The 56,023-nt window shown below is 73.2% G+C and carries 51 protein-coding genes and 1 pseudogene (1 of these 52 cut by a window edge); 20 read left to right on the plus strand and 32 right to left on the minus strand.

Annotated features, from left to right (window positions below; all coding sequences use genetic code 11):
* The 5 genes and pseudogenes from cbiT to ACLQ25_RS04980 all read left to right on the plus strand — a co-directional run.
* On the plus strand, positions 1 to 736 hold a 736-nt coding region (gene cbiT, locus ACLQ25_RS04960), incomplete at its 5' end, for a precorrin-6Y C5,15-methyltransferase (decarboxylating) subunit CbiT (RefSeq protein WP_425729499.1).
* Positions 733 to 2,457 carry a precorrin-3B C(17)-methyltransferase gene (gene cobJ / locus ACLQ25_RS04965; protein WP_425729501.1) on the plus strand — a complete coding sequence of 575 codons (1,725 nt, stop codon included), beginning with the start codon at positions 733 to 735 and terminating at the stop codon, positions 2,455 to 2,457. The genes cbiT and cobJ, both read left to right, overlap by 4 nt.
* Positions 2,445 to 2,636: a DUF362 domain-containing protein gene (locus tag ACLQ25_RS04970; protein ID WP_425729503.1), complete on the plus strand. Its 192-nt coding sequence runs from the start codon at positions 2,445 to 2,447 to the stop codon at positions 2,634 to 2,636. The genes cobJ and ACLQ25_RS04970 overlap by 13 nt, the downstream gene beginning before the upstream one ends.
* Entirely contained in the window at positions 2,633 to 3,229 is a 597-nt protein-coding gene (locus ACLQ25_RS04975; protein WP_425729505.1) for a precorrin-8X methylmutase, read from the plus strand. Before ACLQ25_RS04970 ends, ACLQ25_RS04975 begins: the two co-directional genes overlap by 4 nt.
* Positions 3,226 to 4,122 (plus strand): annotated as a pseudogene (locus ACLQ25_RS04980) (sirohydrochlorin chelatase); the annotation flags it as partial. The gene ACLQ25_RS04975 and the pseudogene ACLQ25_RS04980, both read left to right, overlap by 4 nt.
* A 9-nt stretch (positions 4,123 to 4,131) precedes the next feature.
* On the opposite strand, the gene ACLQ25_RS04985 reads toward ACLQ25_RS04980, so the two are convergent.
* From ACLQ25_RS04985 to ACLQ25_RS05015, 7 genes are all read right to left on the minus strand, one after another.
* Positions 4,132 to 6,288: an FtsX-like permease family protein gene (locus ACLQ25_RS04985; protein ID WP_425729507.1), complete on the minus strand. Its 2,157-nt coding sequence runs from the start codon at positions 6,286 to 6,288 to the stop codon at positions 4,132 to 4,134.
* Positions 6,285 to 6,965 (minus strand): ABC transporter ATP-binding protein, encoded by a 681-nt coding sequence (locus ACLQ25_RS04990; protein WP_425729509.1) that lies wholly within the window; start codon positions 6,963 to 6,965, stop codon positions 6,285 to 6,287. The genes ACLQ25_RS04985 and ACLQ25_RS04990 overlap by 4 nt, the downstream gene beginning before the upstream one ends.
* Complete coding sequence (locus ACLQ25_RS04995) at positions 6,962 to 7,486, minus strand: PadR family transcriptional regulator (RefSeq protein ID WP_357118364.1); 525 nt, start codon at positions 7,484 to 7,486, stop codon at positions 6,962 to 6,964. Before ACLQ25_RS04995 ends, ACLQ25_RS04990 begins: the two co-directional genes overlap by 4 nt.
* A 91-nt stretch (positions 7,487 to 7,577) precedes the next feature.
* Positions 7,578 to 7,940 carry a fluoride efflux transporter CrcB gene (gene crcB, locus ACLQ25_RS05000; protein WP_425729511.1) on the minus strand — a complete coding sequence of 121 codons (363 nt, stop codon included), beginning with the start codon at positions 7,938 to 7,940 and terminating at the stop codon, positions 7,578 to 7,580.
* Complete coding sequence (locus tag ACLQ25_RS05005) at positions 7,937 to 8,413, minus strand: fluoride efflux transporter FluC (RefSeq protein ID WP_425729513.1); 477 nt, start codon at positions 8,411 to 8,413, stop codon at positions 7,937 to 7,939. The genes crcB and ACLQ25_RS05005 overlap by 4 nt, the downstream gene beginning before the upstream one ends.
* A gap of 75 nt (positions 8,414 to 8,488) precedes the next feature.
* Positions 8,489 to 9,247 (minus strand): class I SAM-dependent methyltransferase, encoded by a 759-nt coding sequence (locus ACLQ25_RS05010; protein WP_425729515.1) that lies wholly within the window; start codon positions 9,245 to 9,247, stop codon positions 8,489 to 8,491.
* A 140-nt stretch (positions 9,248 to 9,387) separates the two neighbouring features.
* Positions 9,388 to 10,611 carry an MFS transporter gene (locus ACLQ25_RS05015; protein ID WP_425729517.1) on the minus strand — a complete coding sequence of 408 codons (1,224 nt, stop codon included), beginning with the start codon at positions 10,609 to 10,611 and terminating at the stop codon, positions 9,388 to 9,390.
* Between the two features lie 136 nt (positions 10,612 to 10,747).
* On the opposite strand from ACLQ25_RS05015, the gene ACLQ25_RS05020 reads away from it, so the two are divergent.
* The 3 genes from ACLQ25_RS05020 (at position 10,748) to ACLQ25_RS05030 (ending at position 13,045) form a co-directional block, all read left to right on the plus strand.
* Positions 10,748 to 11,197 carry a MarR family winged helix-turn-helix transcriptional regulator gene (locus ACLQ25_RS05020; protein ID WP_357118380.1) on the plus strand — a complete coding sequence of 150 codons (450 nt, stop codon included), beginning with the start codon at positions 10,748 to 10,750 and terminating at the stop codon, positions 11,195 to 11,197.
* Between the two features lie 116 nt (positions 11,198 to 11,313).
* On the plus strand, positions 11,314 to 12,423 hold the full coding sequence (locus ACLQ25_RS05025; protein WP_425729520.1) for a nucleotide disphospho-sugar-binding domain-containing protein: 1,110 nt from the start codon (positions 11,314 to 11,316) through the stop codon (positions 12,421 to 12,423).
* Positions 12,424 to 12,478: 55 nt separating this feature from the next.
* Complete coding sequence (locus tag ACLQ25_RS05030; protein ID WP_425729522.1) at positions 12,479 to 13,045, plus strand: dienelactone hydrolase family protein; 567 nt, start codon at positions 12,479 to 12,481, stop codon at positions 13,043 to 13,045.
* 67 nt (positions 13,046 to 13,112) lie between these two features.
* Here ACLQ25_RS05030 and ACLQ25_RS05035 read toward each other — a convergent pair whose 3' ends face one another.
* Both ACLQ25_RS05035 and ACLQ25_RS05040 read right to left on the minus strand, forming a co-directional pair.
* On the minus strand, positions 13,113 to 13,805 hold the full coding sequence (locus ACLQ25_RS05035; protein ID WP_425729524.1) for a hemerythrin domain-containing protein: 693 nt from the start codon (positions 13,803 to 13,805) through the stop codon (positions 13,113 to 13,115).
* Between the two features lie 83 nt (positions 13,806 to 13,888).
* Positions 13,889 to 17,158 (minus strand): BTAD domain-containing putative transcriptional regulator, encoded by a 3,270-nt coding sequence (locus tag ACLQ25_RS05040; protein ID WP_425729526.1) that lies wholly within the window; start codon positions 17,156 to 17,158, stop codon positions 13,889 to 13,891.
* Between the two features lie 277 nt (positions 17,159 to 17,435).
* On the opposite strand from ACLQ25_RS05040, the gene ACLQ25_RS05045 reads away from it, so the two are divergent.
* Complete coding sequence (locus ACLQ25_RS05045; RefSeq protein ID WP_425729528.1) at positions 17,436 to 17,663, plus strand: hypothetical protein; 228 nt, start codon at positions 17,436 to 17,438, stop codon at positions 17,661 to 17,663.
* Between the two features lie 40 nt (positions 17,664 to 17,703).
* On the opposite strand, the gene ACLQ25_RS05050 is transcribed toward ACLQ25_RS05045, so the two are convergent.
* On the minus strand, positions 17,704 to 19,815 hold the full coding sequence (locus ACLQ25_RS05050; RefSeq protein WP_425729530.1) for an AAA family ATPase: 2,112 nt from the start codon (positions 19,813 to 19,815) through the stop codon (positions 17,704 to 17,706).
* A gap of 192 nt (positions 19,816 to 20,007) precedes the next feature.
* On the opposite strand from ACLQ25_RS05050, the gene ACLQ25_RS05055 reads away from it, so the two are divergent.
* From ACLQ25_RS05055 to ACLQ25_RS05075, 5 genes are all read left to right on the plus strand, one after another.
* The gene (locus ACLQ25_RS05055) at positions 20,008 to 22,899 is read left to right on the plus strand and encodes a helix-turn-helix transcriptional regulator (RefSeq protein ID WP_425729532.1); all 2,892 of its coding nucleotides are present in this window, start codon (positions 20,008 to 20,010) and stop codon (positions 22,897 to 22,899) included.
* A gap of 136 nt (positions 22,900 to 23,035) precedes the next feature.
* The gene (locus ACLQ25_RS05060; RefSeq protein ID WP_425729534.1) at positions 23,036 to 23,806 is read left to right on the plus strand and encodes a DUF5995 family protein; all 771 of its coding nucleotides are present in this window, start codon (positions 23,036 to 23,038) and stop codon (positions 23,804 to 23,806) included.
* 363 nt (positions 23,807 to 24,169) lie between these two features.
* Positions 24,170 to 24,571, plus strand: a complete 402-nt coding sequence (locus ACLQ25_RS05065) for a hypothetical protein (protein WP_425729536.1) — start codon at positions 24,170 to 24,172, stop codon at positions 24,569 to 24,571.
* An 87-nt stretch (positions 24,572 to 24,658) separates the two neighbouring features.
* A complete protein-coding gene (locus ACLQ25_RS05070) occupies positions 24,659 to 26,755 on the plus strand; it encodes an amino acid transporter (RefSeq protein WP_425729538.1) in 2,097 nt (698 codons plus the stop codon).
* A gap of 169 nt (positions 26,756 to 26,924) precedes the next feature.
* Positions 26,925 to 28,439, plus strand: coding sequence for a hypothetical protein (locus ACLQ25_RS05075; RefSeq protein ID WP_425729540.1), 1,515 nt, complete (start codon positions 26,925 to 26,927; stop codon positions 28,437 to 28,439).
* 90 nt (positions 28,440 to 28,529) lie between these two features.
* Here ACLQ25_RS05075 and ACLQ25_RS05080 read toward each other — a convergent pair whose 3' ends face one another.
* The 14 genes from ACLQ25_RS05080 to ACLQ25_RS05145 form a co-directional block, all read right to left on the minus strand.
* On the minus strand, positions 28,530 to 29,489 hold the full coding sequence (locus ACLQ25_RS05080) for a TIGR03557 family F420-dependent LLM class oxidoreductase (RefSeq protein WP_425729542.1): 960 nt from the start codon (positions 29,487 to 29,489) through the stop codon (positions 28,530 to 28,532).
* Positions 29,490 to 29,667: 178 nt separating this feature from the next.
* Positions 29,668 to 30,486 (minus strand): class I SAM-dependent methyltransferase, encoded by an 819-nt coding sequence (locus tag ACLQ25_RS05085; RefSeq protein ID WP_425729544.1) that lies wholly within the window; start codon positions 30,484 to 30,486, stop codon positions 29,668 to 29,670.
* A gap of 64 nt (positions 30,487 to 30,550) precedes the next feature.
* On the minus strand, positions 30,551 to 31,321 hold the full coding sequence (locus ACLQ25_RS05090) for an ABC transporter ATP-binding protein (RefSeq protein ID WP_425729546.1): 771 nt from the start codon (positions 31,319 to 31,321) through the stop codon (positions 30,551 to 30,553).
* Positions 31,321 to 32,064, minus strand: a complete 744-nt coding sequence (locus ACLQ25_RS05095) for an ABC transporter ATP-binding protein (RefSeq protein WP_425729548.1) — start codon at positions 32,062 to 32,064, stop codon at positions 31,321 to 31,323. Before ACLQ25_RS05095 ends, ACLQ25_RS05090 begins: the two co-directional genes overlap by 1 nt.
* A complete protein-coding gene (locus tag ACLQ25_RS05100) occupies positions 32,061 to 33,077 on the minus strand; it encodes a branched-chain amino acid ABC transporter permease (protein WP_425729550.1) in 1,017 nt (338 codons plus the stop codon). Before ACLQ25_RS05100 ends, ACLQ25_RS05095 begins: the two co-directional genes overlap by 4 nt.
* A complete protein-coding gene (locus ACLQ25_RS05105; protein ID WP_425729552.1) occupies positions 33,074 to 33,970 on the minus strand; it encodes a branched-chain amino acid ABC transporter permease in 897 nt (298 codons plus the stop codon). The genes ACLQ25_RS05100 and ACLQ25_RS05105 overlap by 4 nt, the downstream gene beginning before the upstream one ends.
* Positions 33,967 to 35,160, minus strand: a complete 1,194-nt coding sequence (locus tag ACLQ25_RS05110) for an ABC transporter substrate-binding protein (protein WP_425729554.1) — start codon at positions 35,158 to 35,160, stop codon at positions 33,967 to 33,969. The genes ACLQ25_RS05105 and ACLQ25_RS05110 overlap by 4 nt, the downstream gene beginning before the upstream one ends.
* Before the next feature lie 42 nt (positions 35,161 to 35,202).
* Positions 35,203 to 35,607, minus strand: a complete 405-nt coding sequence (locus ACLQ25_RS05115) for a roadblock/LC7 domain-containing protein (RefSeq protein WP_425729556.1) — start codon at positions 35,605 to 35,607, stop codon at positions 35,203 to 35,205.
* Between the two features lie 16 nt (positions 35,608 to 35,623).
* A complete protein-coding gene (locus ACLQ25_RS05120; RefSeq protein WP_425729558.1) occupies positions 35,624 to 38,080 on the minus strand; it encodes a sensor histidine kinase in 2,457 nt (818 codons plus the stop codon).
* A gap of 179 nt (positions 38,081 to 38,259) precedes the next feature.
* A complete protein-coding gene (locus ACLQ25_RS05125) occupies positions 38,260 to 38,739 on the minus strand; it encodes a helix-turn-helix transcriptional regulator (protein ID WP_425729560.1) in 480 nt (159 codons plus the stop codon).
* Positions 38,740 to 38,978: 239 nt separating this feature from the next.
* Positions 38,979 to 40,271, minus strand: coding sequence for a cytochrome P450 (locus ACLQ25_RS05130; RefSeq protein ID WP_425729562.1), 1,293 nt, complete (start codon positions 40,269 to 40,271; stop codon positions 38,979 to 38,981).
* 338 nt (positions 40,272 to 40,609) lie between these two features.
* Positions 40,610 to 43,525 (minus strand): glycosyl hydrolase, encoded by a 2,916-nt coding sequence (locus tag ACLQ25_RS05135; RefSeq protein ID WP_425729564.1) that lies wholly within the window; start codon positions 43,523 to 43,525, stop codon positions 40,610 to 40,612.
* A 172-nt stretch (positions 43,526 to 43,697) separates the two neighbouring features.
* A complete protein-coding gene (locus ACLQ25_RS05140; RefSeq protein WP_425729566.1) occupies positions 43,698 to 44,072 on the minus strand; it encodes an MmcQ/YjbR family DNA-binding protein in 375 nt (124 codons plus the stop codon).
* Positions 44,073 to 44,135: 63 nt separating this feature from the next.
* Positions 44,136 to 44,855: a DUF1223 domain-containing protein gene (locus ACLQ25_RS05145; protein ID WP_425729568.1), complete on the minus strand. Its 720-nt coding sequence runs from the start codon at positions 44,853 to 44,855 to the stop codon at positions 44,136 to 44,138.
* A 236-nt stretch (positions 44,856 to 45,091) separates the two neighbouring features.
* Between ACLQ25_RS05145 and ACLQ25_RS05150 the strand changes: the two genes are divergently transcribed.
* From ACLQ25_RS05150 to ACLQ25_RS05160, 3 genes are all read left to right on the plus strand, one after another.
* Positions 45,092 to 46,264, plus strand: coding sequence for a lactonase family protein (locus ACLQ25_RS05150; RefSeq protein WP_425729570.1), 1,173 nt, complete (start codon positions 45,092 to 45,094; stop codon positions 46,262 to 46,264).
* A 180-nt stretch (positions 46,265 to 46,444) separates the two neighbouring features.
* Positions 46,445 to 46,714, plus strand: a complete 270-nt coding sequence (locus tag ACLQ25_RS05155; RefSeq protein ID WP_425729572.1) for a GlsB/YeaQ/YmgE family stress response membrane protein — start codon at positions 46,445 to 46,447, stop codon at positions 46,712 to 46,714.
* 84 nt (positions 46,715 to 46,798) lie between these two features.
* Entirely contained in the window at positions 46,799 to 47,101 is a 303-nt protein-coding gene (locus ACLQ25_RS05160) for a GNAT family N-acetyltransferase (protein ID WP_425729574.1), read from the plus strand.
* 8 nt (positions 47,102 to 47,109) lie between these two features.
* Here the strand turns inward: ACLQ25_RS05160 and ACLQ25_RS05165 are convergent, their stop codons facing one another.
* Genes ACLQ25_RS05165 through ACLQ25_RS05175 form a run of 3 tightly spaced genes read right to left on the minus strand, consistent with a single transcriptional unit; the run spans position 47,110 to position 48,360 of the window.
* Positions 47,110 to 47,553 (minus strand): SRPBCC family protein, encoded by a 444-nt coding sequence (locus ACLQ25_RS05165; protein ID WP_425729576.1) that lies wholly within the window; start codon positions 47,551 to 47,553, stop codon positions 47,110 to 47,112.
* A 1-nt stretch (position 47,554) separates the two neighbouring features.
* On the minus strand, positions 47,555 to 47,905 hold the full coding sequence (locus ACLQ25_RS05170; protein WP_425729578.1) for an ArsR/SmtB family transcription factor: 351 nt from the start codon (positions 47,903 to 47,905) through the stop codon (positions 47,555 to 47,557).
* Entirely contained in the window at positions 47,902 to 48,360 is a 459-nt protein-coding gene (locus ACLQ25_RS05175; RefSeq protein WP_425729580.1) for an SRPBCC domain-containing protein, read from the minus strand. The genes ACLQ25_RS05170 and ACLQ25_RS05175 overlap by 4 nt, the downstream gene beginning before the upstream one ends.
* 191 nt (positions 48,361 to 48,551) lie before the next feature.
* On the opposite strand from ACLQ25_RS05175, the gene ACLQ25_RS05180 reads away from it, so the two are divergent.
* The gene (locus ACLQ25_RS05180) at positions 48,552 to 49,268 is read left to right on the plus strand and encodes an isocitrate lyase/PEP mutase family protein (RefSeq protein ID WP_425729582.1); all 717 of its coding nucleotides are present in this window, start codon (positions 48,552 to 48,554) and stop codon (positions 49,266 to 49,268) included.
* Between the two features lie 67 nt (positions 49,269 to 49,335).
* On the opposite strand, the gene ACLQ25_RS05185 is transcribed toward ACLQ25_RS05180, so the two are convergent.
* From ACLQ25_RS05185 to ACLQ25_RS05195, 3 genes are all read right to left on the minus strand, one after another.
* Positions 49,336 to 50,070, minus strand: a complete 735-nt coding sequence (locus ACLQ25_RS05185) for a DUF1963 domain-containing protein (protein WP_425729584.1) — start codon at positions 50,068 to 50,070, stop codon at positions 49,336 to 49,338.
* 84 nt (positions 50,071 to 50,154) lie between these two features.
* Positions 50,155 to 51,084 (minus strand): 5'-3' exonuclease, encoded by a 930-nt coding sequence (locus ACLQ25_RS05190; RefSeq protein WP_425729586.1) that lies wholly within the window; start codon positions 51,082 to 51,084, stop codon positions 50,155 to 50,157.
* A gap of 59 nt (positions 51,085 to 51,143) precedes the next feature.
* The gene (locus ACLQ25_RS05195) at positions 51,144 to 51,371 is read right to left on the minus strand and encodes a hypothetical protein (RefSeq protein WP_425729588.1); all 228 of its coding nucleotides are present in this window, start codon (positions 51,369 to 51,371) and stop codon (positions 51,144 to 51,146) included.
* Between the two features lie 123 nt (positions 51,372 to 51,494).
* On the opposite strand from ACLQ25_RS05195, the gene ACLQ25_RS05200 reads away from it, so the two are divergent.
* Entirely contained in the window at positions 51,495 to 52,589 is a 1,095-nt protein-coding gene (locus tag ACLQ25_RS05200; protein WP_425729590.1) for a DUF4037 domain-containing protein, read from the plus strand.
* Here ACLQ25_RS05200 and ACLQ25_RS05205 read toward each other — a convergent pair.
* On the minus strand, positions 52,573 to 53,835 hold the full coding sequence (locus tag ACLQ25_RS05205; protein ID WP_425729592.1) for an MFS transporter: 1,263 nt from the start codon (positions 53,833 to 53,835) through the stop codon (positions 52,573 to 52,575). The two genes, ACLQ25_RS05200 and ACLQ25_RS05205, sit on opposite strands and share 17 nt — an antisense overlap.
* Positions 53,836 to 53,933: 98 nt before the next feature.
* Between ACLQ25_RS05205 and ACLQ25_RS05210 the strand changes: the two genes are divergently transcribed.
* Positions 53,934 to 54,821, plus strand: a complete 888-nt coding sequence (locus ACLQ25_RS05210; RefSeq protein ID WP_425729594.1) for a winged helix-turn-helix transcriptional regulator — start codon at positions 53,934 to 53,936, stop codon at positions 54,819 to 54,821.
* Between the two features lie 38 nt (positions 54,822 to 54,859).
* Here the strand turns inward: ACLQ25_RS05210 and ACLQ25_RS05215 are convergent, their stop codons facing one another.
* Positions 54,860 to 56,023: the 3' portion of a glycosyl hydrolase family 18 protein gene (locus tag ACLQ25_RS05215; RefSeq protein ID WP_425729596.1), read on the minus strand. The gene runs 207 nt beyond the window's last position; the window shows 1,164 of its 1,371 coding nt (coding positions 208-1,371); its start codon lies beyond the right edge, outside the window; its stop codon occupies positions 54,860 to 54,862.

The raw sequence follows: 56,023 nt of genomic DNA on the forward strand, positions 1-56,023 counted from the left end.
CGTGCCCGAGCCCGCCGTGCCCGAGCCCGCCGTGCCCGAGCCCGCCGTGCCCGAGCCCGCCGTGCCCGAGCCCGCCGTGCCCGAGCCCGCCGTGTCCGGGTCTGCGCCCGCCTGGGCCGTGCCCGCGCCCGAACCCGTCGCGGTCGGTGGGATGCGCGTCGACAACCAGCCGGCCGCCGCGCCGGTCGGCGGCTGGGCGCTGCCGGAGAGCCGGTACACCCACCGCGACTCGATGATCACCAAGTCGGAGGTGCGTGCCCTGGTCGTCGCGCGGCTGCGCCCCCGGCTGGGCCGCCTCGTCTGGGACGTCGGCGCGGGCAGCGGCTCCGTCGGCATCGAGTGCGCGCTGCTCGGCGCGGCCGTGCTCGCCGTCGAGCAGGACCCGACGTCCGCCGCGACGATCCGGGACAACGCCGCCACGCACGCCGTCGACGTCCGGATCGTCGTCGGGCGTGCCCCGGCGGCGCTGGACGGTCTGCCCGAACCGGACGCGGTCTTCGTGGGTGGCGGCGGCGTCGACGTCCTCACCGCCGTGGTGGCCCGCCGCCCCGAGCGGATCGTGCTCACCCTGGCCGCGCTGGACCGCGTCGCGCCGGCGGTGGCGCTGCTGCGCGCCGCCGGCTACACGGTCGAGGGCAGCCAGCTCGCCGCCGCCCGCCTCGCCGACCTGCCCGGCGGGTCGATCCGTCTCGCGGCCACCAATCCGGTGGTCGTCCTCACCGGGGAGCGCCCGTGAACGACAACACTCCGGCGCGGATCGGCCTGGTGGCGGCCACCGCCGCCGGTCGGCGGCACGCTGACACCCTCGCCGCCGCCTGGCCGCACGCCCGGCTGGTCGAGGGCGACGGCGTCGCCGACGCGCTACGCGCCGCCTGGGCGGAATGCGACGCGGTGGTCGCGTTCCTGGCCACCGGCGCGGTGGTACGCGTCCTCGCGCCGCTGCTCGGCGACAAGCGCACCGACCCGGCCGTGGTGGTCGTCGACGAGGCGGCCCGGCACGCGGTGGCACTGCTGGGCGGTCACGCCGGCGGCGGCAACGATCTCGCCGAGCGGGTCGGCGCGCTGCTGGACGCCCGACCGGTGGTCACCACCGCCACCGACGCGGTCGGGTTGCCCGGGCTGGACACCCTCGGCTGGCCCGTGCGGGGCGCGGTCGCCGCAGTGTCCCGGGCGATCCTGGACGGTGAGCCGGTCGAGCTGGTCGCCGACGCCGCCTGGCCGCTACCCGCCCTGCCACCGAACGTGCGTCCCACCGGCGGGGCTACGGCCGACGGCGGGTACCGGTTGCTGGTCACCGATCGGGTGGTGCCGATCGACGCGCGGACCGCCGTGCTGCGACCGCCGTCGCTGGTCGCCGGTGTCGGGGCGAGTCGGGGCGTACCGGCCGCCGAGGTTGCCGAGCTGCTGCACCGGGTGCTGGCCGAGGCCGGCCTCGACCCGGCGAGCCTGAGCTGCCTGGCCAGCGCCGACATCAAGGCCGACGAGGCGGGCATCCGCAGCACCGCCGACGCGCTCGGCGTACCCCTGGTGACCTGGCCCGCGACGCGCCTCGCCGCGGTCGACGTGCCGCACCCCAGCGAGGTGGTCCGGGCAGCGGTCGGCACGCCGAGCGTCGCGGAGGCCGCGGCCCTGCTCGGCGCGGACGGCCGGGCCGGCGACGGGACGCTGCTGGTGGGCAAGACCGCGACGGCGATGGCGACCGTGGCGGTGGCGCGGCACGCGCCGCGCGGCCGGCTCGCCGTCGTCGGCCTCGGGCCGGGCGCCCCCAACCTGCGTACTCCCCGGGCGGTGGCGGAGCTGCGCCGCGCGGCCGTGGTGGTGGGCCTGGACCAGTACGTCGACCAGGTCCGCGACGTGCTGCGGCCGGGCACGCGGGTGCTCGCCAGCTCACTCGGCGCGGAGGAGGCGCGGGCCCGGGCCGCTGTGGCCGAGGCCGCCGCCGGCCGGGCGGTCGCGCTCATCGGGTCCGGCGACGCCGGGGTGTACGCGATGGCGAGTCCCGCCCTCGAGTACGCCGACGAGCGGATCGACGTGGTGGGCGTGCCCGGGGTGACCGCCGCGCTCGCCGCCGGGGCGCTGCTCGGCGCGCCGCTCGGGCACGACCACGCCTACGTCAGTCTGTCCGATCTGCACACTCCGTGGGAGGTCATCGAGCGACGGGTGACCGCCGCCGCCGAGGGTGACTTCGTGACGGTGTTCTACAACCCGCGCAGCCGCGCCCGCGACTGGCAGCTCGGCAAGGCGCTCGGCATCCTCGCCGGGCACCGGCCACCGGACACGCCGGTCGGGGTGGTGCGCAACGCCAGCCGCCCCGGCGAGCGCGTGCACCTGACGACGGTGGCGACGTTCGATCCGGCCGTCGTCGACATGTACAGCGTGGTCGTGGTGGGCAACAGCGACACCCGGCTGGTCGCCGGGCGGATGGTCACACCTCGGGGGTACCGGTGGCGCTCGTGACGATCGACGCCTGCCAGGGCTGCGGCGCGTGCCTGCGCACCTGCCCCACGCACGCGATCAGGCCGGTCGCCGGCGGCCTCACGGTACTGGCCGACCGCTGCACCGGCTGCCTGGAGTGCCTGGAGATCTGCCCGGTCGACGCGATCCGCGTGGCCGAGCCCTGGGAAGGAGCCCGATGAGCCGGATGGTGCATCCCATCGAGGTCGAGTCGTACCGCATCCTGCGCGAGCGCGTCGACCTGTCGCACCTGCCGCCGTTGAGTCGGGCGGTCACCGAGCGGGTGGTGCACGCCAGCGCCGACCTCGCGTACGTCGACGACCTGGTCTGCGACGAGGCGGCCCTGGAGGCGGGACTGGCCGCGCTGCGCGCGGGCGTACCCGTGGTGACGGACGTCGCGATGGTCGCCGCCGGCATCACCCGGGCCGGCCTGGAACTGGTCTGTCCGGTCGCCGAGCCGGCCGCCGCCGAGCTGGGCCGCGCGGCCGGCATCACCCGCTCGGCGGCGGCGGTGCGGATCGCCCTGGACCGGGTCGGCTCCGGCGCGGTCTGGGTGGTCGGCTGCGCGCCGACCGCGCTCGTTGAACTACTCACCCTGGACGCCGCCCCGGCGCTGGTCGTCGGCCTGCCGGTCGGCTTCGTGGGCGCGGCCGAGTCGAAGGCGGCGCTGCGGGCCAGCGGCCTGCCCGGGGTGTCCAACGTGGGCGAGAAGGGTGGTTCGGCGGTCGCCGCCGCCGCCCTCAACGCCCTGCTCTACAGCGAGGAGAAATCATGACCGGGTTGGTCATCGTCGGGCACGGCACGCGCAGCGCGGCCGGGGTCGACCAGTTCGCGGCGCTCGTCGAGCGGGTCCGCCGCCGTGCGGACATCGGCGACGTCGAGGGTGGCTTCATCGAGCTGTCCCGTCCGCCGCTGACCGACGCGGTCGGCGCGCTCGTCGCGCGCGGCCACCGGAACCTGGTCGCGCTGCCGCTGGTGCTCACCGGCGCCGGGCACGGCAAGGGCGACATCCCGGCCGCGATGGCCCGCGAGCAGCAGCGGCACCCCGGGTTGACGTACCGCTACGGGCGTCCGCTCGGCCCCCACCCGTTGCTGCACACGGCCATCGAGGAGCGCATCGACGCCGCGTTGGCGGACGCCGATCGGACCGGCACGTGGGTCGCGTTGATCGGCCGGGGCTCCACCGACCCGGACGCCAACGCCGAGGTCGCCAAGGTCGCCCGGCTGCTCTGGGAGGGGCGCGGGTACGCCGGCGTCGAGCCCGGGTTCATCTCCCTCGCCGAACCGTCCGTGCCGGCGGTGCTGGAACGGCTGCGCCGGCTCGGCGCGCGGCGGATCGTCGTCGCGCCGTACTTCCTGTTCGCCGGGGTGCTGCCCGACCGGATCGTGGCCCAGTCGGCGGAGTTCACCGCCGCCCATCCCGACCTGGACGTCCGCGTCGCCGAGGTGATCGGCGACTGCGACGCCCTCGCCGACCTGGTGCGCGAACGTTACGACGAAGCGCTGGGCGGGGACATCCGGATGAACTGCGACACCTGCGCGTATCGGGTGCTGATGCCCGGCTTCGCCGACAAGGTGGGCCGCCCGCAGCAACCGCACGACCACCCCGACGACCCGGTGGGCCACCACCATCACCATGGGCATGGGGCGATCGCGGTGGCCACCGGGCCCTGACGCTTACTCGCTGCGGGCCGTCTCCGGGCCGGTGACGCGTTCCAACAGCGGCATGGTCGAGGCGATGACACCCAGGCAGGCGGTCAGGCCGAGGACGACGATCACCGCGAAGCGCGGCGGCGGCGCGACGAGCGTGTAGCCCATCTGTGCCCGCAGGAAGAGGTGCGCGGCGAGCAGGCCCATTCCGATGGCGACGGCGGCGACCGCGAGCATCGGCACCGCGCTCTCCAGGGCGACGACCCGGCGCAGTACCCGTACCGGAGCGCCGCTGAGGCGCAGCAGGCTGAACGGGCGACGACGTTCGGTAAGGCCGCCGATCACGCTTACCGCGAGGCTGCACCCGCCGAGTGCCAGGCTGGCGATGATGATGACGTTCGCCAGCTGTTCCCAGCCGCGCAGCGTGTCGGCGAAGTCCGACTCGAAGTCGCCGGGCACGTTCGGCCCCACCCAGAAGGTCGGGTAGGCGATCTCGAGCAGCGTGCGGGTGCGTTCGATGGCGGCGGTTGAGCCGTCCGTGCCGACCACGACCGCCACCACCGGCAGTCGCCGCAGCTCGTCGAGGGTGAGCGGCGCCGCCCTCCAGACCGTCGCGGGCGATGCCGACTCCTCCCAGCGGCTCAGGCCCAACGGCACCTCGATGACGCTCGCGCCCTCGGCGCACCGGCCGTACGCGTTCGGGAGGTCGGCGCAGGCGATCACCCCGCCCTCGCTGCCGGTGTTGATGTCCGGGGCTTCCCGGATCGCGGTCGCGGACGACACGCCGCTGATCGCCCGCAGCTCGGCGAGGAGCGTGTCCGGCGCCGCCGTCGTCTTCTCGTCGAAGACGGTGGTGACCGTGCCCGCGTCGATCGAGCCGCGCGGGGCCGGGCCACGTTCGTCGACGATCGTGGTGATCACACCGACGGCGACGCTGGTGACGAAGAGCGCGAGCATGATGCCGCTGATCGCCCGGAAGCCCGCCTTCGGGTTGTCGGCGAGGCGACGGGCGGCGATGAGCGTGGCCGGGCGGTTGGCGTACCGGGCCATCACCCGGGCGCCGACCATCGTCAACCAGGGGCCGGCGAACACCAGGCCGGCCATGATGAGCAGCAGGCCGGGCAGGAACACCGCCGCCTGGCCGTCGGACGTCGCGGGCCGGAAGCTGATGGCGAAGACCAGCACGGCGACGCCGAGCGCCATGGGGATCAGCCGGTACGCGCGCGGTGGCCGGGGGGTGACCCGTCGGGTGACGCCCAGCGGCGAGATCCGTACCCGGCGCAGCGAGATCTGGGCCGCCAGCGCCGCGCCGGCCGGGACGCCGAGCGCCACCAGCGAAATGTCCCCCCCCGTGAGGGACATGTCGCCGGGGAAGAACGGCATGCCCGTGAACGGGATGCCCGCGAGCGGATCGCGGAAGGCGTAGAACAGGCCGAAGCCCACGGCGGTGCCGACGACGGCGGCGAGGCCCGCCTCCACCGCGGCGACCAGCGAGATCTGCCGGGGTGTCGCGCCGACCAGGCGCATCGCGGCGAAGCGCTGCTCCCGGCGGGCGGCGCTGAGCCGGGTGGCGGTGCCGATGAAGATCAGCACCGGGAACAGCAACCCGCCGGCGACCACACCCAGGATGAGATCCACCGTGGTCTCGGGGAGCGCGGGCGTGTCGCCGAGGTCGTCGACCTGCCGTGCGTTGGGCAGCTTGCCGACACTGTCCGGTGTGCCGCCCACGATGGCGAGCAGGGTGTCCGGTGAGGTCAGCCCGGACGGTCCGACGGTGCCGAGGTCACGCCCCGGGTACCGGTTCGCGAGTTGATCGGCCGGCTGTGCCGCGAACAGGTCCCGTAGCGCCGGCGAGACGTAGTACTCACCGGGGCCGGGAGTGGTCGGGACGCCCGCCGGGACGGGCGCGGTCGATCCGGTGGCGGCGACGTCGATCCGGATGATCTGCTCGCCGTGGAAGTAGTCGTCCCGGGTCGACCACCACAGCTTGTCGGCAGCACCGGTCGTCAAGGCGTGGGGATAGATCGACGCGTATCGGGTGAGCTGGGCGTCGACGGCGTTGACTCCGGCGAGGGTGGTCAGCAGCAGCCCACTGCCGATCGCGACGGCGGCGGCGATGACGAGCAGGCGGGTGAGTGCCTCCCGGCCACCGGCCACGGCGAGGCGGAGACCGAAGCGGATCATGAGGCGATCCGTTCCGGCGCGTTCACGCGCCCGTCGCGGACCATGACCTCGCGGTCGGCGTACGCGGCGATCCGCGCTTCGTGGGTCACCAGGATGACTGTGGTGCCCTGCTCGCGGGCGGCGCTGACCAGCAGGTCCATCACCTGTTCGCCGGTGAGCGAGTCGAGCGCGCCGGTCGGCTCGTCGGCGAAGAGCACCTGCGGCTCGGCGACCAGGCCGCGGGCCAGGGCGACGCGTTGCGCCTGCCCGCCGGAGAGCTCGCCGGAGCGGCGCTGCTCCAGGCCGTCCAGGCCGAGGCGCGCGAACCAGGCGCTCGCCTTCGGCAGCGCCTGCTTGCGGTGTACGCCGCTGAGCAGCAACGGCAGCGCGACGTTCTCCACGGCGGTCAGCTCGGGGACGAGTTGACCGAACTGGAACACGAAGCCGAACCGGTCCCGGCGCAGAGCGCTGCGCCGGCTCTCGTCCATGGCGTCGACGCGTGCCCCGTCGAAGAGGATCTCGCCGGAGTCGGGCACCAGGATGCCGGCCAGGCAGTGCAGCAGGGTGGACTTGCCCGAGCCGCTGGGCCCCATGATCGCGACGATCTCGCCGGTGTCGACGCTGATGGTCGCACCCCGCAGGGCGGGCGTCTGTCCGAAGGCGAACGTCACGTTGCGGGCTTCGATGACGACGCTCATGGCCGCACCTCCTTGCGCAGGGCGTCCAGTCGGGCGCCGGTCATCTCGATCCACCTGAGGTCCGCCTCCAGGTGGTAGAGGCCGTGGTCGGCCAGGAGCGCGTCGACCAGGTTGCCGGCGCGCTTGATCTCGGTCAGCTCGCGCATCCGGTGCAGGTGTGCCCTGCGCTGGGTGTCGAGGTAGTCGGCGGCCGGCCGGTCCAGCATCAGCGCGAGGACGACCTTGGCGAAGAGCACCGTCTGTAGGTGCGGCTCCGGGTCGACGGGCTGGGTCAACCACTGCTCGACCTCGGTCGCGCCGACGTCGGTGATGATGTAGCGCTTGCGGTCGGGCCCCGCGCCGGGTGCGACGTCGCTGATCACCACCTTGCCGTCGCGGGCCAGGCGGCTGAGGGTCGAGTAGACCTGTCCGAACGGCAGTGGCTTGCCCCGGCCGAAGAAGGCGTCGTAGTCGCGCTTCAGGTCGTAGCCGTGGCTGGGTTCTCGTTCGAGGAGACCGAGCAGGGTCAGTGGCACGCTCATGCCGAGGAGACTACACCGAGGGTATACCTCGCGTATATACCCTCAGGGTGTTCGGCATCGCCCCTGGCCGGGGGCGTGCTGGTGGGACGGGTCAGCCCGTGAGGGCGTGGGTCAGGGCGTAGCCGGCACTGGCCGCGGCGAGCCCGGCGGCGACGCTGCCCGCCGCGTTGGCCAGCGCGAGCAGTCGGCGGCCACCCCTGGCCAGCCGCAGCGTCTCGTAGCTGAACGTCGAGTAGGTGGTCAGCGCCCCACAGAATCCGGTGCCGACGAGTGCGCTGACCGCCGGACCCACCGGGACGCCGACGAGAGCGCCGAGCAGCAGCGAGCCGACCACGTTGACGGTCAACGTGCCCCAGGGGAACGCCGAGGTGTGCCGGGACTGCACGGCCCGGTCGGTGAGGTAGCGCAGGGGAGCGCCGACGGCCGCGCCCAGGGCGATGAGCAGGACGGTCATCGGGCCGCCGCGCCGCTCAGCAGTCGGGCGGTGACGGCGTCGCCCAGCGCGACCGCGACGAGCGCCCCGAGCAGCGTCGCGGCCAGGGAGGCCAGTGCGATGCCCGCAGCGCCCGCGACCAGCGCCTGCTGGATGTCGACCGCGTAGGTGGAGAAGGTGGTGAACCCGCCGAGCACCCCGACCCCGAGGAACGGGCGCGCCAGGGGGTGTCCGCCGCCGAGGTGCCCGAGCACCGCCATCAGCACGCCGATCAGCAGACAGCCGGACGTGTTGACGGCGAACGTCGCCCACGGGAAGCTGGTCGACGCGTGCGGGGCGAGGTGTTGCAGGCCGGCCCGGCCCATCGCGCCGAGCACGCCGCCCGCCGCGATGGCGGCGAGGATCGTCGCGGGGTGTGCGGTCAGCTCACCCCGGTCGGCGGGCACCCGGAGGTCGACGTCGGGGTCGGTGCGCGGGTCTAGCGGCTCTGCCACGGGTTCTCAGCGTACTGCCGCCGCCGGCGGTGTCCGCGTACGGCTCACGGACGCCGGCGGCCGCGCGTGTCGGCCTCAGCGGACGGCCGCGACGGCGGCGTCCGCGCCGCCTCGCCAGAGGGTGCCGACCTGGTCGAAGCCGGCCGCCGTGAGGGCGGTCAGGTGCCAGGAGGCCGGCGGGGTCCACTCGGGGCTGTGCCCACTCGGATAGATCGTCTGCCGCTGGGCGACGAGCGGAGCGAGCGCGGGGTCGGCGCCGGCGCGGGCCCACCAGTCCGACCAGGACAGCGTCGAGCCGGCGGCGTAGCGGGCTTCGCGCCGGTCACGTGCCCGGTCCAGGAGTCGCTTGGTCAGCTCCGGCAGCGCGTCGTCGGGCATGCGGTCGGCGTTGACGAGGACGCCGCCCGGGCGCAGCACGTCGCGCAGTTCGGCGTAGAGCTGCCCGAGCCGGTCGGCCGGCAGCCAGTGCAGGGCGGTGGCGGTGAGGACGGCGTCGTAGTCGCGATGGGGGAGCGCGGCGTGCCAGTCGGGGGCGCCGAGGTCGGCGGTGACGATCGTGGCGCGAGCGCCGAGCGAGGCGTGGGCGATGGCGAGCAGCGCCGGATCGAGGTCCACCAGGGTCACCTCGGCGTCGGGGAAGCGGGCCAGCGTGCGCAGCGAGATGGTCCCGGTGCCACCCGCCAGGTCGAGCACGCGCGGCGCTCGACCGTCGACGACCGCGTCGACGGTGTCGAGCATGGCGGTGAACCGGTGTTCCCGGTCCGGCAGGTACGCCTCCTGCTGGCGGTCCCAGCTCTCCTGCCATGCCCACGGATCGGTGATGTAAGGACTCATGCGAGGAAGGCTAGTTACCGCACCGGAGCGTTGTCCAGACCTTGTTGCACATCTTTTGCAATTGCGAGAAGATGGCAGGGCGATGATCGAGGTGACGCCGGGTCAGGCAACCGCCCGACCCGGCGTCGTCGTCCCGGCGGTCAGGCCGCCGCGCTCGTCAGCTCATCGTCGGCAGTTCGCGCCGGCTCGTTCCGCCGGGCCAGCCGCAGCGCCCCGACGAGGACCAGCAGGCCGGCCAGGGTGAGCGCCGCGCCGGCCCAGATCGGCGAGGTGTAGCCGAACCCGGCGGCGATCGTCACCCCGCCGATCCAGGCGCCCAGCGCGTTGCCGAGATTGAACGCGGCGATGTTCGCGCCGGACGCCAGGGTCGGTGCCTGGCGGGCGTAGTGCATGATCCGCATCTGCAACGGCGGAACGGTGGCGAAGCCGAACCCACCCATCAGCACCAGCGCGACGATGGTCAGGGTCGGGCTCGTCGCGGTCAGCGCGAAGCCGACGAGGACCACGGTGAGCGCCGCCAGGACGGTGACCAGCGTGCGCGACAGCGACCGGTCGGCCGCCCGGCCACCGAGCAGGTTGCCGGCGAAGAGGCCCACCCCGAAGAGGACGAGCAGCCACGGCACCGTGCCGCTGGCGAAGCCGCTGACCTCGGTGAGGGTGTAGGCGATGTAGGTGAACGCGCCGAACATTCCGCCGAAGCCGAGGACGGTGATCACCAGCGACAGCCAGACCTGGGTGTGGGTGAAGGCTCCCAGCTCGCCGCGCAGCCCGCCGGCGGGGCGGTCGGCGTCGGCGGTGTCGCGGGCCGGGATGAGCACGGCCAACCCGATCAGGGCGACCACGCCGATGGCGGTGATCGCCCAGAACGTGGAGCGCCAGCCGAAGTGCTGCCCGAGGAAGGTGCCGAACGGTACGCCGAGCACGTTCGCGATGGTCAGTCCGGCGAACATCATGGCGATGGCGCCCGCGCGACGGGCCGGCGCGACCAGGCCGGCGGCCACCACGGCGCCGATGCCGAAGAACGCGCCGTGGCAGAGCGCGGCGACGACGCGACCGGCCATCATCACCGGATAGTTCCCGGCCACGGCGGAGAGGAGATTGCCGACGATGAAGAGCACCATCAGGCCGAGCAGTACGGGCTTGCGGGGCAGTCGGGTGACCGCCGCGGTGAGAGCGACTCCGCCGACGGCCACGCTGAGCGCGTAGCCGGAGATCAGCCAGCCGGCGACCGGCTCGGTGACCGCGAAGTCGGCGGCCACCTCGGGCAGCAACCCCATGATCACGAACTCGGTGAGACCGATACCGAAGGCGCCGATGGCCAGCGCGATCAGGCCGGGCGGCAGGGACTGTTGGCGTGCGGACATGGTCTTCCCATCGGGGAGGGGTCGGATGTGCAGCGTGTGCAACTACACGCGTTAACAACGAGATGCTTGCACACGCCTTATTCAAGCGCAAGCGTGGTAGCCTGAGCTGCGGTCAGATCACCCCGAGGAGGCCGACATGGGCATCGCCGACGACGCGGTCGAGATTCGCGCCCAGGGCTGGCGCACCCTCGCCGCCCTGCACGGGCTCATCGAGGCGTCCCTGGAACGGGCGTTGCAGGCCGGCCACGAGCTGTCCGTCGTCGAGTACACGGTGCTCGACGCGCTCTCGCGTCAGGACGGCTGGCACATGCGGATGAGCCAACTCGCCCGCGCCGCCGCGCTCTCCGGAAGCGCCACCACCCGCCTGGTCACCCGGCTGGAGCAGCGCGGACTGCTGACCCGCATCCTCTGCGCCGACGACCGGCGCGGCATCTACACCGAGCTGACCCCGGCCGGGTCCGAGCTGCTCGCTCGCGCCCGGCCCACCCACGACCGGGTACTCACCGACGCGCTCGCCGAGGCGCACGCCACCCCCGAGCTGGCCCCACTGGTCGACGCCCTGCACCGGCTGCCGGCCGTCCGCTGACCGCGCGGTCAGCCCGACGACGGGCGTACGGTACCCGGGATCGCCGTACAAGGAGGCACGCGACGCCCCGGTCAGCGGGACATCGGGACCGCTCCTGTCGACATAGGATCGACGCCATGCGTGTGCTGGTGGTCTCCGCTCCGCTGGTCGGGCACGCCTTCCCGTTGGTGCCGCTGGCGGTCGCGCTGCGCGACGCCGGCCACGACGTGCTGCTGGCCACCGGCGGCGGCGCCCTGGCCGCCGCCGACGCCGGTCTGGCCGTCCACGACATCGCGCCGGGCTTCGACTTTGGCCGGATCGCCCGGCGGGTCTTTCTCCGCCATCCGCTGATCGCCCGTGCCGAGATGGCGGGCACCGCCGACACCCGGGGCGCGGGGCTGCTCTTCGGTGCGCTCAACGACCAGCTCACCGATCCGGTCGTCACGCTGGCGACGCGGTGGCGACCGGACCTGGTGCTCCACGAGCCGTTCGCGGTCGCCGGGGCGGTGGCCGCCGCACGGCTGGGCGTGCCCGCCGTACGCCAGGAGAACAGCCTCTTCGACGGCCGGGAGCTGGTCGCCGCCACCGTCGCCCGGCTCGGCGCCGCGCTGCGCCGGCACGGCCTGTCCGAGCTGCCCGCCCCGGCCGCCGCCCTCGCCGTGGCGCCACCCAGCGTCGCGACCCAGGACGGCTGGCCGATGCGCCACACCTCCTACGTGGGCGGCGGTGAGCTGCCGGACTGGCTGCGCGAGCCCGCCGGGCGGCCCCGGATCCTGGTCACCCGCAGCACCCTGACCGGCCCCGGCGACCGGGGCCCGATGCCCGCCGTGGTCGCGGCCGCGCCCGACGTGGACGCCGAGATCGTGCTGGTCCGACCCGACCGGCGTACGGCGGCCCGTCCGTTGCCCGACAACGTCCGGGTCGTCGACTGGATCCCGCTCGACGAGGCGTTGCCGGCGAGCGCGGCGCTGGTCCATCACGGCGGCGCGGGCAGCGCGCTCGGCGCCCTCGCCGCCGGCCTGCCGCAACTGGCCACCGTCGGCCCGGGGGACCGGCGGCACAACGCGGAGCTGGTGGCTCGCCGGGGCGCGGGTCTCGCGTCCCGCCCGGCCGACATCACCGCGCGCACGCTGACCCGGCTCCTCACCGACGAGACCCTGCGGACCGCCGCCGTGCAGGTCAGCCAGGAGATCGCCGCGATGCCACCGCCGTCGGCCCTGATCGCCCGGCTGGCGGCGCTGGTCTGAGCCATCCCCCGCGTGTCCCTGCCGGTCGGCGGCCCGGCGGCGGCAGGATGACCGGATGCGCCACGTCGTGCTGTTCCACTCCGTGTACGGGTTGCGGCCCGCCGTCCGCGCCGCCGCCGACCGGTTGCGCGCTGCCGGGCACCAGGTCACGACCCCCGACCTGTACGGCGTTCCCGCCGCCGACACCGTCGAGGACGGCTTCGCGCTGCTCGACAAGATCGGTCACGAGCTGGTGCTCGACCGGGCCCGCGCGGCGCTGCGCGACCTGCCGCCGCAGACGGTCCTCGCCGGCTTCTCGATGGGCGCGGGGGTGGCCGGGGCGCTCCTCGCCGAACGCCCCGACGCCGCCGGTCTGCTCCTGCTGCACGGCACCGGCGGTGCACCGGACGTGGTGCGGCCCGGGTTGCCGGTGCAGTTGCACGTCGCCGACCCGGACCCGTACGACGCGCCGGACGAAATCGACGAGTGGCAACGGGCGATGACCGCCGCCGGCGCCGATCTGACGGTGTTCCGCTACCCCGGCGTGGGCCACCTGTTCACCGACCCGGCCCTGACCGAGTACGCCCCGGACGCCGCCACGGCGGTCTGGCCCCGGGCGCTGGCCTTCCTCGCCGACACCTGACCGCGCGTCCCCGCGCGGTCAGGTGTCGACCGCGCCACCCCCTCGTCGGCGCGGTCGATCCCACGGTTCAGCTCGCGTTCGCGCCGATGCGTGGGGGCGTGGCCGTGCCGTGGACGCGCTTGGCGTACGTGCGGTAGAGCCGCGGTCCGACGATCGGCATGAGCAGCCGCGCCGGCAGCGGGGCGTGCGCGAGCACCGCCTTGATCACCGCGGCGTCGCCCTCGTACATCGCCATCCCGAAGATCAGCGGCAGGTCCTTCTTCGGGGTGTCGTTGAGCCCGTGCTCACCGAGCTTCGCCCATTCGGCCGCGGTGACGTACCGCTGTGCCATCGGCAGGATCTCGGCCTCTTCGAGGGCCATGTGCTCGGCCGCGACGGTCCGGAGCTGCTCCACGGCGTCGGCCACCGCCGCGCCGTCGTGTCCGGTCCGACGCCAGGCGGGGAGCAGCGCGACGACCGCCTCGTAGGCCTGCTCGATGGCGTGGTGCTGGGCCTGCATCGCGGGAACGACGGTGGCCGCCTCCGCGCCACCTCGCTCGGCGAGCAGCGGCCACAGGAAGAGGTCCTCACCCTCGTGGTGCAGGTGCAACTGCTGGCACAGGAGCGCGGCGTGGGCGCCGACGACCTCCGCGCGCTTCGCGTCGTCGGGCCGTACGTCGCGGACGAGCTGCGGGAGCAGGCCGAGCTCGCGACGGAACATGATGTGCACCATGTACATGTCGCGGACGTCGGCCATCGCTTCCTGGTGGGTCTGGTTCACGATTCCCTTTCCAAGGATTCAACGGGTCGAACACGACGATCATTCGCGCCGCCACTTGGAACCCACTTGGAACCGGGCAGGAGTCAGTCGGCCAGCGCCGCCGTCGCCTGGGCCAGCCAGTGCGGCGACTCCCACCGCCGCGCCAGGGCCGCCGCCAGCCGGAAGTGTTCCGCGGCCTCCTCGGTACGACCCGTCAGACGGAACAGCTCCCCGAGGGTCAGCGCGACCGGCCGTACCACGGCCGCCGTGGTGGGGAGCCCGGCCAGTTGATCACGGAACGGGAGCAGCGCGTCGATCACCGGCTGCGCCAGGTCCCGCCGGCCCAGGGCCACGATGACCATCGCCCGTACGCTCAGCAGGGACGACTGGAAGTAGTCGGGGCGGTAGGTGTGCCGGCCGATCGGCATGGCCCGTGCCTCGTCCACCCGGCCGCTCTCGATCAGCGCCAACGCCAGCAGGTCGTCCACGATCGGCCCCAACGACGGTCGCATCCTGCGCGTCGCCTCCACGTGCCCGCCGAAACGCCCCTGGCTCATCAGCAGGGTCGCCACGGCGAGGTAGTGGAAGGCCTCGGCGTGCAGCGATCCCTGCCGCCGCATCTGCTCGGCGACCTCGTCGTAGTGCCTCCGCGCGGTCCCGAAGTCACCGGCGACGTGCGCGAGCACGGCCAAGGAGCACAGGTGCAGCACCTGGGCCTCCTTGAGCTGGTACGTCTCGGCCAGCTGCCCCTGCCGCGTGACGCTGGCCCGGAGCTGCTCCGGGTCGTTGAGCGCGGCGGCGCAGTGACCGACCACCTGCTCGGCCACCCAGCGCCAGGTCACCAGGCCGTGCTCGTCGGCGAGGTCCCGCAGCTCCCCGGCCAACTCCAGGCGCTGCGGGGCCTCCAACTCGTAGTTCATGGTGCGGGCGCGGGCGGCCAGCGCGAGGGCGCGCAGCTCGGGATCGTCCAGCCGCCGGGAGACCGCCACGGCCTCCCGGCCGGCCGCCACGCCGCGCGGGTCCGCTTCACCGTCCAGCTCGGTGGCGAGCGCGTCGAGCAGCCGGCACCGGGTGACCGGGTCCAGGTGGTCGGCGCGCAACAGCCGCGTGAGCAGCTCGACGGCCGTGTGGTCCACAGCGCCGTACTCGTGTCGCAGCCAGGGGCTCGGCACGGTCCACGCGGTGAAGGCCGCGATGAGCAGTTCGTCGCGGCCGGCCGCGATGGCGATGTCGACGGCCCGCGTCCGCGTCTGCTGGGCGGCGGCCACCGCACCGGCCCGGGCCTGGGCGCGCAGCAGCCGGCCCAGCAGGTCGACCCGGAGCGCGTCCCGGTCCCCGGGCACCGACGCGGCCGCGTCGACGGCGTTGCCGAGCAGTTCGATGGCGGCGTCGTACGCGTACCGACGTTCGGCCAGCTCGGCGGCGCGGACGGCGTACTCGACGGCGAGCGGCGCGGTGTCGGTCGACGCGGCGCGCGAGTAGTGGTACGCCAGGGCCGGATAGTCGTCCGGGTCGAGCCGGCGGGTGACGGCGGCGATCCGGGCGTGCAGGCGGGTACGGCGTAGCTGCGGCAGGTCGCGGTAGATGGTGTCGCAGACCAGACCGTGGACGAAGCGGACCCGTCCCGGCGCCGGCTCGGTGAGCAGACCGGCGCTCAACCCGGCCTCCAGCCCGCCCAGGACGGTGCCCTCGTCGGCGCCGGAGGCGTCGACGAGTGTCCGTACGTCCGCCTCCCGGCCCACGGTCGCGGTGAGGCGCAGCACCGACACCGCCGCCGACGGCAGGTGGGCGAGTCGCCGGCGCAGCACGTCGCGTACGCCCTCGGGCACGTCGGAGGTGGCGACGAGGGTGCCCTCGGCGGCGAGCAACCGGGCCGACTCGCGGACGTAGAAGGGGTTTCCGCCGGTGCGTTCGGCCAGCGCGGCGACGGTGTCCGGATCGACGGTGGTCCTGGCCAGCGCGCCGAGCAGCCGTTCGACCTCGGGCGTCGTCAGACCGCCCAGCGCGATCCGCTGCGGCGACCGGCGGGCCAGGACGGCCATGGTGTCGGCGAGCCGTTCGGCGTTGTCGGCGGGCCGTAACGCCGCGACGAACAGCACCGCGCCCGCCGTCGTCTCGGCCACGCTGGTCAACAACAGCAGCGTCTCGGCGTCCGCGGCGTGCAGGTCGTCGAGCACGACGGCGACCGGTCGGCCGGCGGCCGCGGCGTCCAACCAGGCGGCCACGGCGCGGTGCAGCCGGAACCGGCCGGCGGTGACGTCCCCACCGACCTCCCCGTCGCCCTCGTCGAGCAGCGGTGCGAGCGCCGGGGCGAGAGCACCGGGCGGCGCCTGGAGCGTGAGGTGCCGTAGCGCCTCGACCCACGCCCAGGCCGGCGGGGCGCCCTCGACCTCCGGGCAGCGACCGAGGGCGACCAGCCAGCCGGTGGCGCTCAGGTCCTCGACGAACCGGCTGAGCAGACGCGTCTTGCCGGCGCCCGCCTCCCCGCTGACCAGCGCGACGCGCGGGCCACGTACCCGCGCCTCGGCGGCTGCCTGTCCGAGAGCCGCCAGCTCGGCCTCCCGGCCGACGAACATCTCCTCCGGCCGCTCGGCCCCGACGGCCGTCGTCGCGGCGGCCGGCGGGAGCAGGTCCAGGCGTTGGCCCAGGATCGCGGCCTCGACCTCGACCAGCGCCGGACCGGGGTCCAGGCCGAGCTGGTCCACCAGGGTCGCCCTGGCCCGCCGCAGCGCGGCGAGCGCGTCCCCCTGCCGGCCGGTACGCCACAACGCCAGGGCCAGCAGCCGCCACGCCTCCTCCCGCAGTGGCGCCTGGCGGGTCAGCAGCTCCGCCTCCGGCACCGCCTCGGCGGGGTCGCCGCCGCGCATGGTCACGTCGACCAGCAGCTCCCGGGCGACCAGTCGCAGCTCCTCCAGCCGCAGCACCTCCGGCTGCGCCCACGGCTCACCGACGAATTCGGCGTACGCCGGGCCGCGCCACAGGTCGAGCCCGGCGCGGAGCAGCCGACGGGCCGCCTCCGGGTCGGTCGCGCTGACCGCGCGGGCCTCGGCCAGCAGCGACTCGAACCGGCTGGCGTCGACAGCGTCGGCCGGCACCCGCAGGGCGTACCCGGGTGGCACGGTGACCAGGACCCCCGCCGGCGCCCGGCGCTCGCGGGTCGGCTCCACCACGCGGCGCAGGTGCGAGACGTACGCCTGGAGCGAGACGATCGCCCGTGGTGGGGCGTCCCCCCGCCACAGCAACTCGATCATCCGGCCGACGGAGACGACCTCGCCGCGGGCCGCCAGCAGCAGCGCGAGCACGGCGCGTTGACGGGGGCCGCCGAGGTCGGTCGGTCCGCCGGTGTCGACCTCGACCTCGAGCGGCCCGAGCACCCGTAGAAGCATGACTGCGCCAATCCTAGTCAACGGCGTCGGGCGGTCCGCCGTACCCACTGAACCCTCGGCCTCGGCTACGGTGGCGGCACCGTCACGATCCATGGGGGTACGGCTGTGGTGACCACCGCCTACGACGAGCACGAGCGGCGACGTTGGGCCGGGCGGGCGGCGGCCTTCGACGGCAGTTTCGCACTGCTGTGCGCGCATCCCGCCGTCGCGCTGCTGGACGCCGCGACCGTGGGCGTCGGCACGCGGCTGCTCGAGCCTCGTCGACGTGCGCTGCGAGACGATCACCTGGGTGCACCGCACCGACCCCGAGGCCTGGTGGAGCGGGCCGGCGAACGGCATCAGCGGTCCGGGGCTGTTGATGGAGGCCCAGCCGCCGGCCGTGATAGCTCGCATCCGGGCCGCCTACGACGACCTGACCGCCGCCTACCGGGGGTCGGACGGTCTGCTCGCCCTGCCCACCGCCGCGCTGTTGGCGTCTGCCTCCGTGCCGTAGCGCGGCAGCCGCCACGCCGCCCGTGCCCGGGTCGCCGCCGTCAGGCCGCGGCGGCCAGGTCGCGCAGCGGGGGCGTCACCGGTAATCGGAATCCGGCCTGGGCGCGGCTGGGGCGCAGCGGCGTCCGGGCGCGGCCGACGGGGGTAGGCGCCCCAGGGGCTACGGTCAGCGACGCGACACCCGCCTGCCACGGGGCACCACGGCGGCTCGTCCCGGCCGGCGGCACGTCCGCCGTGATCGCGCGTAGTCGGCGGCGGATCGGCGCGCGGTCGTCCGGGCGCGTCGGCGCGGCGGGCGTGCGGGCCTCCGGGGCGGTGGGAAGCGGTCGGAGATTCGGCGCGCGGTCGGGCGTCGGCCCCGGCGCGTTGGTTGCGCGCCGCTGCTGACCGGCGGACGGCAGCGCCGCGAGTTCGCGGACGGTGTCGGATACCGGATTCTCGGCGGCCCGCCGGGTGAGCACGGCGCGCAGGGCGTGGGGAAGACGCTCGGCGGCGACCTGACGCAGCGCCGGCGCGACGAACGCGTATCCCCGGGCGCGGTCGTCGCGCAGCAGTCCGGCGGAGACGAGGGCGCGCAGCAGGGGAGCGGACCGCCCCGGCCGCCAACCGAGTGCCCGGTCGACGGCCGGGCCGGAGAGCATGCCCGTGAGGGTGCCGGCGGCCATCAGCACCGCCCGGCCCTCACCGCCGAGCCGGTCCAGCTCGGCGCCGGTGCTGCGACGTACCGGCTCGGGCAGCGTCGTCGGGTCCGCGCCCGCCGCGATCGAGGTGACGTATGCGGCGGCGTGCCCGGGCCGGCCCCCGACCAGCGGCAGCAGCCGGTCGACCAGGGCCACCGGCTGCCCGGCGCGGGTCAGCAGGTGGCGCAGGAGGCGGCCGGACTGGACGGCGGCCAACGGACGGATCGGCACCCGTCGGGCGGGGCCCGGCCGGGTGTCGGCCCACTGCGGCTGGTGCACGGTGAGCACGGCCAGCGGCACGCCACGCACCGTGGCCGCGGTGAACAGGTCGTGCAGGAAGCGACTCACGGCCGGCGCGGCACGGTCCACATCGTCCACCGCCACGACCAGCGGCCGATGGGCGGCCAGCCGCAGGAGGGCATCGCGGCAGATCGCCGCGGCGGCGAACGCCTCGGCCGAGGCGTCCGGGGTGGTCAGCAGCCGGTGCAGCGCCGGCACCGCCGCCGCGACGCGGTCGGGCGGGTACAGCGGCGTCAGGGCGTCGGTCAGGCGTTCGCGGACCGCCGCCGGGCCGTCGCCGGGGCGGGTGCCGGCCAGGACGCGGACCAGCTCGGCGACCGGCGCGAGCACCTGATCGGGGTACGGCGGGCAGCCCACCACGCACCAGCGCACCGGCAGCCCGTCCACCGTGTGCAGCGTCCGGCTCAGCTCGTGCAGCAACCGGCTACGGCCGCTGCCGCTCGGGCCGACGAGGGAGATCCAGCGCGGTTCGCGCGTCCGCAGGGCCTCGCTCACCTGCTCGCCGATGCCGGCCAGTTCGCGGCGACGCCCGATGAGTGGGCCGTCGTGCCGGTCGGCGCCGGGACGGGCGGGACCGCTGGCGTGCCACACGGGCATCGGCGCCAACCGGCCGGCCACCGGCATCGGCGCGAGTTGACGCTGGGCGATGAGGCCGGCGGTGGCCCGCGCGGTGACCGCGCACAACGCGACACCGCCGGGTGCCGCGTACCCCTGTAGGCGGGCAGCGGTGGTGATCACCGCGCCGCTGGCCACGCCGTGACCACCGCTGACCGCGTCGCCCAGGTCGACCACCACCTCGCCGGTGGCGATGCCGACGCGCACCCGCAGGGTGATGTCGCCGAGGATGGGACGGCGGTCCACCGCGGCCTGGATCTCCAGCCCGGCCCGAACCGCCCGGTACGCGTCGAAGCCGTCGGAGTGCCGTGCCCCGAACAGCGCCATCACCGCGTCGCCGACGTACTTCTCCACCACGCCGTGCCAGCGGCGCAGCACCCCGGCGACCCGTTCGAAGTAGGCCCGTTGCAGGGCACGGACGTCCTCGGGGTCGAGCTGGTCAACAAGCGCGGTGGAGCCGACGATGTCGACGAAGAGGACGCTGACCGTCCGTCGTTCCTCGGGCACCGGCCAGTGTGGGCGGTCGGTCCGCTGTGTGTCGGCGACGATGGTGATCATGGGTGACGCACCCGACCCTCCCAGGTGATGGGCTGTGACCCTCGGAGATTGGCATCCCTGGGCTGACTGGGGATCGGCAGAACGACGTATGTCGGCCACCCGCAACCTTTAGTCGCAATGTCGACGCGAGGAGTACCACAAGCGGCAGATGGCCGTAGAACGGTCGGGGGGCCTGTGATTAGGCTGCGTGCCATGGCCAGCGATGTGGACACCGCACCGCTCGTGGGCCGGGCCGAGCTGGTACAGACGGTTCGGTCGGCGCTTCTCGGTGACGTGGCACAGGGACAGACGGCCGCGGTCTTCCTTACCGGCGAGAGCGGTGTGGGCAAGACCCGGATCCTCGGCGAGGTCGGCGTCCGACTGCGTGCGGCGGGCGCGTTGGTGTTGACCGGCAGTTGCCTGGACATCGGCGACGCCTCCCCACTGCACCCGTTGCTCCAGGCGCTGCGGCGTTTCGACGCCGACCTGACCGCCGCACAGGCGCGCACCTCCTCGGCCGTACGTGGGCTGTTGCAGGTGTTCGCCGACGAGACCGGCGGCCCGGAGGGCGCGGGCACCCTGCTGGAACGCGTCTCGCGGGGTCTGCACCTGATCGCCGAGGGACGACCGCTGGTGCTGATCCTCGACGACCTGCAGTGGGTCGACCGCAGCACCCGGCAGCTCCTGCTGTACCTGTTGGCCGGTCTGGGCGACCTGCAACTCTCGGTGTTGGCGGCGGTACGCGCCGAATCGTTGCAGGGCGCGCACCCGCTGCGTCGCGTGCTGACCGAGTTGCGCCGGCTACGGACGGTACGGGTGCTCGACCTGTCCCCGCTGGACCGCGCCGACACCGAGCAGCTCGCCGCCGCGGTGGTGGGCCGGCCGCTTCCCGTCGAGGCGGCCGAGCAGGTCTGGCAGCGCAGCGGCGGCAACCCGTTCGTCATCGAGGAGCTGGCCCGCGACCTGCGGGACGGGCGGGACGGGCTGTCCGAGACGCTGCGCGAGATCTTCCTCGACCGGGTCGACGCGTTGCCGCAGCACGCGCACGCCGTGGTGCATGCCGTGGCGGCCGGCGTCGAGCCCGTGCAGCACTGGTTGCTGGCCGAGGTGCTGCACCTGCCCGACGGCGAGTTGATCGAGGCCGCGCGGGCCGCGGTCGCGCACCGGTTGCTGGTCAGCGCCGACGACGGCTACCGGCTGCGGCACCGACTCGTTGCCGAGGTGCTGGCGCACGAGCTGCTGCCCGCCGAACGATCCGGGCTGCACCGCCGCTACGCCGAGGCGCTCACCGCGGCGCCGGGCGAGCTGCGGCAGGCCCGGTTGGCGCATCACTGGCGGCTGGCCGGCGAGCCGGCCCGGGCGTTGCCCGCCGCGGTGGGCGCCGCGCAGGAGGCCGAGCGGCTGCACGGTTACGCCGAGGCGCACCGCCACTGGACGGTCGCGTTGCAGTTGGCCGGCGACTCCGCCTCGCCGGAGGTGGACCGGGTCGAGCTGCTCGGTAACGCGGCCGAGGCGGCCCACCACTGCGGTGAGCACGCCCGCGCCTTGGCGTTGCTGGAGGAGCTGGCCGCGGTGCGGGGTGGCGCGCCGAGCTGCGCGCTGCACATCCGCCGGGCGCGATACCTCGCCGCCGCGGGCCGCTCCGCCCTCGCCGAGAAGGAGTACGAGCGGGCCCTCGACGCGGCGGACTGCTCGCCACGGGAACGGGCGACCGCCGCCGCGCGGCTCGCCGAACTGCTGCTGCACCTGGGCCGGTACGCCGACGCGGGCCGGCGCGCGCGGGAGGCGCTGGCGTTGGCCGCCGAGGTGGAGGGGTCCACCACCGAGGTGGTGCTCGCCAGCTCGGCGCTCGGCTTCAGCGACGCGTACCTGGAGGACCCGGAGGCCGGGCTGGCCGTCGTGCGTCAGGCCCTGGAGACCGCCGAGCGCTCCGGCCAGCCGGAGGACGTGGCCTGCGCGTACCTGCACCTGGCGGAGTTGTTGACCGGGCCGCTGAACATCCTCGAAGAGGGTGTCGTGGTGGCCCGTCGGGGCGCCGAGCGGGTGGCCGAGCTGGGCCTCGGGCGTACCTATGAGACCCGCCTGTTGGCCATCGCCACCAACGGGCTTTTCCGGGTGGGGCAGTGGGCCGAGGCGGAGAAGGTGTTGGCGGCCGCCCTGCGGCACCGACCGTCCGGGGCGGACGCCGTCGAGCTGCTGCTGGCCCGGTGCCGGCTGTCGGTGGGCTACGGCGACATCGCGGCCGCCGACCGGGACCTCGACGCGGTGGCGACCGTGCTGGCCGGGGGCGGTGCCCGACACGTCATCCCGCTGCTCACGCTGCGCGCCGGACTGTCTATGTGGGAGGGCCGGCACGACGTGGCGCGCCAGGCCGTGCAGCGTGGCCTCACCGAGAGCCGCTCGGACGACGTGACGATCCTGTCCGCGCTGGTCTGGCACGGGTTGCGCGCCGAGGCGGAGGCGCACGCCAGCCGTACCGTCGAGGTGGACCCGACGGCGGTACGCCGGTTGCGGGACGTAACCGAGCGGGTGGCGCGCAAGAGCGCCTCCGCGGCCCGACCGGTGCGGTCGGTGGTGGACGGCTTCCTGGCGCTGTGCGCCGCCGAGGTGAGCCGCCTCGACGGCAGCGACCCGGAGCTGTGGGCCGCCTCGGTCGCCGAGTGGGACCGGCGTAACCACCCCTACCCGGCGGCGTACTCGCGGCTGCGCCAGGCCGAGGCCCTGTTGGCCCGACGGAGCCGGGTGGCCACCGCGGGCAAGTTGCTCCGGGAGGCGTACGAGGTGGCGCAGGCGTTGGGCGCGGTGCCGCTGACCTCGGAGATCCGGGAGCTGGCCGGGCGGGCCCGGGTGTCCCTTGCCGAGCGGGACAGCGCCGACGCCGCCGGCTCGGTCGAGCCGGCCGACGACGAGTTGGCGACTCTCACCTCGCGGGAGCGGGAGGTGCTCGCGCTCGTCGCCGAGGGGCTGACCAACCGGGAGATCGGGCAGCGGCTGTTCATCAGCGAGCGGACTATCGGTGTGCACGTGTCGCATATCTTCGACAAACTGCAGGTCCGCACCCGCGTGCAGGCCAGCGCGATCCACCTGCGTAACGCGCGCGGCTGACCACACCCCTACGTATCCCCGGCGCCCGTGTGCGCCGGGGATACGTCGTTCTACTGATCCCGGCGGCGGTTGCCGGCTGAGAGGCTGTGCCCCGTCGACGGCGTCGCGCAGGCGCAACGACCATCATGGAGGAGAGATGACCGAACCCGTCTGGGGGCCCGTGCACCGGGACATCGTCGACCTGCTCGCCGATCACCCGGCGGACGTGCCGGCGGTGGTCGACCATCTCACGAAGCTCCAGGACCTGCTGGTGCGGTTGCCTCCGTTGGAGGCGAGCTGCCCGCTCGCCGACTTCAACAGGTTGTACCTGACGATCACCAGCAGTGTGCTGGACGGCCTGTACGACGACCGTTTCGTCGACCCGGCCTTCCTCTCCCGCCTGGACGTCGAGTTCGCGGCCCGCTACTTCGACGCTCTGCGGCTCTGGACCGACTCCAGCCCGGGCACGCCCAAGGCGTGGTCGTGTCTGTTCTCGCGGATGCGGGGGCCCGACGCCCGCCCGTTGCCGTCGGCGGCGGCCGGTGTGAACGCGCACATCAACTTCGACCTGCCGTTCGCGTTGGTGACGACGTTCGACCACCTTGAGTCGGAGCCGGTCGACGGAAGCGACCAGCACCACGACTACCTCGAGATCAACAACATCTTCGCCGACAAGATCCCCGGTCTGCGCCGGGGCTACCTGGAGCGGTGGCAGCTGCTCATCGACATGCTCAACGGCGACATCGACGACTGGTACCAGGGGGAACTGGTCGAGTACACCCGCGATGTCGCGTGGCGCAACGCGCAGAAGATCTGGCGGTGCCGGCACGATCCGGACGCCCGAGAGTGCGAGCGTCTGCGGCTGGACGACAACGCCGCTGCGCTTGGACGGTTGCTGCTCTCGCCCCTCGGGGCGTTCCTGCAGTAGCCGGGACGGGGGGTCCCCGCGCTCCGCCCGTGGGGGCGGCGGAGCGCGGGGGCGCAACCGCCCGCCCGCTCCACCTACCCGCGCGGTCCGCCGGCACCCGTCGGCGGCGGCCGGGTAGTCGGCCGGTCGGCCCGGGGGGTGTCGACCGTCCGCCGTCGTCGGCCGGCCCGGGGGGTGCCGGCCGGCGACGGGGGAGCGGCGGGCGCGGCGAATCCGGGGGTGTCGACCGATGAGTTCCGGGTACGCCCGCGCCATGACCGTCCTGGCCCGGCGTCGTCCCGCTGCCCGACCTCGTCCCGCGCGGCCCGGTCCGCTGCGCCCGGGCGGCCCGGTCTCGCGGCCGGCGGCCCGGCCGGGTGCCCGATGACCGACGTACCGACCCGGTTTCCGTTCCGCCTCGACGCGGGGTTCCGCCCGGCACTGGCGCTGGTGGGGGTCCGCCCGGCGACGGCCTGGGTCGCCGTCGACGACCGGGACCTGGAGATCCGGTACGGGCCGTGGCGGCTGCGGACCGGCCGGGACAACGTGCTCGGCGCCGAGGTCGGCGGGCCGTACCGGTGGTGGCGGGTGATCGGCCCGCGCCTGTCGCTGGCCGACGGCGGCGTGAGTTTCGGCAGCAGCGCGCAGGCAGGGGTCTGCGTGCGCTTCGGCGTACCGGTGCCGGCCCTGTCGCCCGTGGGCTGGCCCCGGCACCCGGCGGCGACGGTCACCGTCGCCGACCCGGCCGCCCTGGCTCGGCTGCTCGGCGGACCGGACCTGCCCTGAGCAGCCCATCTAGCTGTCCCGTTCGGCCGCTCGGGCCGTGGGCTGGCACCTACGGTCGGATCAGAACCTGCGAGGGTGGGACGGGCGATGGCTGACGAGCACCGGGCGAGACCGCGACGCTGGGGCGGACGACGCCACACGCCGACCGGGCCCGACCCGGCCCTGCGCGCGGCCCGCGACCCGGCCCGCCCGCACCCGGGCGGTCGGCCGGGTGTCGTGGTGCCGGAACGGGTGGACAGCCCGGTCCGCTCGACGCCGCCGGCCAGTCCGCTGCGGCGGTGGCTCTTCGAGCACCAGGTGCAGCCGCCGGGCCCGGAGACGAGCGAGGGGCAGAACCGCCGGCACGCCTGGTGGCAGGTGATGTGCCTGACCGGCGTGGACTACTTCTCCACCCTGTCGTACCTGCCGGGCATCGCGGCGGTGGCCGCCGGCGCGTTGTCGCCGCTGGCGACCCTGCTGATCGTCGCGCTGACGCTGTTCGGCATGTTGCCCATGTACCGCCGGGTCGCCCAGGAGAGCCCGCACGGGCAGGGTTCGGTGGCGATGCTGGAGCGACTGTTGCCGTTCTGGCGGGGCAAGATCTTCGTGCTCGTGCTGCTCGGGTTCGTGGCCACCTCGTGGATCATCACGATCACCCTGTCCTCGGCCGACGCCACCGTGCACCTGCTGGAGAACCCGTACCTGCCGGACGCCCTGCACGGCCCGGCGGTGCCGGTGCTGGTCACCGTGGCGTTGCTGCTCGTCCTCGGCGGGGTGTTCCTGCTGGGCTTCCGTGAGGCGGTGGTGGTCGCCATCCCGTTGGTGGCCGTGTTCCTCGTGCTCAACGCGGTGATCGTGGTGGTGGCGGTGGCCCGGATCGTCGGCGATCCCACCATCGTGTCGAACTGGACGGCGGCGCTGACCGCGAGCGGCGGCGGACCCGCCGACGTGCTGCTCACCGCCGTGTTGGCCTTTCCGCTGCTGGTGCTGGGGCTGTCCGGCTTCGAGACCGGAGTCAGCATGATGCCCCTGGTGGCGGCCGACGGGCCGGACCGGCCGGCCCGGCTCGCCGCCCGGATCCGGAACACCCGGCGGTTGCTCACCACCGCCGCGCTGATCATGTCGGTGTACCTCATCTCGACGACGTTCGTGACCACCGCGCTCGTCCCGGCCGCCGAGTTCCGGCCGGGTGGGGCGGCGAACGGACGGGCGCTGGCGTACCTGGCGCACACGTACCTCGGTGAGGGGTTCGGCACCGTCTACGACCTGAGCAGTGTGCTCATCCTCTGGTTCGCCGGCGCGTCGGCGATGGCCGGGCTGATCAACATCGTGCCCCGCTATCTGCCCTCGTACGGCATGGCCCCGGAGTGGGCTCGTGCCGTACGTCCGGTGGTGATCGTCTACACCATCGTCAGCGTCGCCATCACGGTCGCCTTCCGCGCCGACGTCAACGCCCAGGCCGGCGCGTACGCCACCGGCATCCTGGCGATGATGGTGTCCGGCGCGGTGGCGGTGACCATCGCCGCGGTCCGGCACCGCCAACGCGCCGGCGCCATCGGCTTCACCGTGCTGACGCTGGTGCTGCTGTACGCGTTGGTGGAGAACGTCATCGAGAAGCCGGACGGGATCACCATCTCGGCGCTGTTCATCCTCGGCATCATCGCGGTGTCCCTGGTCTCCCGGGTCACCCGGACCACCGAGCTGCGCGCCGAACGGATCGAGTTCGACGAGGCGGCCCGACGGTTCATCACCGAGTCGCTCGCCCACGACGGTCAGTTGCACCTGATCGCGAACAAGCGCCAGGGCGGGTCCCTGAAGGAGTACACGCTCAAGGAGCGGGCGCAGCGCGGCATGAACCCGGTGCCCGGCGCCTCCGACGTGCTGTTCCTGGAGATCGACGTGGTGGACCCGTCGGGGTTCAGCCAGGTGCTGCGGGTGCACGGGGTGGAGGTGGGCGGCTTCCGGGTGCTGCGGGCCAGCAGTCCGGCCGCGCCGAACGCCATCGCCGCGATCCTGCTGGCGCTGCGCGACGCGACCGGGGTACGCCCACACGCGCACTTCGAGTGGTCCGAGGGCAGCCCGATCGCGCACCTGCTGCGGTACCTGATCCTCGGCCGAGGGGACACCCCGCCGGTGGTGCGGGAGATCATCCGCCGTACCGAGCCGGATCCGCTGCGCCGCCCCGGCATCCACGTCGGCGGCTGAGGACGCGCGCTGTCTGGTACCGAAAAAGATGAATGGCAGCGTTATTCACGTTCACACCTCCCTGTCCGTATTACGGTCATATCGTGACCTTTGGTGGTCGGCGGCACGTCCGGCCCCCGCGCCCGAATGGGGCGCGGTCATGGCACGTACGCAGGAAGGCAGGAACCGGATGTCCACGTACCGACCAGGAGACCGCCCAGCTCGACCTCGACGGCGGTCCCGATGGTTCTTAGCCGGCGGGCTCCTGGCCGGGAGCCTGGTGGTGGGCGCGGCCGGGGTGGCCGGCGTCGCCGCCGCCGCCGACCGTGACCTCTCCCTCGGAGTCCTGGGCCGGTTGACCGCCGCCGACCGCGACGACGACCGGCGCTCCGGCGAGCGGTCCACCCCCGAGCGCGGCGGGGACGACGCCGAGCGGGCCCGGCCGCAGACGCCGGGCACCGGCAAGCACGGCGTGGTCGAGGTGCCCTGCGACGCGGCGAAGCTGGTGGCCGCGTTGGTGGCGGCCAACGCGGAGGGCGGCGCCGAGCTGCGGCTCGCGCCCCGGTGCCGGTACACGCTGACCGAGGCGTTCCACGAGACCGACCAGTACGACGGCGGCATCCGCGACGCCCGGGAGCAGGCCGACGCGGCGGAGACCCCCGGGGACGCCGACGCTCCGCCGCACAACCCGGCCGACGACACGTCCGGCCTGCCGGTGATCTACCAGCCCATCACCATCGACGGCGCCGGCGCGACGATCGCCCGCGATGCCCAGGCCGAGGCGTTCCGGTTCTTCACCGTCCGCGACGGCGGCGAGCTGACCCTGCGCGATGTGGAGCTGCACAACGGCCGCTCGGCGATCGAGGGCGGCAGCGTGCACGTCGTGCACGGCGCGACGGCCGTGGTGGAACGGGTCACCGTCACCCAGAGCACGTCGCTGTCGCCCGAGGGCGGCGGCGGTGGGATCTTCAACGACGGCAACATGGTGGTCACCGACTCCACGTTCATCGGCAACAGCGCCTCCGGCGCCGCGGGCAAGGGCGGGGGCCTGCTCAACGGCGGAGTGTTGACGCTCAAGCGCTCGGAGTTCCAGCACAACAGCGCCAACGGCTACGGCGGCGGGCTCGGCAACTACCGGGGCGCGGCCGACGTGGAGAGCACCAGCTTCGCGCAGAACAGCGCCGGGCAGGGCGGCGGCCTGGCCAGCTTCTCGGCCCGGACCAAGGTGTACGACACCGAGTTGCTGAACAACACCGCGCAGGTCGGCGGCGGCGCCGCAAACTCCGACGCGGTGCTGGTGATGCGCAAGATGACCATCCGCGGCAACACCTCCACCGTCAACGGCGGCGGCATCTCGACTGTCAAGGGGCTGCTGCCCCTCGACGACAGCGTGGTGGCCGGCAACACCACGCACGGCATCGGGGCCGGCATCTACACCGAGAAGTCCAACCTGCTCGTGCGCGGCAGCGATGTGACCGGCAACGAGGCGGTCGGCGCGACGTCCAAGGGTGGCGGCATCTACGCCACCGCGGGCGCGGTGGCGCTCTACACGAGCAAGGTCACCCACAATGCGGCCACGGTGAGGCCGGGCGGCATCTTCGCCGAGCACGCCCAGGTCAAGATCGACGACGAGAGCGTGGTCGTCGAGAACGAGCCGACCAACTGCGAGGGCAGCGCCGTACCGATCGCGCACTGCTTCCGCTGAGTTCGACCCGTCCTCCATCCTGAGCGCAGACGCCCGCCCGGACAGCCGTCCGGGCGGGCGTGCTCCGTGCTCGTGCGCGGGTGCGGCCGGTCAGCTCGGCGCGCGCAGCCGCCCGGACAGGTCGGTGGCGAAGAATTCGAGGAAGCCGTCGGGGTCCGGACCGGCGTTCTGCAGCACGATGTGGTCGAATCCGGCGTCGACGTACGACCGGACCTTCGCCACGTGCGCCTCGGGGTCGGGGCCGACGGCGAACAGCGCCCGGACGTGCTTCTCCTCGACGTGCGCGCTCGCCGCGTCGAAGTTCACCGGGTTCGGCAGCTCGCTCATCACCTTCCACCCGGTGACCATCCACCGGCTCTTCTGCAACACCGCCCGTACCGCCTGTTGTTCGTCGGTGGCCCAGGCCAGCGGCACCTCGGCGTAGCGGGGGCCCGATCCGCCGGCGCGCCGGTAGTGCTCGACGACCGAGGCGTCCGGATCGGTGGCGAACAGTCCGTCGCCCAGTTCGGCGGCGAGCCGGGCCGACGCCTCCCCGCTGGCCGCGACGGCGATCACGGGCGGGGTGTCCGGCAGGTCGAAGACCTGGGCGTCCTCCAGGTGCAGGTGCCGCCCCTCGTACGACTGGTAGCCGCCCTGCCAGAGCAGTCGGATGATCTCCAGCGCCTCGCGCAGCCGTTCGTGCCGTCCCCGTACGCTAGGGAAGCCCTGTCCCACCACGTGTTCGTTGAGCCGTTCACCGGCCCCGACGCCGTGGGTGAACCGTCCATCGGAGATCAGTCCCATGGTGGCCGCCGCCTGCGCGATGATCGCCGGGTGGTAGCGCACCGTCGGGCAGGTGACGCCGGTGGCGAGGCGCAGCGTGGTGGTTCGCGCCGCGATCGCGCCCAGGACGCTCCACGTGAAGGACGAGTGGCCCTGCGCCTCCAGCCAGGGGTGGTAGTGGTCGCTCATCTCGACGAAGTCGAAACCGGCCTCCTCGGCCCGGACGGCCTGGCGGATGATCTCCTGCGGCCCGAAACCCTCCGAGGCCAGCTTGTAACCGATCCGCATCCGGCACGGTTCCCGCCCTCCAGCCCGACAAACACCCCCCGAAACGCCCCCACCGGGCCACCCCGCCCGTCGATCATGAAGTTATTGCCCGCCCGGCCGGCGTGTCAGGGCAATAACTTCATGATCGACGAGGCGGGGCCGGCGGGGTGCGCGGAGGAGGGTGGTGTCCTAGGACGGTTTAGGGGGTGTGGGGGGTGGCATCGAGGCGGCCTCGGGTGGAGACGAAGTGGTAACTCATGACGGCGAACGCGGGGTCGCGGACCAGTCGACGGAAGGCGGTGAGCTGCTGCGGTGACAGGCCTGCCGCCAGCAGGTCCGGCTCCAACTGGCGGGAGTTCGTCTCGTAGAGCGACGTGCCGGAAGATCCGCCGGCCCAGCTCTGCGAGTGGGTGACGGTGTCGACGTCGGCCAGGCCGGCGAGGGTCATCTCGGTGTGCACGTCCTGCGCCCACCCCAGGTCGGCGCCGTGGTCCTGGAGCACCCCCATCATGGTGTCCATCACCTGCGCGAACAGCTTCGCCGCGTCGTCGCTCGGCGCGGTCAGCACCCGTACCGGCATGGTGCAGTCGAACTCCTCGACGACCAGCCAGCCGCCGGGGGTCAGCGCTGCGGCGAGGGTACGCAGGACCCGCCGGCGCTCGGGCAGGTGCAGCAGCACTAGGCGGGCGTGGATCAGGTCGAACGCGTCCCCGGGCGGGGGATCGGCGCGCACGTCGTGGCGGCGTACGCGCAGGTTGCCGTCGGCCACGAGGTGCGTGGGGTCGATGTCGGTGGCCAGCACGCTGCCGTCCCCGCCGACCGCGCGGGCGATCCGCCGGGCCATCGAGCCGCCACCGGCCCCGACCTCCCAGCAGGTCGACCCGAGGCGCAGGACCGGACGGGCCAGGCGGCGCATCGTGATCGGGTCCAGGAAGGACTCCAGCGCCCGCATCTGCGGTACCGCGTCCGGTGCGCCGTTGTCGAAGGTGTACGTCCCGTCGCTGGTCGGGGTCGCCATACGTCTTCCGCCTCTCCGAGTGGGTGACTGCGGGGTGTCGGCCCCGAGCGCGGGGACCGGCTGACTACGGGGTGTCGGCCCAGAGCCGTGGGCTCGCTCCGGTGCCCGGGGGTGTGCGGGTGGCGGTGATGCCGACCATCGCCTCCAGGCGGCCGGGGTCGCTGCGCGCCTCGGTGGTCGGCCGGTCGTAGACCACCCGGCCGTACTCCAGCACCGCCACCCGGTCGGCGATCTCGATCGCGTGGCGGAGTTGCTGCTCGACGAGCAGCACGGTCAAGCCGTTCGCGGCGAGGTGACCGACGAGGTCGCGGACCCGCGCGGCCAGGTCGGGCGCGAGCCCCTCACAGGGTTCGTCGAGCAGCAGCACCCGTGGCTGGCCGAGCAGCGCGCGGGCGATGGCCAGCATCTGCTGCTCGCCGCCGGAGAGTTCGCAGCCGCGGTGTCGCAGCCGTACCGCCAGGCGCGGCAGCAGTTCGAGGATCCGGGCCACCGTCCAGCCCTCGCCGCCGGGTGTCGCGGCCCGCCACGGCGCGGCCGCCAGGACGAGGTGCTCGGCCACCGTCAACCGGGAGAAGACCCGCCGCCCCTGCGGTACGAGGCCGACGCCGGACTGGGCGACCCGGTGGGGTTGCCGTCCGGCCACGTGGACGCCGCCGATCTCGACGCGCCCGCTGGAGGCGCGCACCAGCCCGGCGATGGTGTGCACGAGGGTGCTCTTGCCGGCGCCGTTGCGACCCACCACGGCCTGGATGGTCCCCGGAGGCACCCGCAGGTCGACGTCGTGCAGCACGGTCCCTCCGGCGTAGCCGGCGCAGAGCCGCTCCACGTACAGCATCAGGACACCCCGTCGGCGTAGGCCCGCCGCACCAGCGGCGAGGTACGGATCTCGTCCGGTGTGCCGGCGGCCACCGTCCGGCCGTCGCGCAGCACGGTGACGGTGTCGCAGAGGGCGTACACCAGGTCCAGGTGGTGTTCGACCAGCAGCACGGCGACCTGCCGGGGCAGCGCCGCCAGCAGTTCGGCGAGCCGGCCGACCTCGGTGGCGGACAATCCGGCCGCCGGTTCGTCGAGCAGCAGCAGGCGGGGACGGCCGGCGAGGGCCATCGCGATCTCCACCTGCCGGCGTTGCCCGTGTGCGAGCTGGCCGGCGGGTACCGGCGCGAGGTCGGACAGGTCGAGCTGGTCGAGCAGCGCGGCGGCGCGTCGTCGGGCGGCGTCCCGGGTTCCACCGGGCCACCAGCGGTGTGGTCGGACCGTCCGGGGCAGCGCGGCGACCTCGATGTTCTCGCTGACGGTGAGGGTCGCGAAGACGGCGGGCCGCTGATGTGTCCGGTCGATGCCGCGGCGGGCCCGTGCCGCCGGTCCGAGCCGGCTGACGTCGCTCCCGGCGAAACGCACCGTGCCGTGCTGCGGGCGGGTCGTCGCGCCGAGCACGTTGAGCAGGGTCGTCTTGCCGGCCCCGTTGGGCCCGATCAGGGCGTGGCGCTGGCCGTCGTGCACGCACAGGTCGACGTCGGTGAGCGCGGCGAGCGAGCCGTACCGCACGGTCACCTTCTCCGCGCTGAGCAGGCAGGTCATACCCGTAGCTCCGGTGTGCGGGCGGCGGCCGGGGCCGGGTGGTCCAGCGTGGGAACGGGTTGCCGCGATCCGCCGCGTGGTCGGCGGACCCGGGCGACGCCGGTGGGCAGGAGGTAGACCGTCGCCACGAACAGCGCGCCCAGCACCAGCGGCGCGTGACCGGGTAGGACCCCGAACAACCAGTCGCGTACGGCGATGACGAGAACCGCGCCCACCAGCGCGCCGCCGACCGAGGCGGTGCCGCCGATGACAACGCCGAGCAGCAGCAGCGCGGACGTGTCGAAGCCGAAGTCGGCGGGGGAGATGTACTGCTGGGCGACGACGAGCAGGGAGCCGGCGGCGCCGGCGATGGCCCCGGCGGCGACGTGCGCGCCGGACAGGTACAGCGGCACGCGGTGCCCGCTGGCGCGCAGCCGCGCCTCGTCATCGCGGGCGGCCCGCAGCAGCAGCCCGCCGCGGGTGCGCACCAGCAGCAGGACCGCGCCGACCAGCGTCGCCACGATGATGAGGGTGTAGACGTACCGGGCCCGGTCGGAGGCCAGCACCGGCAGTCCCCACAGCGGACGGACCGGGGTGATTCCGGCCAGCCCGTCCGTGCCGCCGGTCACCGACCGCCAGCGTCCGAGGACGGTCACGACGAGTTCGCCGATCGCCAGGGTGATCATCAGGACGATGACGCCCCGGGCCGGCACGACCAGCGGCAGCGTCACCGCGGCGAGGGTCGCCCCGGCCAGCGCGGCCACGGCGACCTGCACCACGCCGACGTCGGAGACCTGGCTGCCGAGCACCGCGCTGGCGTACGCGCCGGCGGCGTACGGCGCGGTCTGACCCAGTGTGGGCAGGCCGGCGACACCGGTGAGCAGCGCGACGCTCACCCCGACCAGGCCCAGCGCGAGGGTCCGGGCGAGGATCGCCGCGGTGTAGTCGTCGACCACCCACGGGGCCACGATCAGGCCGGCGACGACGAGCACCGCGATGGTGGCGCGTGCCCGGCGGAGCACTCCGTCCCTCACGTCGCCGCCCAGCGCAGGACCAGACCGCGCGCCCGAACGGCGAGCACCGCGGCCATGGCGGCGAACAGCAGGAACGGAGCGGCCGACGGCAGCAGCGCCACGCCCAACGTCTGGATCTCGCCGACCGCCAGCGCCGCGAGCAGGGTGCCCACCATGGACCCGAGCCCACCGAGGACGACGACGACCAGCGACAGCAGCAGTACCGTGTCGGCGGTGTCCGCGCCGGGGCCGATGATGGGCGCGCCGAGGACCCCGGCCGCGCCGGCCAGCGCGCCACCGGCGGCGAGCACGCCGACGCGGATCCGTGCCGGGCTCACGCCCAGGCAGGCGACCATCTCCGGGTCGTCCACGGCCGCGCGGACCAGCATCCCGGCCCGGGTCCGCCGCACCGTCAGGTAGAGACCGGCGGCGAGCGCCGCCGCCACGACGATGAAGACCAGCCGGTACGCGGCATAGCGGTGCCCGGCGACCGCCACCGACCCGTCGAGGACGGCCGGGACCCGTACCTGCGGGTCGTCGGGGCCGAAACCGGCGACGAGGAGGCTGCCGCCGGCCAGCGCCACCCCGAAGGTCAGCAGCGCCTGGGTGAGATGGTTGCCGGTGGCGACCGGCGTCAGCAGCCCGGCGAGCACCACGCCGGCCGCGGCGGCGGCCAGCACACCGACCCCCAGAGCCAGCGCGAGACTCGCCCAGCCGCCGTCGAGCACCGCCGCGGCGGTGTAGCAGCCGATCGCGTAGAGCATGCCGTGTGCCAGGTTGAGGATGTTGGCGACGCCGAAGCAGAAGACCAGCCCTGCCGCGGCGACGAACACGAGCAGCCCGTAGGCGACACCGTCCAGCGCCGGGATGAGGTACGGGTCGATCCGGTTCGTGCCAGCCGCCACGGTGCTCACCGGCCGACGGTCGCGAGGTCGCCCACGATGGTGTTGGACAGCGCCCGCCCGTCCTGGCGGACCTGACGCAGGTACCACTTCTGCACCGGCGAGTGGGTGACCGAGGAGAACTGCCACGCGCCGCGCGGGCTGGCGATCTGCCCGAGCTTGCCGATCTCCGCGTTGATGGCCTCCGGTGTCGGGTCGCTGCCGGCGGCCCCGATGGCGCGGTCGAGCACCGCCGCCGCGTCGTACGACGCCAGGGCGTACGTCGTCGGCGAGCCGTCGTGCTTGGCCTTCCACGCCGCGACAAAGTTGCGGTTCTCGGCGTTGTCGAGGTCGGGGGAGTAGTTGAGCACGGAGTAGATGTCCCGGGCCGCCTCGCCCTGGGCGTTGAGCACGCCGCCCTCGGTGAGGAATCCGGCCGCGTACAGCGGGATGTCCTTGATCTCGGACTGCGCGTACTGCTTGACGAAGTCGACGGCGGCGCTGCCGGCGTAGAAGGTGTAGACGGCCTGCGCGCCGGAGGCCTTGATCCGGGCGAAGTACGGCGTGAAGTTGGTGGTGGCCGGGAACGGCGTGAAGGTGGTCTTGCCGTCGGGGTTGGCGAGCGTCCCGCCGACCTTGGCGAACGCCTCGGTAAAGCCCCGCAGCTCGTCCCAGCCGCCCTGGTAGTCCGGGCCGATGGCGTACACCGAGCCCTTGACGTTGTCCTTGACGTGCTGGGCGATCGCGGCGCCCGGCTCGTCGGAGAGGTACGAGGTGTGCCACACCCGGGAGACGTCCTTGATCTCCGGCCGGCCGTTGGAGCCGACGAGCGGGACCTTGGTCTCCTGTAGCAGCGGGTAGACGCCGGCGACCGAGCCGCCGCCGACGATGCCGGTGAGCGCGGCGACGCGGTCCTGTTTGAGGAGCTTGGTCGCCGCCGACACGGCGGTCGCGGCGCCGTTGCCCTCGTCGGCGACGACGAGGTCGACCTGCCGGCCGCCGAGCTTGCCGTCGTGGGTGTCCAGGTACAGCTCGAAGCCGTCGCGGATCTCCTTGCCGACGGACTGGTACGTCCCGGACAGCGACGCGAGCAGTCCGATCTTGATGGACCCGCCGCCGCTCGTGGCCGGTTCGTTGTCCGCGCAGGCCGTGCTCACGGCGAGTACGAGCGCGAGCAGCGTGGCGCCGACGGCACGGCTGCGCGCAGGGGTGGTGAGGGACATGTCGTCTCCAGGGGAAGAAGAGGAGGGGGTCGGTCGGTGGGGTCAGTGGCTGCGGGCGAGCGCCGCTCGGGCCGCGGGGGTCAGCGCGTCGCCGATCCGGTTCGCCAGCTCCGTCATCTCGTAGGACACCTTGCCCACGTCGCAGTCGGGCGCGGCGAGCACGAGCAGCGACGCGCCGTCGTTGAAGGCCATCGAGAACATGAAGCCGCCCTCGAGCTGGGTGACATTGGAGATCACCGCCCCGGCGTCGAAGAAGGCCGCCGCGCCCCGCAGGAGGCTGACCAGGCCACTGCCGGTCGCGGCGAGCTGGTCCGCCCGGTCCGGCGGCAGGTCGCGGGTGGCGGCCACCATCAGGCCGTCACTGGAGATGGCGATCGCATGGCTGACCTCGGTCGCGCGCTCGGCGAAGCTGTCCAGCAGCCAGCCGAGGTCCTGGTGGTCGGTCACGTGCTCTCCTGTCCCGTCACTTGTTGCTGAGGTTGATCGGGGTACGCCGGCGGGCCGCCACTCCGCGCGCGTACGCGGCCATCGCGGTGGCGACCTGGGCCGGGTCGCGGTACTCGGAGCGTTGCTGCGGAGCGGGCGGGGTGACGCCGCCGGGCACCAGATGCCGCTGCGGTTGTCGTTTGGGCAGCCCGGCCGTGGTGGTCGTGGCAACCTCGGGTGTCTGGGCCTGGGCGGCGGTCTGCCACGCGTCGTCGGCGGGGCTGGACCACTGGCGGCCGTTCGGGGTTTCCACGACGTCGGCGTGGAACCAGTGGTTGACCTGTTCGAAGATGAGCAGCTCCTCGGTGGGCGCGTCGGCGGGGTCCACGCGGGGCGTCGGGCGGAACACGGGCGCCGCCGGCAGCGTCCGCGTGGCGGGGGCGCGTCCGGCGGTCGGTTCCGGGCCAGGCCGGTACGGGGGCGGGGCGGCGGACGTGCGGGCGGCCCGCCGGGACAGTCGGCCGGGCGCGAGCAGGTACTCCTCCGGCGGCAGTGACCGGATCACGGCAGCGGGCAGCGTCGCCTCGGCGAGGGTGCCGCGCCGGGGGCCACGGCGCAGTTGGACGCTCGCGCCGAGGCGGGCGGCGAGCTGACCCACGACGACCAGGCCCATGGCCCGGACGGCGGCGACGTCGATGGCGGGTGGCCGGGCCAGCAGCTCGTTGAGTTGCTGCAATCGTTGCGGGGGCAGGCCCACGCCCTCGTCGCTGATCTGGACGATGACCCGGTCGCCGAGGCTGCGGCCGCTCACCCAGGTCTCGCTGCCCGGCGGTGAGTACGTCGTCGCGTTGTCCATGAGTTCGGCGAGGAGGTGCGCGACCTCGTCGACGGACTTGGCGGCCACCGCGACGTCGCCGTCGACCATGCCGAGCCGGATCCGCGCGTAGTGCTCGATCTGGGACTGGGCGGCCTGGAGCACCTGTTGCAGGGGGACGTCGTGTTGGCGTACCCGGCCGACGCCGACGCCGCCCAGCACGAGGAGGCTGGCGTTGATCCGGCCCATCCGGGTGGCCAGGTTGTCCAGGGCGTAGAGCTGGTGCAGGCGGTCGGGGTCGGTCTCGTCCCGTTCGACCCGGTCGACCTGCGCGAGCACGGCGTCGACGAGCCGCTGTTCGCGTCGACTGAGGTGGATGAAGATGTCGGCGGTGTTGGCGCGCATCACGGCCTGTTCGGCGGCGGTCCGCACGGCGGCCTGGTGTACGGCGCTGAACGCCTGGCCGAGTTCGCCGATCTCGTCGTCGCTGGACGGTTCGAGGGCCACCGTGGACTGTTGGCGGGCCAGCTCGTCGGGGTCGACGCTGGAGCTGTCGGGGCGTTGCAGCCGGGCCACCACGGCGGGGAGCTGTTCGAACGCGACGGCGTTGGCCGCGTCGCGCAACCGTCGCAGCCGGCGGGTGATCTGCCGGGCGACGGCCCAGGTCACCAGGGCGGTGAGCACCAGCGCCAGCAGTACACCGACGGCCTCGGCCACGGCCCGGCGGCGCTGGTCGGCGTACGCGGCGCGCACGTCGTCGAGCACCGCCACGTCGACGCGGCCCCGCAGGTCGGCCAGGCGGGCGGCGCGCTGCTGCGTCGTGGTGACCCAGTCGGCGGTCGCCAGGCGCAGCGGCGATCCCGGTTGGGCGCGGTTCACCTCGTCCTGCATCCGTTGCAGGGCGAGCGCCTCCGTGCCGGTGCCGGCCTGCTCCCACCAGAGGCCCCACTCGGCCGGGGCGAGGGCCAGGAACGACAGGCTGGACTCGGTGTAGCTGGTGCGGGCGGCGGTGATGTCCTGCTGGGTGGCGGGGGTCAGCTCGCCGGCCGCCACGGCCCGCAGGACGGCGACCTGCTGCTGGCCGATCGCCTCGGCGGTCTTCGACAGCGCGGCCGAGGCGCGGATGCCGTCGGCGAGCCGCGCGTTGACGACGCCGTGCGAGACGTTGTCCCGGAAGGTGATGAGGTCAGCGATCGCGATGCGGTAGCTGAACGTCATCGCGGACACCGAGGCGTGTTCGGCCGTGCGGACCTGGGTGCGCAGCGGTGCCAGGCCGTCGAGCGCGGCGTCGACGCGGCGCAGGAGCGCGGCGTTGGCGTCGGTGGGCACCCGGTCGCGCTGGCGGCGGTACCGCGTGACGGAGGCGTCGGTGGCGGCCATCTCCGCGCCGAAGGCGTCCTGCTGTTCGGCGGCGGCGTTGGTGAGCAGGTCGGCGGCCGCGACCCGTTCGCGTTGCAGCCGGTACGCCAGGTCACCGGCCTCCGCGCCGAGGCGGGCGAGCACTTCCAGGTCGCTGGCCCGGGTCGTCTGGCGGGCGCTCTCGGTCAGCGCGAGGCCGGCGAATCCGATGACGGCGACCAGTGGCGCCGCCACGATGAGGCGCATCCGGCCGGCGATCTTCCAGCCGCGCTGGCGGGTCGGGTAGGGTCGGGCCGCGTGGGACCTCGTGCTCGACGCCAAGATTGACTCCCGCGACTCGTCGATGACGGTCTATACGCACCTTGCCGAATGCAAGTCCCATTCCGCCGGAACCCGCGCTCGGAGGCCAGACCTCGCGGTGGTACAAACTGGCCGTACCAGCATCTGTACCCAGAGTCAGCGACCGGTGGCGCGCTGCCTCCGGCCGATGTGGGACGCGCTCAGGGCTGATCGTCGAGGCGCTCGGGCCCGCGCTGTGGTGTCGCGTCGTCCGCCTCGGGTTGGCTGCTGAGCACCTGACCGATCAGCTCGCGCAGCTCGTCGATGGCGTCCACCACGGCGCCCGGGTCGCGCGCGTCGCGACGACCGCGCTGGCGTGGCACGGGTGGGTCGAGGCGTGCCAGGTCCGACGACCGTGGGCCCCGTCGTCCGTCGGCCGCCAACTGCTCGGCCGCGACCTGCGGCCACAGCGCGGCCAGCCGACCGCCGGTGTCGAGCACGTCGTCGCAGCGGACCGCGAACTCCTGGCTGCCGAAGCGGCGGCCCGACTCCACCGCCGCGACCGTCTCCCGGCTGAACCGCACCAGGTCCGCCAGGGCGCGTTGGGTCAGTCCCCGTCGAACCCGGCAGGCGCGCAGCTCCCACCGGAACTGTTGGCTGGGCGCGGAGTGAGCAGCGCTCGACGGGGGCGTGTGCTCCATGCGCTCACCTTCGTGGCACCCGCGAATCAGCAGCGGGTAGCAGATCGAGTCTGGCCGATGGGCTGAACATTCACAGGGGGCAATTCTTAACCCATGACACGATGGGTGTGAAGACGTGCGCGATGAATTGTCGCGCAATGCGCGACAGATCGACGCGCCCGACTCGTCCCCAGGTGTCGGTAGCGTCCTGCCGATAGGACCCTGCCGCCGCGCCGGCCGGCACCACCGCGGCCCGCCCGTCAGGCGGCCTGTGCCGGGGCCGGAGCGGCCGGGGTTGCCTCCGGGACGTCGGCGGGCGCGTGGATGTCGATTGTCGCGAGAAGAGCGTCGTGCGCCCGGAACGACACATTGGGTGTGAACGAACGGCGATGCTCGGGGGAGAGGCGCAGGCCGGGAATGGCTGCGGCCAGTTGTGTGAGAGCGATGCCGGCCTCCAGTCGCGCCAATGCCGCACCGATACAGAAATGCGGTCCGTGGCCGAATGACAGGTGATCGGCGGCGTCCGTACGGTATGGATCGAACCGGTCCGGTCGGGCGAACACCAACGGGTCCCGGTTGGCCGCCCCGATCATCAGCAGGCAACGTGCGCCCGCCGGAATGGTGACCTCGCCCAGGGTGACGTCCCGACGGGTCACCCGCAGCCAGCCGTCGATGGCGGGCGCGAACCGGAGGGTCTCGGCCACGAAGGCGGGCACGGATCGCGGGTCGTCGACGAGGGCCCGCCACCGGTGCGGGCTGGACAGGGCCGCGTCGAGCGCGTGGGCGAGCAGCCCGGCGGTCGTCTCGTGCCCGGCCACCAGGAGGTTGAAGGCGAGGCTCGCCACCTCCGTCACGGTCAGCACGTCGTCGTCATCGTCGCGGTAGGTCAGCGCCCGACTGATGAAGTCGTCACCGTCCACCCCGCTGTCGAGTCGCTGCCGCACCAGGTCCTGGCAGTAGCGCCAGAACTCCAGCAGGCCCCGGGCCAGGCGTACCTGCTCGTCCGGGTCCGGTTGCCCCCAGATGAGGGCCACCTGGCCGTCCGCCCAGCGTCGGATGCGGTCGACGTCGGCGTCGGGAACCCCGAGGATGTCCAGGATGACCAGCAGCGGAAGCTCGGTGGTGAACTCCCTGACGAGATCCACCCGCCGGCCCTGCTGGGCGACGAGCCGGGACACCAGGTCCTCGACGCGGCGGCGCACGATCCGGCCGTACTCCGCCTCGGCCCGCTCGGCGGTGTTGGCGAAGGTCGCCCGGAGGGCGCGGCGGGTACGGGGATGCACCGGTGGGTCGGCGGCGGCCGTGGTCGGCGGCGCGTCGATCTGCGTGACGACGCTCATCGCCGCCGGGCAGACCTCGTACACCGGGGCGAGGGTGAGGGCGTTGCCGAACGTCGTGGCGTCGGCGAGGGCCCGCCGGACGTCCGCGTGCCGACTGATCAACCACAGGCCCAGATCCTCGGCGTACAGCGCCCGGCCGGGATCGTCGAGAATGCGTCGCCAGGTGGCGGCCGGATCGCTGAGATAGGCTCCTGAGTACGGATTCAACTGCATCGAATGCCTCCTGACACGCCGCACGAAATCAGCGGCGCTCGCATTCCGTCCGTCGCGCGAGGCGGGCCGACAATGGTGGGCATCCGCCGCCTGCTCCTCACGGTGCGCTGCTCCGATGCGTAAGTCAAGATTGGTGCTTATCTATTTATTGATGCTGTCATTTGTCGAATGCAGGACCACATCGGCCCTCGCCTGCTGCATCTTGCAGGCCGGTGCTTGCCCCGATCCGTCGTACCCGCGCTTCCCCATTTCCGGGCAACGATCGCCCGGGCCCCGCGTGACGCCACGGCGCCCGCCGTCGGCCGGGGCACGGCCGACGGCGGGCGCGGATGGACCGATCAGGAGTACGGAAGGCGCAGCACCGACTGGTTGCCGATGCCCAGGGTGGTGGGGTTGTTGCCGATGGCCGACCAGACCTCCACCCGGACCGTGCCGTTGCTCAACGTGCCCAACGTCCCGGTCGCCGAGGCCAGGCCGGCGCTCTGCGTGTAGTGCTCGTAGCCGGTGACCGGGTCGGTGGCGAAGTAGCGCCACGTCTCCGTCCGGTCCCAACTGCCGTTGCCGGTCAGGTCGTAGGAGACCCGCACCTGCGTGCCGTTGCCGACGGCCGTTCCCGCGTCCACGAACAGGTCGAACGCGGTCTGCGCCCCGGAATAGGTGAGGTTGAGGCCGGTCGCCGTGAAGACCTGGGCGTTCGTCGGCGTACCGTCGTGGTTGCCGTTGGCGGCCGCGACCGTCGTCGTGGTCGCGCTGCCGGCGTTGCCCAACCCGCCACCGGCGAGCAGGTACCGCGTCGGCGAGCCCGAGCTGGGCGGCGGCGTGGTGGGCGGCGCCGTGGTGGGCGGCGCCGTCGTCGGTGGCGCCGTCGTGGGCGGCGCGGTCGTGGGCGGCGCGCTGGTCGGTGGTACGCCGCCGGAGGCGTTGCCGCCGCTCCAGGTGTACGCCCCGGTGGTGGCCGTCCGTCCGGCCCCCACCGTGAGCCGCGTGCCGTTGGAGAAGGTGACGGTGATGGGGTTCGCGGTCGGGTTCGACGCCACGTAGGTGCGCGCGCCATTACGGGAGAAGACCGCGCTGAGCGGGTGGTTGGCGCTGACCGTCGTGTCGACGGTGCCCAGCGCGGCGAGGTTGCGGATCCAGTGGAAGGTGTGCGCCCGACTCTCGCCCTCCTCCGGGGTGTAGCCCGGGTTGGCGCGCAGGTTGGCCAGGGCCGCGTCGGGGTCGCCGAGGGCCTGGAACTGCCACAGGATGTCCTGCCACACCGTCGGCGGCCCGCCGTTGTTGCGGACCAGCTCGGCGTAGTTGGTGCGCACGTACGCCGGGTTGGCGCCCAGGTAGAGGTGCCCGCCGGTGACCGGCAGCAGGTTGATGCCCTGGATCATCTCCGGCTCGCCGCTGAACCAGGTGGCGTACGCCCCACCGTCGCCCCAGACCATGCCGACGGTGGAGTGGCCGAAGGCGGCCGGGAAGTTCTGGTCGCTGACGTCGAACCAGTACTCCTGGATCGCGGCGGCCTGCGTCGTGTAGAGGAAGATGCCGGCGTCCCGGACGGCGGTGTCGCCGGTGACCTGCCCCCACTGGATGAGGGCGTTGGCGAAGTTCATCCCCTCCGAGGACGACTCCTGGTTGTTGCCGGAGCCGAACGAGCCGTGCCCGGACGCCCAGTCGTGCCCCGCGTAGATGTCGAAGTCCCGCAGGTACGGGAAGCGGGTGTCGTCGCGACGGTAGTTGTTGGCGTCGCGGATCAGCAGGTCCACCATGCCGCCGTACCGGCTGCTGGCGGCCCACGTCGGGTCGAACTTGGCCAGCGTCGCGGCGGCGGCGATGTAGTAGCCGTAGTGGAAGTGGTGGTCGTTGAGCTCCTGGTCCGAGCCGTACGACGCCGGGTAGCCAATCAGGGTGCCCCAGTTGGCGTCGTAGTAGAAGAGCTTGCTGGTCTTGCCCGTGGAGGCGGTGAGCCAGTCGGTGAGCGTGGAGCGGATCGCGTTCAGCGCGCTGTCGCGGGTGGTGGTGTCGTTGACCAGGTCGGCGATCTCGGCGATCCGGGCGGCCCGGCCGAGGCCCTTGCCGGTCCAGTACGTGTCGTTGCCGCGCTGGTCCATCGGGTTGCTCCGGGCTGCGGCCAGGTGACCGGTCAGCGTGGACAGGTCCGATCCGCTGCCGTCGCCGACGGCCGGCAACTCCGGCAGCACGCCCTGGAACGTCATGGCGGTACGGAACTGGCTGATGCCGGTGAGGACCTTTATCCGGCCCCGCGCCGACGGGTAGGTCGGCGTGATCGGGGTCGAGCCGGCCAGCGACTTCCACTGGTGCGGGTAGAGGCTCACCACGGTCTGCGTGGCGCTGCCCTCGCGAGCGGTGGTGGTGAAGGCGTACGTCGTGCTCAGGCCGTTGGTCGACGGGTCGTAGGAGTAGGAGACCCGGGTGCCGGTGACGTGGGCGTGCGCGTACCGGCCGTAGGTGGTGGCCAGGTCGGCGCGCTCACTGGCGCTGGCCGTCGGGGGCAGCAGGGCCACCGAGAAGTAGCCGCGACCGGCCAGGGTGGAGGAGATACGGCCGCCGCTGACGGTCCAGCTCGCGCCGCTCGGGGCGTACGCCACGTAGTCGTGGCCGTTGACCCGGAAGCCGATGGTGGTCCCGCTGTTGGACCACACCTCGGGGGTGCCGGACGTGCCGATCACCGCGTCCCCGCCGGTGGCCTGGAAGTACGCGAACGGCAGGCCGTGGCCGATGGTGGCGCGCAGGGTGCGGGCACCGTCGCTCCAGTACGGGCTGACCGTCCAGTCGGTCCAGCCGTCCACCTTGACCTGAGGCGCGGCGAGCCCGGCCACGCCGACACGGATGTCCTGGACGTACGGGTAGTGGTACTCGCCGACGCCGGTCGCGGTGCCGCTGATGGCGGGGGTGGAGTTGGCCGAGAAGCCGAGCCCGTCGGTGAACGTGTCGTACGAGGTGGGGTGGGCGTGCAGGGGCTCGCTGAAGGCGCAGTCGGTGCGCTTCCACAGCAGCGAGGACCACCAGTCGTTGGTGGGCACCGCTCCGGCGGGCGCGTTGGCGGTGGCGAACTGCCGGGGGTTGCTGGACATCTGCCCGCAGCCGGTGGGGAGAGCGCCGACCGGGGTGGTGGTGTAGCTGCCGGCGCCGACTCCGGCGGCCTCGGCGGCACGGGTGACGGGGATCGTGAGGCCACCGACGACCAGGGCCAGGGCGGTGGCGGCTGCCAGCGCCCATCGGCGGTGGGGGACGGGAGGTTTCATGGTGCCTCCATCGCGCGTCCGGGCGCGGATCGTGCCGCCCCGGCGCCTTGCGTCTGAATTGTGGAAAACGTCGATCGAGAGAGCGCTCTCTTAGACGGCACGGTAATCGACCGTCGAGATTCCCGTCAATGTGTCCGTCCGGTTGCGTGCGGATGTCGCGAACTGACCGGGGTTACCAGCCGACCCCGTCCAGCTCGGCCTGCAGCGCCTCCGGCGCACGCATCCGCCAGGCGTCGGTCATCAGCTCGGTGAGGCGGTCGACGTCGACGGCCGCCAGGCGCAGCAGCACCAGCGGCAGGCCGTCGTACCCGGGCGTGGTGAAGAAGACGTCGGCCTCACCGAGCAGCAGCGCCTGCTTCTCGGCCTCGTCCCCGACGAACAGCACCGCGATGTCGCGGCGGATCACCCGTGGCCGGCCGGGCGTGCGCTCCGGATAGGACCAGATGAAGCCCTTGTCGGCGACCCGGAAGTCGAAGCCCTCGCTGTCGATCTCGACCGTGTGGGGCAGAGCCAGGGCCAGGCGGCGGACGTCGTCGGCGTCAGCCACCGGGACCCCGCACGTCGCGCGCCATCCGCATGGGCCGAGAGTACGCACCGGTACCGACAAGACTCAGCCGGACAGGTCGACGGCCGCGGCGCCCACGACCACCCGGTCGGCCTCGCGCTGGACGTAACCGATCACCGTGGCCTGGCCCGGGTCGAGGTCAGGCGGCACGGCCAGCTCCACCTGCCCCCGCTCGCCGTGCAGGGGTGTCGACGCGAAGGCGCGTACGACGTTATCCTGCCGCAGCGTCCGGCCGGCGTTCTCGCCACGGGCGATCGCGCTGTCCAGGCCGCGCTGCACGATCGCCACGTTCACCACCGCGCGCTGCGGCGGCCGCTCGACCCGGTAGTCCAGGACCAGCGGCGTGCCGCCTCCGCCGACCTGCGTCACCGACACCGTCAGGGGCGCGGAGGCGGCCGACGTCAGGGCGGACGCGATGGCGCTCGCCGCCCGGCCCCGGTCGGAGCCGACGAACTCCACGGCGCCGTTGACGATCATCTGCGGGGTGTAGAGACGTCCGGAGCCGAAGGCGTGGGCGTACGCCTCCTGCCGTGCGGTGTGTGCCGCGTCCGCGAACTGGTCGGGCCAGCCCAGGTCGTCCCAGTAGTCCACGTGGAAGCCGAGGGCGAACACCGGCTCCCCGCGCGTGCGGGCGTCGCGCTCGATCTCGGTGAGCAGCTCCTCGGCGGGCGGGCAGCTGTTGCAGCCCTGGGAGGTGAACAGCTCGACGACGGCGACACCGCCACCGGTCGCCGTCGACGGGTTGTCCGGCGATGGGTTGGTCATGTCACGTCTCCTCCCCGAGGCCTGCGGGCCGCTCTGCGATTCCCGTTACCGCGCCGACAACGCCTGGGCAGCGAGGCGGTTCCGGCTCCTGGTGCGCCTCTTGTAGCACAAATCCACCGTTACGCGCGGCGATGCCACTTACGGGTAAGTAGCCGCGAAGTGGGATCTTCCTCCGATACCTTGCGAAGGAGAGAAAAACTCTCATTCGTCGTGAGTTGCGGCTAAGGAGATCAGTGATGAAGCGCAGCGTAGCGCTAGCGGCGGCCCTCCTGGTGGGTCTGACCAGCGCCGGAACACTTCCCGGGGCCGCCTTCGCGGACGGTGGGCCCGCAGGTGGCCACGATGACCGTGGGGGACGCGGACACCACCGGGGCAGCGAGGGCGCGGTCTTCGTCCAGACCAACAAGGCCGAGGGCAACACCATCAAGGTGTACGAGCGCGACGAGGACGGCCAGCTCAGCAAGGCGGGGGAGTACGAGACCGGCGGCCTCGGCGGCTTCACGATCGGCGCGCCGGTCGACGCGCTGGCGTCGCAGGGTTCGTTGATCTACCACCGTGGGCTGCTGTTCGCCGTTAACGCCGGCAGCAACACCGTCACCGTCTTTGACGTCGACGGCACCCGGCTGCACAAGCGGCAGGTGATCTGGTCCGGAGGCCTGCTCCCGGTCAGCGTCACGGTCCGCGACCACCTCGTCTACGTGCTCAACGCCGGTGGCGAAGGCTCGGTGCAGGGCTTCGAGCTGGACAAGGGGCGGCTGTCGCCGATCCACGGCGCCAACCGCTCGCTCGGCCTGCACAACGGCAACCCGCCGGCGTTCATGAGCGCTCCCGCCCAGCTCAAGATCGACCCGGAAGGCGAGTTCGTCCTGGTGTCGACCAAGAGCGCGAACGTCATGTTCAGCTACGAGATCGGCCGCCACGGCGAGCTGTCCCGCAACCCGGTGATCAGCGACGCCGGTTCCGTGCCGTTCGGCTTCACGTTCGACAGCGAGGACTCGGTGCTGGTCACCGAGTCCGGCAGCAACGAGGTCAGCCGCTTCGAGATCGACGACGACGGCGCCCTCGACCAGTTCGGGCCGTCGGTGCCGAACGGCCAGCAGGCGCCCTGCTGGATCCAGCGGGTCGGCGAGTACTTCTACGTCGCCAACGCCGGCAGCTCCACGATCAGCGCCTACAAGGTTGACGACGACGGCAAGCTCCAGCTCGTGCACGGCGTCGCCGCCGACACCGGCGGAGGGTCGATCGACATGACCACCAGCGACGGCTTCCTGTACGTCCAGAACGCCGCCGCCGGCAACGTGCAGGGCTACGAGGTGAACGACGACGGCTCGCTGCGCCTCGTCACCACCGTCGAGGGCCTGCCGAAGTTCACTGACGGCATCGGCATGGAGGGCATCGCCGCCTCCTGACCGTCGACACCCCGCTGGTCCCGGTCGCCACCCGGCCGGGACCAGCGCACGTCTCCGGCCAGCCCGAACATGACAACTGTGTGACAAATCAGCCCGTGGGCCGATCGCCGGTTTCGGCGGGGCCGGGCGCGGGGCAACCAGACGTCGCTGACGACAACACATTCGGAAGGGACGGCCCCCGTGGAAATCCAGGGCTTCTTCACCGCCATCATCATCGGCCTGGTCATCGGCGCCCTCGGTCGCCTCGTGGTTCCCGGCAAGCAGAACATCTCGATCGTGCTCACCCTCGCGATCGGCGTGCTCGCCGCGATCCTCGGCACGCTCGTCGCCGGTGGACTCGGCGTCGACGACACCGCCGGCATCGACTGGATCGAGCTGCTCCTGCAGGTCGTGTTCGCCGCGATCGGTGTGGCCGGCGCCGCCGCCGTGTTGGGCCGGCGGCGCTCCTGACGCCCCGCTCCCTCGGGGGCCCGCCGGCCCCCACGCGCCCGTGGCGACGGCTGGCCGCCACGGGCGCTGTGCTTGGATGATCCGGTGCAGTTCACCGTGACAGACGTGCCCGCGCGGGAGCGGTTCGAGGCGCGCGACGAGACGGACGCGGTCGCCGGCATCGTCACCTACCAGCTGACGGGCGCCATCATCGCCTACACCCACACCAAGGTCGATCCGGCGTACGAGGGTCGGGGCGTCGGCTCGACCCTGGCGCGCGCCGTCATGGACGACGCGCGCGCCAAGGGCCGCAGCGTGGTGCCGATCTGCCCGTTCCTCGCCGAGTGGCTGGTGAAGCACCCCGAGTACGAGGACATCGTCGTACGGTCCACCCGCAAGGTGAAGTAGCCCCGCGCTCAGTGCCAGTCGCTGATCGCGACGTCGTCCGGCGCCGGCCTCCCGCGCCCCGTCTCCACCAGCTCCTTCAGGCTCATCAGGAACGTGGCCCACTTGGTGCTGCAGTGGTGCATGAACTCGACCGGCTCACGCCAGCCCCTGTGGGCGAACAGGACGATCGTGTAGTCGCCCCGCTGGTCAAGGTGCCAGTCGACCTCGGTGCCGACCCATTCCTCGGGGCCCCCGGTGACCCGCCAGCGGACGTGGCCGCGGGGTTCCAGGTCAAGGACCTGCATGTCGAAGCCACCGACGTCGCCGAACCGGAAGGCCAACTGCCCGCCGACCTCGCTCGTGCCGACCGTGTCGGTCGTCCACCAGCCGGCGAGGCCGTGCGGGGTGGCCACCGCGCGGTAGACGTCGTCGAGCGGGGCGACGACGCCGACCCGGTGCAAAATGTCGACCATCTCATTCTCCCTGGGTGTCGGTGCGGTGACGTTCGATCGTCTCGGCGATCCGCTTGATCCGGCGCAGGCGGGCGTCCCAGGTAGCCCCGACGGTGTTCAGTTGGGCGACCGCGCGGGCCAGTTGCGCCTCGTCGACCTGATAGTGACGCTCCCGACCGGCGGGAGCGGAGTGGATCAGGCCCACCCGGTCCAGGACGGCCAGGTGCTTCGAGACGGCCTGGCGGGTGACGGGAAGTCGCTCGCTCAGTGACGTGGCCGTGCCGGGCCCGCCGGTGAGCAGCAGGTCGATCATGCTGCGCCGGATGGGATCGCCGATCGCCGACCACAGGGCGTCGTCGACTGCCGTGGTCATGACGTGGCGACCAGCCGGGTGACGTACGTGCCGAGGTTCGGGACGTAGTGGTTCCACCCGTTGACGTGGTCCTGGTACTGCTTCTCCAGCATGGCGACCTCCCAGCCCATCTCGCGGAACCCGGTCTCCGTCATCCGGAGGCGGGTCCCCGTGGCGGTCGGAACGAGGTCGAAGGTGACCAGCAGCGACTGTCCGCCGCGGTCCGGCTCGGTGAAGCACCACCGGAAGGAGAACCGCTTCGGCGGGTCCACGTCGACGACGGCCAGGTCGACGGTCGTCGTCGCGCCGGTCTGCGCGTCGCGCCACACCAGCTCGCCGGGCGCGCCCGCGACCGGTTCGAACCGGGCGTCGTCGGGCCACCACTCCCGTACGTGCTCGGGCTGGCTGATCACCTCGAAGACCACCTCGGGTGAGGCGTCGACGTCAATGTCGCGTTCGATGACTCCGTACTCCATGCGTACCACCCTTTCGCAACCTTTGGTTGCGTAACGGTACAACGGGCCGGCGGCGACGTGCAACCTTTTGTTGCACGTCGGCGCGGCGGGTTTCCCGGCGGGCACGGAGCGTGCGACGGCGGTACGGTCCAGGCTGGGTGACCTGTCCGGCCCGCACCGTCGTCCCTCCACGACCCCGGGAGACCTGAACGATGACTGCCTCCGTTCTCCGTGCCCTGCACCACGACCGCCCGGTCGGCGACCCGCTCGTCCTGCCGAACGCCTGGGACGCGGGCAGCGCCCGGGTCTTCGCCGACGCCGGCTTCGACGCGCTCGCCACGCCCAGCGCCGGAGTCGCGGCCTCCCTCGGCTACGAGGACGGCGCGACCCCGGCCGCCGAGATGTTCGCCGCGGTGGCGCGGGTCGTCCGGGCCGTGTCCGTGCCGGTGTCCGCCGACGTCGAGGACGGGTACGGGCTGACGCCCACCGAGCTGGTCGAGCGGCTGCTGGAGGCCGGTGCCGTCGGCTGCAACCTGGAAGACTCCGAGGGGCACGCCACGCTCAAGGACCCGCAGCGGCACGCGGACTGGCTGGCCGAGGTGCGCGCGGCGGCCGGCGACGCGCTCGTCATCAACGCGCGCGTCGACACCTTCCTGTTCGGCACCGGCGACCCGGCCGACGCGATCGCCCGCGCGAAGCTCTACGTGGCGGCCGGGGTCGACTGCGTCTACCCGCTGCGCGCGCCCATCGAGGTCCTTCCGGCACTGCGCGAGGGCGTCACCGGCCCCATCAACATGGCCGCCGCGCCGAACCGGGAGTCGGTGGCCGAGCTGGCCCGCAGCGGCGCGACCCGCATCACCTTCGGCCTGGGCCTGCAACGGTACGCGATGGGCGCGATCGGCGACCTGGCGGCGCACCTGCGGGCCTAGGGTCGGTGTCCCCGAGACCGTCGCGTCGCCGCACCCGGCCTCGGGGACACGCCGAGTCCGGATCGTGTCAGCCGTTGAAGTCCGTCATCAGCCAGATCCGGTCGAAGGCACGCTCGGCCAGGTCCGCATGCTTGATCATGAAGTTGACGACGATCAGCGTCTCCCCGAACGCGTCACCCACCTGCCCCTCGTCCAGCCAGACGGTGGCCAGCACGGTGTGCTCGGTGGCGTCGAGGATGGGATTGTCCGCGCCGCCGGTGCTGGCGGCGCCGTAACCGCCGAGGGAGAACTCGTAGTCGTTGTCCTCGAGGTACCACATCACCTCCCCGATCGCCTCCTCGACCTCGTCGTCCAGGCGTAGGTCGAACGGCGCCTCGCGCTCATTCTCCGGAAGGCTCCAGCCGGCACGAGCGTGCAGCGGGACCGGATCGAAGACCGGCACCCCGGGGCTGGGGCGCTCGGCCACCGCAGTGCCGGCCGGCACATGCACGACCCGGCACCGGGTGGGCGTGAAGCGCGGCTCGACGAAGAACAGCAGCGACCCGTCGGTCGGCAGGTCGAGGTCGTGCCCGTGCGAGGGGATCGCGGCGAGGTCGAGCGTCAACACGAGACACTGCCCGGGCGGCCACTCCTCGCCCCGCGGCAACGCCGCGAGACCGCCGAACCGACCGACGACAGGCAGGCCGTCGCCCTTCGGAACCAGCTCCGTCTGTGGTCGGGCCAGCCGCACCCAGCGCTCGATCTCGTCCGCCGGCACGCCCTGCTCCCGGGCCGCGGCCCGGAACTCCTGTCGTACGTCCATGGCCGGGCATTGTGCCGGAAAGATCCGACAGGCATCGGGCCACGACCGCCACGCGGGTTCGACGCCGCGCCGGGCTGCGCCTTTTCAGGCGGCGTCGACGCGGGCGGCCAGGGCGTCCACGAGTCGGCGGGCGGAGCCGGCCAGGTTCCACCGGCCGGCCAGGTCGAGCAGCCGCTCCGGGTCGGCGGGGGCCGTCGGCAGCGCGGTGGGCAGCTCCGGCAGGGCCACGTCCAGGGCCACCCGGACCACCGTCGGCGCGACGGCCAGGTAGTCGCGGGCGCCCGCCAGCTTGGTACGCAGACCTGGCGCGAACGACGAGTCGGAGTCGTCCAGCGCGGCCAGGACGCCGTCGATGCTGCCGTACCGCTCGATCAGCCGCGCGGCGGTCTTCTCGCCGACGCCCGGCACCCCGGGCAGCCCGTCGCTGGGGTCGCCGCGCAGGGCGGCGAAGTCGGCGTACCGATCGGCCGGCACGCCGTAGCGGGCGCGCACCACCGCGTCGTCGCAGTCGTCGAGCTTGGCCACACCGCGCCCGACGTAGAGCAGGCGCACGTCCCGGGAGTCGTCGACGAGTTGGAACAGGTCCCGGTCGCCGGAGACCACCTCGACCGGGCCCGGCTGGGTCACCGACAGGGTGCCGAGCACGTCGTCGGCCTCGTAGCCGTTCGCGCCCACGGCGGTGATGCCGACCGCGTCGAGGACCTCCAGGATCATCGGCACCTGGGGGGAGAGCGTGTCGGGGACTACCTCGCCGCCCTGCGGGGCCACCCGGTGCGCCTTGTACGACGGCAGCAGCTCGACCCGCCACGCCGGTCGCCAGTCGTAGTCGAGGGCGCACACCATCCGGTCTGCGCCGCGACCACGGATGAGCGTGGCGAGCATGTCGAGGAAGCCACGCACCGCGTTGACGGGTGTGCCGTCCTCGGCGCGCGCGGCGGACTCCGGAATGCCGAAGTACGCCCGGAAGTAGAGGCTGGGTGCGTCGATCAGCAGGATCGGGGATCGGTGTGCCACGCCCGACAGCCTGGCACAGGCCTCCGACGATCAGCGGTACGCCCGGCCGCCCGGCGGCGTCAGCGCCGTTCGTCGTGCCGGTAGACGGTGTCGCGGCGGGCGAGGTGCTGCACCACGTAGCTGGTCACCAGCAGCAGGATCGCGACCACCACCTCGACCCAGGCGGCGACGCCGTCGGCCACGGTCAGGCCGATCACGAGCAGGACCAGGCCGACGAGGGCGAGGACTCCGGCCCACAGTTGCCGACGGCGACGGGTCGCCGCCCGGTTCGCGTCGTTCGCTGCCACGTCCGTCCTCCCTGCTCGGGAGCCACCCGCGCGGACAGCCCGATCCCAGGCTATGGCCCCTTTCCCGGTCCTACCTGGGAAACCAGCGTGCGGGCCGGCCCGGGGACGGCGCAGACTGCCGGTGTGGCGTTCCTTCCCGGTCTGGTGCTGGCCCGCCGGTACCACGACGAGGTGGTCGCGCCGATCCTGCGCGCTCGCCTCCCTGGCCTGCGGTACGCGGCGGGGCTGCTCGACGGTGGCTCGGAGGTGCTCGGCCTGGACACGGCCCGGTCCACCGACCACGACTGGGGTCCCCGGGTGCAGGTGTTCGTCGGGCTGCCCGACGTCGCCGCGATCCCGCGGCTGCACGCCGCGCTGGAGGCTGACCTGCCGACGGAATTCCTCGGCTGGCCCACTCGCTTCGCAGGTGACGACGGTCGACTGGGCGTCGCCGACGCGGCCGGGACGCGGCACGGGATCGCGGTCGCCGAGGTGGCCGGTTGGTGGCGTCGACGGCTCGGGTTCGACCCGATGGCCGGGGTCGCCACGGCGGACTGGCTGGCGAGCCCGACGCAGCGGCTCGCCGAGGTGACGGGCGGCGCGGTCTTCCACGACGGGCTCGACGGGGCCCTGACGGCCCGGCGGGACGCGGTGCGGTGGTATCCGCCGGACGTGTGGCGGTACGTCCTGGCGGCGGTGTGGACCCGGGTCGCGCAGGCTGAGCACCTGCCCGGCCGGTGCGCCGAGGTCGGCGACGAGTTGGGCAGCCGGATCGTCACCGGGGGCCTGGCCCGAGACCTGCTCCGGCTCGGTCTGCTGCTGCGTCGGCGCTGGCCGCCGTACGACAAATGGCTCGGCACGGCCTTCGCCGGGCTGCCCGACGCGGCCCCGGTGGTCGCGGCGCTGGCCGAGGCGGTCGGCCCGGGCGACTGGACCCGACGCCAGGCTGGTCTGGTCGAGGCGCTGGAGACCCTGGCCGGGTGGACCGACGGGACTTCCCTGGCAGCGCCGGTACGCGCCCGTGCCGTGCCGTTTCACAACCGGCCGTTCCTGGTGCTGCGTGCCGAGCGCGTCGCCGCCGCGCTACGCGCCGCCGTGACTGACCCGACCGTGCGTGACCGACCGCTGTGGGGCGCGGTCGACCAGTACGTGCACAGCGTCGAGGTGCTCGGCGACGCGACCAGGGCTCGTCGGGTGGCCGACGGTCTGTTCTCGGGTGCGCTCACCGATCAGCGGTGACGGCCGGACGCCGGCTCTCGTCGCGGTCGTGGTCGGTGAGGTCGTGCAGGTGTCGGACGGGGGAGAGCAGCAACGCCAGGGGCGCGCAGATCAGGGTCGCCGCGACGACGAACAGGGTGGTGCGGGCGCCGAGCGGGCCGGCCAGCGCGCCGGCGACGAGCCCGCCGACCGGGATCGCGCCCCAGGAGACGAAACGTACGGTCGCCATCACCCGCGAGAGCAGCTCGGGTGGGCTGGCGATCTGCCGGTACGTGCGGGTGGTCACGCTGAGCACGACCGTGCCGAGGGAGAAGACGATGCTGCCGGCGGCGAAGGCCACGTACGCCGGCCAACCGGTGCCCCCGGGAATCAGGAACGCGCCGACGACCGTCGTGAACCCGGCGGCGACCAGCGCGCGGGCGCTGCCGAGCCACCTGGTGATCCGGGTGGTGAGGGCGGCGCCGACCAGCGCGCCGACACCCTCGACGGCGAGCAGGACGCCGACCAGGCCGGGTGGCGCGTGCAGGTCGCGGACCAGATAGAGCGGGTGCAGCGCGAACTGGGCGCCGCAGACAAAGTTCATGGCCGTCGCGGCCCACATGCACGGCCCGATGACCGGGTGGTACGCGGCGTAGCGCCAGCCCTCGCGGATCAGCGCACCGACCGGCGGCCAGTGCTCGGGCGCGTCGACGCGGCGCGCGGGCAGCGTACGCAGGAGAGCCGCGGAGACGAGGTAGCTGGCCGAGTCGACGAGCAGGGTGGGCACCGCGCCGAGCGCCTGCACGGCGAGTCCGCCGAGCGATGGGCCGCTGAGCAGGGTCGCGGCGTGGGTGGCCGAGGTGAGGCTGTTGCGCGACTGCAACTGCTCGCGTTCGACGATGCTGGGCAGGAAGGTCGAGTTGGCCACGTCGAACAGCACGTTGGCGAAGCTGACGACCAGCGCGGTGATCACCAGGTGGGTCACCGTGAGCTGCCCCCACCACCAGGCCAGTGGGATCGACGCGACGGCGAGCGCCCGGGCCAGGTCCGCACCGACCTGGGCGCCGCGCAGCGGCAGGCGTTGCACGATGACACCGGCCGGTAGGCCGATCACGATCCAGGCGACGTAGCTGGCCGCGGCGATCAGACCCATCTGCCAGGCGGAGGCGTCCAGGACGACCAGCGCGGTCAGCGGCAGGGCCACCGCGCCGACCGCCGACCCGACCATGCTGGTCGTGCCGGCGGTCCACCAGCGCCAGAACACCCCGGCCCGTTCGTCGACGTGCATGTCGTCGGCCCCCGTTCGTCGCGCCGCGGTGTTCCCGGTGTTAGTGCGTTCCTTTCTGGAACGGACTATAGTCGCGTCAGGACAGAGGGGGGAAGCGGGTGCGACGGGAGGATCTCGCCGACGCGGACTGCGGCATCGCGCAGGCGCTCGGTGTGCTGGGGGACTGGTGGACATTCCTCATCGTGCGCGACGTCGCCGGCGGCACGACCCGCTTCGACGCGCTCCAGCGCGAGCTGGGCGTCAGCCGGCGGGCGTTGACCGAACGCCTGGCCGCGCTGGTGGAGCACGGCGTGCTGGAACGTCGTCCGTACTCCGCGCACCCGCCCCGGCACGACTACCTGCTCACCGCGCGGGGCGAGGGCCTGTTACCGGTGCTGATCGCCCTACAGGACTGGGGAACGAGGCACCTGATGAGTGACGGGGAACTGACCGCGACCGCCGACGACGCCTCCGCCGAGGCCCGACGGGTGCACCACCTCGTCGGGCGGCGACTGCCCGAGGTCGTCCTGCCCGGGCCGGACGGACGGCCGGTCCCGGTGGCCACGCCGGACGCCTGGAGCGTCCTCTACCTCTTCCCGGGCGCCTACGCGCCGGGCGTGAACGCCTATCCGCCCGGGTGGGCCGACATTCCGGGCGCGCGGGGCTGCACCCTGGAGTCGACCACCTACGCCGACCGGTATCCGCGGTTCCGGGACCTCGGGGTACGGGTGTACGGCATCAGCACCCAACGACCGGACCAGCTCGCCGACTTCACCGCGTACGCCGGGTTGCCCTTTCCGCTGCTGTCCGACGAGGACGGTCGGCTCGCGGCGGGCCTGCTGCTGCCCACCTTCCGGGCCGGCGGGGTGACCCGCTTCAAGCGACTGACGATGCTGGTCGATCCGACGTCGGTGGTGCGGGCGGTGCAGTTCCCGGTCACCGATCCGGCCGGGTCGGTCGACGAGATGCTGGCCCTGGCCCGCGACCACGCGACGATCCCCGGCTGACACGGTCGTCAACCGGGGATCGGGGCGTACGGGTCGGGTCAGGCCGGGAGCGTCCAGCGCTGGTTGGCGCCGGCGAAGCACTCCCAGATCTGCAGGCGGGCGCCGTCGGCCGAGGTGTTGTCGGTGACGTCGAGGCACTTGTTGGACTGCGGGTTGCGCAGCGTGCCGTTGGGCTGCGCCTGCCACACCTGCGCGCCGCTGCCGTTGCAGTCGTACAGCTGCACCTTCGCGCCGTTGGCGGTGGAGCCGCTGGTGATGTCGGCGCACTTGCCGAGGGCGCGCAGCGTGCCGTCGGTGGCGACGGTCCAGGTCTGCGCGGCGGTGCCGTTGCAGGTGTAGATCTGGACGGCGGCGCCGTTGGCGCTGCTCGCGGCCGCCACGTCGACGCACTTGCCGCCGATCCCGGTGATCCGGCCGGTACGACCCGACGGCGGCGGGGTGGTGCCGCCCATGATGGTGTCGTACATGGCGCTCACCAGCGAGGTGGAGCCGGTGGTGTCCTGCGACAGCTCCCAGTTCATCACGCCGCCGGCGTTGGCGAGGGCCCACTGCGTCTTGCGCTTGACGGTCGGGATGCCGTTGTAGCACTGCTGCGCGCCGCCGGCCGTGGTGCAGTCCCGGTTGGCGTTGGCCGGGTCCAGGGCGACGAGCGCCGAGTACGTGTAGTAGCCGGGGCGGCTGTAGAAGGGGATGCCGAGGACGGCCTTGCTGGCCGGCAGTCCACGGGACTTCCACAGGTTGATGCTGTTGATCGACCAGTCGTAGTTGGAGTGCGGGCTGCCGCCGTCGTACGCCATGATGTTGAGCCAGTCGACCTGGCTGAACACGGCGGTCGGCACCCCGTCGAGGTAGTAGCCCTCGGAGACGACGGCTGCGGTGAGCAGCTTGCCGCGGCTGTGCATGGCGCTGCCGAGCTGGGTCATGAGCTGGGTGTAGTTGTTGGCCGAGGCGCCCGGGTCGGGGTACTCCCAGTCCATGTCGACGCCGTCGAGGTTGTACTGGTTGACGAAGTTGACCAGGTTGTTGACGAACGCCGTCCGGCTGTTCGAGTTGGCCGCGAGGGCTTCGAAGGCCGAGTCGTTGCCGTCGTTCCAACCGCCCACGGCGATGGAGACCCTGACGTTGTTGGCGTGCGCCTGGGAGACGAGCGAGGAGAGTTTGCTCGGGTTCTCCACGGCGCGCAGGCTGCCGTCGTTGTTGGG

Origin of the sequence: Micromonospora sp. DT44 (assembly GCF_049841635.1) — a bacterium.
Lineage (GTDB): Bacteria > Actinomycetota > Actinomycetes > Mycobacteriales > Micromonosporaceae > Micromonospora.

What these genes read in the sequence shown, in the direction of transcription:
- ACLQ25_RS04975 (WP_425729505.1), top strand. Translation starts at nt 2,633, where the DNA reads ATGAGCCGGATGGTGCATCCCATCGAGGTCGAGTCGTACCGCATCCTG.
- ACLQ25_RS04985 (WP_425729507.1), bottom strand. Translation starts at nt 6,288, where the DNA reads ATGATCCGCTTCGGTCTCCGCCTCGCCGTGGCCGGTGGCCGGGAGGCA.
- ACLQ25_RS04990 (WP_425729509.1), bottom strand. Translation starts at nt 6,965, where the DNA reads ATGAGCGTCGTCATCGAAGCCCGCAACGTGACGTTCGCCTTCGGACAG.
- ACLQ25_RS04995 (WP_357118364.1), bottom strand. Translation starts at nt 7,486, where the DNA reads ATGAGCGTGCCACTGACCCTGCTCGGTCTCCTCGAACGAGAACCCAGC.
- crcB (WP_425729511.1), bottom strand. Translation starts at nt 7,940, where the DNA reads ATGACCGTCCTGCTCATCGCCCTGGGCGCGGCCGTCGGCGCTCCCCTG.
- ACLQ25_RS05010 (WP_425729515.1), bottom strand. Translation starts at nt 9,247, where the DNA reads ATGAGTCCTTACATCACCGATCCGTGGGCATGGCAGGAGAGCTGGGAC.
- ACLQ25_RS05015 (WP_425729517.1), bottom strand. Translation starts at nt 10,611, where the DNA reads ATGTCCGCACGCCAACAGTCCCTGCCGCCCGGCCTGATCGCGCTGGCC.
- ACLQ25_RS05020 (WP_357118380.1), top strand. Translation starts at nt 10,748, where the DNA reads ATGGGCATCGCCGACGACGCGGTCGAGATTCGCGCCCAGGGCTGGCGC.
- ACLQ25_RS05025 (WP_425729520.1), top strand. Translation starts at nt 11,314, where the DNA reads ATGCGTGTGCTGGTGGTCTCCGCTCCGCTGGTCGGGCACGCCTTCCCG.
- ACLQ25_RS05030 (WP_425729522.1), top strand. Translation starts at nt 12,479, where the DNA reads ATGCGCCACGTCGTGCTGTTCCACTCCGTGTACGGGTTGCGGCCCGCC.
- ACLQ25_RS05050 (WP_425729530.1), bottom strand. Translation starts at nt 19,815, where the DNA reads ATGATCACCATCGTCGCCGACACACAGCGGACCGACCGCCCACACTGG.
- ACLQ25_RS05055 (WP_425729532.1), top strand. Translation starts at nt 20,008, where the DNA reads ATGGCCAGCGATGTGGACACCGCACCGCTCGTGGGCCGGGCCGAGCTG.
- ACLQ25_RS05060 (WP_425729534.1), top strand. Translation starts at nt 23,036, where the DNA reads ATGACCGAACCCGTCTGGGGGCCCGTGCACCGGGACATCGTCGACCTG.
- ACLQ25_RS05065 (WP_425729536.1), top strand. Translation starts at nt 24,170, where the DNA reads ATGACCGACGTACCGACCCGGTTTCCGTTCCGCCTCGACGCGGGGTTC.
- ACLQ25_RS05070 (WP_425729538.1), top strand. Translation starts at nt 24,659, where the DNA reads ATGGCTGACGAGCACCGGGCGAGACCGCGACGCTGGGGCGGACGACGC.
- ACLQ25_RS05075 (WP_425729540.1), top strand. Translation starts at nt 26,925, where the DNA reads ATGTCCACGTACCGACCAGGAGACCGCCCAGCTCGACCTCGACGGCGG.
- ACLQ25_RS05080 (WP_425729542.1), bottom strand. Translation starts at nt 29,489, where the DNA reads ATGCGGATCGGTTACAAGCTGGCCTCGGAGGGTTTCGGGCCGCAGGAG.
- ACLQ25_RS05085 (WP_425729544.1), bottom strand. Translation starts at nt 30,486, where the DNA reads ATGGCGACCCCGACCAGCGACGGGACGTACACCTTCGACAACGGCGCA.
- ACLQ25_RS05090 (WP_425729546.1), bottom strand. Translation starts at nt 31,321, where the DNA reads ATGCTGTACGTGGAGCGGCTCTGCGCCGGCTACGCCGGAGGGACCGTG.
- ACLQ25_RS05095 (WP_425729548.1), bottom strand. Translation starts at nt 32,064, where the DNA reads ATGACCTGCCTGCTCAGCGCGGAGAAGGTGACCGTGCGGTACGGCTCG.
- ACLQ25_RS05110 (WP_425729554.1), bottom strand. Translation starts at nt 35,160, where the DNA reads ATGTCCCTCACCACCCCTGCGCGCAGCCGTGCCGTCGGCGCCACGCTG.
- ACLQ25_RS05125 (WP_425729560.1), bottom strand. Translation starts at nt 38,739, where the DNA reads ATGGAGCACACGCCCCCGTCGAGCGCTGCTCACTCCGCGCCCAGCCAA.
- ACLQ25_RS05130 (WP_425729562.1), bottom strand. Translation starts at nt 40,271, where the DNA reads ATGCAGTTGAATCCGTACTCAGGAGCCTATCTCAGCGATCCGGCCGCC.
- ACLQ25_RS05135 (WP_425729564.1), bottom strand. Translation starts at nt 43,525, where the DNA reads ATGAAACCTCCCGTCCCCCACCGCCGATGGGCGCTGGCAGCCGCCACC.
- ACLQ25_RS05145 (WP_425729568.1), bottom strand. Translation starts at nt 44,855, where the DNA reads ATGACCAACCCATCGCCGGACAACCCGTCGACGGCGACCGGTGGCGGT.
- ACLQ25_RS05150 (WP_425729570.1), top strand. Translation starts at nt 45,092, where the DNA reads ATGAAGCGCAGCGTAGCGCTAGCGGCGGCCCTCCTGGTGGGTCTGACC.
- ACLQ25_RS05165 (WP_425729576.1), bottom strand. Translation starts at nt 47,553, where the DNA reads ATGGTCGACATTTTGCACCGGGTCGGCGTCGTCGCCCCGCTCGACGAC.
- ACLQ25_RS05170 (WP_425729578.1), bottom strand. Translation starts at nt 47,905, where the DNA reads ATGACCACGGCAGTCGACGACGCCCTGTGGTCGGCGATCGGCGATCCC.
- ACLQ25_RS05175 (WP_425729580.1), bottom strand. Translation starts at nt 48,360, where the DNA reads ATGGAGTACGGAGTCATCGAACGCGACATTGACGTCGACGCCTCACCC.
- ACLQ25_RS05180 (WP_425729582.1), top strand. Translation starts at nt 48,552, where the DNA reads ATGACTGCCTCCGTTCTCCGTGCCCTGCACCACGACCGCCCGGTCGGC.
- ACLQ25_RS05185 (WP_425729584.1), bottom strand. Translation starts at nt 50,070, where the DNA reads ATGGACGTACGACAGGAGTTCCGGGCCGCGGCCCGGGAGCAGGGCGTG.
- ACLQ25_RS05205 (WP_425729592.1), bottom strand. Translation starts at nt 53,835, where the DNA reads ATGCACGTCGACGAACGGGCCGGGGTGTTCTGGCGCTGGTGGACCGCC.